The sequence below is a fragment of the Pseudomonas sp. Irchel 3H7 genome (assembly GCF_900187605.1).
GTDB lineage: Bacteria > Pseudomonadota > Gammaproteobacteria > Pseudomonadales > Pseudomonadaceae > Aquipseudomonas.
On record NZ_FYEA01000017.1, the window covers coordinates 1 to 57,671 of the forward strand.

The 57,671-nt window shown below is 58.9% G+C and carries 45 protein-coding genes; 25 read left to right on the forward strand and 20 right to left on the reverse strand.

Translation table 11 applies throughout. The annotated features are described in order from the left end of the window. The first annotated feature begins 303 nt into the window (after positions 1–303). Positions 304–2,196, forward strand: a complete 1,893-nt coding sequence (mrdA, locus tag CKW38_RS26540; RefSeq protein ID WP_095114290.1) for a penicillin-binding protein 2 — start codon at positions 304–306, stop codon at positions 2,194–2,196. Between the two features lie 65 nt (positions 2,197–2,261). On the opposite strand, the gene CKW38_RS26545 is transcribed toward mrdA, so the two are convergent. From CKW38_RS26545 to CKW38_RS26570, 5 genes are all read right to left on the reverse strand, one after another. Continuing rightward, complete coding sequence (locus CKW38_RS26545; RefSeq protein WP_095114291.1) at positions 2,262–2,933, reverse strand: hypothetical protein; 672 nt, start codon at positions 2,931–2,933, stop codon at positions 2,262–2,264. Positions 2,934–3,018: 85 nt separating this feature from the next. Further along, complete coding sequence (locus CKW38_RS26550; RefSeq protein ID WP_007910409.1) at positions 3,019–3,225, reverse strand: helix-turn-helix transcriptional regulator; 207 nt, start codon at positions 3,223–3,225, stop codon at positions 3,019–3,021. 9 nt (positions 3,226–3,234) lie between these two features. Then, positions 3,235–3,819, reverse strand: coding sequence for a hypothetical protein (locus CKW38_RS26555; RefSeq protein ID WP_256588454.1), 585 nt, complete (start codon positions 3,817–3,819; stop codon positions 3,235–3,237). 590 nt (positions 3,820–4,409) lie between these two features. Next, positions 4,410–4,814 (reverse strand): lysozyme inhibitor LprI family protein, encoded by a 405-nt coding sequence (locus CKW38_RS26565; protein ID WP_095114292.1) that lies wholly within the window; start codon positions 4,812–4,814, stop codon positions 4,410–4,412. A gap of 57 nt (positions 4,815–4,871) precedes the next feature. After that, positions 4,872–5,792, reverse strand: a complete 921-nt coding sequence (locus tag CKW38_RS26570) for an ADP-ribosylglycohydrolase family protein (protein WP_095114293.1) — start codon at positions 5,790–5,792, stop codon at positions 4,872–4,874. 196 nt (positions 5,793–5,988) lie between these two features. Between CKW38_RS26570 and CKW38_RS26575 the strand changes: the two genes are divergently transcribed. Both CKW38_RS26575 and CKW38_RS26580 read left to right on the forward strand, forming a co-directional pair. Further along, positions 5,989–6,477, forward strand: coding sequence for an SRPBCC family protein (locus CKW38_RS26575; protein WP_007910417.1), 489 nt, complete (start codon positions 5,989–5,991; stop codon positions 6,475–6,477). Further along, on the forward strand, positions 6,464–7,279 hold the full coding sequence (locus CKW38_RS26580; protein WP_095114294.1) for an aminoglycoside phosphotransferase family protein: 816 nt from the start codon (positions 6,464–6,466) through the stop codon (positions 7,277–7,279). Before CKW38_RS26575 ends, CKW38_RS26580 begins: the two co-directional genes overlap by 14 nt. A gap of 289 nt (positions 7,280–7,568) precedes the next feature. On the opposite strand, the gene acnA is transcribed toward CKW38_RS26580, so the two are convergent. Further along, positions 7,569–10,310: an aconitate hydratase AcnA gene (acnA, locus tag CKW38_RS26585; protein WP_095114295.1), complete on the reverse strand. Its 2,742-nt coding sequence runs from the start codon at positions 10,308–10,310 to the stop codon at positions 7,569–7,571. A 222-nt stretch (positions 10,311–10,532) separates the two neighbouring features. Here acnA and rlmM point away from each other — a divergent pair, with 222 nt between their 5' ends. Continuing rightward, positions 10,533–11,606 (forward strand): 23S rRNA (cytidine(2498)-2'-O)-methyltransferase RlmM, encoded by a 1,074-nt coding sequence (rlmM, locus tag CKW38_RS26590; RefSeq protein WP_095114296.1) that lies wholly within the window; start codon positions 10,533–10,535, stop codon positions 11,604–11,606. Between the two features lie 165 nt (positions 11,607–11,771). Then, positions 11,772–12,023, forward strand: coding sequence for a sulfurtransferase TusA (gene tusA, locus CKW38_RS26595; protein WP_095114297.1), 252 nt, complete (start codon positions 11,772–11,774; stop codon positions 12,021–12,023). Between the two features lie 136 nt (positions 12,024–12,159). Here the strand turns inward: tusA and CKW38_RS26600 are convergent, their stop codons facing one another. Then, entirely contained in the window at positions 12,160–13,569 is a 1,410-nt protein-coding gene (locus CKW38_RS26600; protein ID WP_007910428.1) for an MATE family efflux transporter, read from the reverse strand. A 159-nt stretch (positions 13,570–13,728) separates the two neighbouring features. Here CKW38_RS26600 and pdxB point away from each other — a divergent pair, with 159 nt between their 5' ends. Further along, the gene (pdxB, locus tag CKW38_RS26605) at positions 13,729–14,871 is read left to right on the forward strand and encodes a 4-phosphoerythronate dehydrogenase PdxB (protein ID WP_007910431.1); all 1,143 of its coding nucleotides are present in this window, start codon (positions 13,729–13,731) and stop codon (positions 14,869–14,871) included. A 113-nt stretch (positions 14,872–14,984) separates the two neighbouring features. Here pdxB and CKW38_RS26610 read toward each other — a convergent pair whose 3' ends face one another. After that, a complete protein-coding gene (locus tag CKW38_RS26610) occupies positions 14,985–15,164 on the reverse strand; it encodes a PA1571 family protein (RefSeq protein ID WP_095114298.1) in 180 nt (59 codons plus the stop codon). A 255-nt stretch (positions 15,165–15,419) separates the two neighbouring features. On the opposite strand from CKW38_RS26610, the gene CKW38_RS26615 reads away from it, so the two are divergent. Next, positions 15,420–17,204, forward strand: coding sequence for an ABC transporter transmembrane domain-containing protein (locus CKW38_RS26615; RefSeq protein WP_095114299.1), 1,785 nt, complete (start codon positions 15,420–15,422; stop codon positions 17,202–17,204). Positions 17,205–17,369: 165 nt separating this feature from the next. Here the strand turns inward: CKW38_RS26615 and CKW38_RS26620 are convergent, their stop codons facing one another. Further along, positions 17,370–19,298 (reverse strand): transglycosylase SLT domain-containing protein, encoded by a 1,929-nt coding sequence (locus tag CKW38_RS26620; RefSeq protein WP_095114300.1) that lies wholly within the window; start codon positions 19,296–19,298, stop codon positions 17,370–17,372. Between the two features lie 214 nt (positions 19,299–19,512). Here CKW38_RS26620 and CKW38_RS26625 point away from each other — a divergent pair, with 214 nt between their 5' ends. Then, the gene (locus CKW38_RS26625) at positions 19,513–21,435 is read left to right on the forward strand and encodes an ATP-binding cassette domain-containing protein (RefSeq protein WP_007910438.1); all 1,923 of its coding nucleotides are present in this window, start codon (positions 19,513–19,515) and stop codon (positions 21,433–21,435) included. 174 nt (positions 21,436–21,609) lie between these two features. Here CKW38_RS26625 and CKW38_RS26630 read toward each other — a convergent pair whose 3' ends face one another. Then, entirely contained in the window at positions 21,610–22,047 is a 438-nt protein-coding gene (locus CKW38_RS26630) for a universal stress protein (RefSeq protein WP_007910454.1), read from the reverse strand. 103 nt (positions 22,048–22,150) lie between these two features. Between CKW38_RS26630 and CKW38_RS26635 the strand changes: the two genes are divergently transcribed. The 7 genes from CKW38_RS26635 to CKW38_RS26670 all read left to right on the forward strand — a co-directional run bounded on the left by CKW38_RS26635 (position 22,151) and on the right by CKW38_RS26670 (position 30,558). Next, on the forward strand, positions 22,151–22,588 hold the full coding sequence (locus CKW38_RS26635) for a hypothetical protein (RefSeq protein ID WP_095114301.1): 438 nt from the start codon (positions 22,151–22,153) through the stop codon (positions 22,586–22,588). 528 nt (positions 22,589–23,116) lie between these two features. After that, the gene (fadB, locus tag CKW38_RS26645) at positions 23,117–25,264 is read left to right on the forward strand and encodes a fatty acid oxidation complex subunit alpha FadB (RefSeq protein ID WP_007910463.1); all 2,148 of its coding nucleotides are present in this window, start codon (positions 23,117–23,119) and stop codon (positions 25,262–25,264) included. Between the two features lie 29 nt (positions 25,265–25,293). Further along, the gene (fadA, locus tag CKW38_RS26650) at positions 25,294–26,469 is read left to right on the forward strand and encodes an acetyl-CoA C-acyltransferase FadA (protein ID WP_007910465.1); all 1,176 of its coding nucleotides are present in this window, start codon (positions 25,294–25,296) and stop codon (positions 26,467–26,469) included. A 99-nt stretch (positions 26,470–26,568) separates the two neighbouring features. Further along, on the forward strand, positions 26,569–26,805 hold the full coding sequence (locus CKW38_RS26655) for a DUF1653 domain-containing protein (RefSeq protein ID WP_007910467.1): 237 nt from the start codon (positions 26,569–26,571) through the stop codon (positions 26,803–26,805). A gap of 114 nt (positions 26,806–26,919) precedes the next feature. Then, the gene (gene topA / locus CKW38_RS26660; protein WP_007949671.1) at positions 26,920–29,550 is read left to right on the forward strand and encodes a type I DNA topoisomerase; all 2,631 of its coding nucleotides are present in this window, start codon (positions 26,920–26,922) and stop codon (positions 29,548–29,550) included. A gap of 143 nt (positions 29,551–29,693) precedes the next feature. After that, complete coding sequence (locus CKW38_RS26665; RefSeq protein WP_007910470.1) at positions 29,694–30,218, forward strand: DUF6586 family protein; 525 nt, start codon at positions 29,694–29,696, stop codon at positions 30,216–30,218. A gap of 106 nt (positions 30,219–30,324) precedes the next feature. Further along, positions 30,325–30,558, forward strand: coding sequence for a hypothetical protein (locus tag CKW38_RS26670; protein WP_007910471.1), 234 nt, complete (start codon positions 30,325–30,327; stop codon positions 30,556–30,558). 94 nt (positions 30,559–30,652) lie between these two features. Here the strand turns inward: CKW38_RS26670 and sulA are convergent, their stop codons facing one another. Together sulA and lexA are read right to left on the reverse strand one after the other, a co-directional pair. Then, entirely contained in the window at positions 30,653–31,126 is a 474-nt protein-coding gene (gene sulA, locus CKW38_RS26675) for an SOS-induced cell division inhibitor SulA (RefSeq protein ID WP_007910472.1), read from the reverse strand. 10 nt (positions 31,127–31,136) lie between these two features. Further along, positions 31,137–31,745, reverse strand: a complete 609-nt coding sequence (gene lexA / locus CKW38_RS26680; protein ID WP_003226590.1) for a transcriptional repressor LexA — start codon at positions 31,743–31,745, stop codon at positions 31,137–31,139. 229 nt (positions 31,746–31,974) lie between these two features. On the opposite strand from lexA, the gene CKW38_RS26685 reads away from it, so the two are divergent. From CKW38_RS26685 to CKW38_RS26700, 4 genes are all read left to right on the forward strand, one after another. Then, complete coding sequence (locus tag CKW38_RS26685) at positions 31,975–32,682, forward strand: TetR/AcrR family transcriptional regulator (RefSeq protein ID WP_007910473.1); 708 nt, start codon at positions 31,975–31,977, stop codon at positions 32,680–32,682. A 158-nt stretch (positions 32,683–32,840) separates the two neighbouring features. After that, complete coding sequence (nagZ, locus tag CKW38_RS26690) at positions 32,841–33,851, forward strand: beta-N-acetylhexosaminidase (protein WP_064117851.1); 1,011 nt, start codon at positions 32,841–32,843, stop codon at positions 33,849–33,851. 12 nt (positions 33,852–33,863) lie between these two features. Continuing rightward, on the forward strand, positions 33,864–34,601 hold the full coding sequence (locus CKW38_RS26695; protein WP_007910483.1) for an S-methyl-5'-thioinosine phosphorylase: 738 nt from the start codon (positions 33,864–33,866) through the stop codon (positions 34,599–34,601). Positions 34,602–34,610: 9 nt separating this feature from the next. Next, entirely contained in the window at positions 34,611–37,904 is a 3,294-nt protein-coding gene (locus CKW38_RS26700; RefSeq protein ID WP_095114302.1) for a DEAD/DEAH box helicase, read from the forward strand. Between the two features lie 148 nt (positions 37,905–38,052). Here CKW38_RS26700 and CKW38_RS26705 read toward each other — a convergent pair whose 3' ends face one another. From CKW38_RS26705 to mfd, 3 genes are read right to left on the reverse strand one after another with little or no spacing between them, the layout of a single operon-like run. Continuing rightward, positions 38,053–40,743: a DEAD/DEAH box helicase gene (locus CKW38_RS26705; protein ID WP_095114303.1), complete on the reverse strand. Its 2,691-nt coding sequence runs from the start codon at positions 40,741–40,743 to the stop codon at positions 38,053–38,055. A gap of 11 nt (positions 40,744–40,754) precedes the next feature. After that, positions 40,755–41,321: a CsiV family protein gene (locus CKW38_RS26710; protein WP_095114304.1), complete on the reverse strand. Its 567-nt coding sequence runs from the start codon at positions 41,319–41,321 to the stop codon at positions 40,755–40,757. Positions 41,322–41,331: 10 nt separating this feature from the next. After that, positions 41,332–44,781 (reverse strand): transcription-repair coupling factor, encoded by a 3,450-nt coding sequence (mfd, locus tag CKW38_RS26715; protein WP_095114305.1) that lies wholly within the window; start codon positions 44,779–44,781, stop codon positions 41,332–41,334. Positions 44,782–45,135: 354 nt separating this feature from the next. On the opposite strand from mfd, the gene CKW38_RS26720 reads away from it, so the two are divergent. Next, positions 45,136–46,599 carry a glyceraldehyde-3-phosphate dehydrogenase gene (locus tag CKW38_RS26720; RefSeq protein ID WP_007910488.1) on the forward strand — a complete coding sequence of 488 codons (1,464 nt, stop codon included), beginning with the start codon at positions 45,136–45,138 and terminating at the stop codon, positions 46,597–46,599. A 182-nt stretch (positions 46,600–46,781) separates the two neighbouring features. On the opposite strand, the gene CKW38_RS26725 is transcribed toward CKW38_RS26720, so the two are convergent. Then, the gene (locus tag CKW38_RS26725; protein ID WP_016986740.1) at positions 46,782–48,083 is read right to left on the reverse strand and encodes an MFS transporter; all 1,302 of its coding nucleotides are present in this window, start codon (positions 48,081–48,083) and stop codon (positions 46,782–46,784) included. Between the two features lie 120 nt (positions 48,084–48,203). On the opposite strand from CKW38_RS26725, the gene CKW38_RS26730 reads away from it, so the two are divergent. Beyond that, on the forward strand, positions 48,204–49,190 hold the full coding sequence (locus CKW38_RS26730) for an FAD:protein FMN transferase (protein ID WP_176472377.1): 987 nt from the start codon (positions 48,204–48,206) through the stop codon (positions 49,188–49,190). Between the two features lie 197 nt (positions 49,191–49,387). After that, on the forward strand, positions 49,388–50,782 hold the full coding sequence (sthA, locus tag CKW38_RS26735) for a Si-specific NAD(P)(+) transhydrogenase (protein WP_007910498.1): 1,395 nt from the start codon (positions 49,388–49,390) through the stop codon (positions 50,780–50,782). A gap of 42 nt (positions 50,783–50,824) precedes the next feature. Here the strand turns inward: sthA and CKW38_RS26740 are convergent, their stop codons facing one another. Together CKW38_RS26740 and CKW38_RS26745 are read right to left on the reverse strand one after the other, a co-directional pair. Beyond that, positions 50,825–51,547 carry a glycerophosphodiester phosphodiesterase gene (locus CKW38_RS26740; protein ID WP_016986737.1) on the reverse strand — a complete coding sequence of 241 codons (723 nt, stop codon included), beginning with the start codon at positions 51,545–51,547 and terminating at the stop codon, positions 50,825–50,827. 15 nt (positions 51,548–51,562) lie between these two features. After that, complete coding sequence (locus tag CKW38_RS26745) at positions 51,563–52,144, reverse strand: PilZ domain-containing protein (protein ID WP_034156427.1); 582 nt, start codon at positions 52,142–52,144, stop codon at positions 51,563–51,565. Between the two features lie 94 nt (positions 52,145–52,238). On the opposite strand from CKW38_RS26745, the gene CKW38_RS26750 reads away from it, so the two are divergent. The 3 genes from CKW38_RS26750 (at position 52,239) to CKW38_RS26760 (ending at position 55,488) form a co-directional block, all read left to right on the forward strand. Further along, positions 52,239–53,489, forward strand: coding sequence for a lipoprotein-releasing ABC transporter permease subunit (locus CKW38_RS26750; RefSeq protein ID WP_007910504.1), 1,251 nt, complete (start codon positions 52,239–52,241; stop codon positions 53,487–53,489). Continuing rightward, positions 53,482–54,180: a lipoprotein-releasing ABC transporter ATP-binding protein LolD gene (lolD, locus tag CKW38_RS26755; RefSeq protein WP_007910506.1), complete on the forward strand. Its 699-nt coding sequence runs from the start codon at positions 53,482–53,484 to the stop codon at positions 54,178–54,180. Before CKW38_RS26750 ends, lolD begins: the two co-directional genes overlap by 8 nt. Before the next feature lie 63 nt (positions 54,181–54,243). After that, on the forward strand, positions 54,244–55,488 hold the full coding sequence (locus CKW38_RS26760) for a lipoprotein-releasing ABC transporter permease subunit (RefSeq protein ID WP_095114306.1): 1,245 nt from the start codon (positions 54,244–54,246) through the stop codon (positions 55,486–55,488). Between the two features lie 119 nt (positions 55,489–55,607). Here CKW38_RS26760 and CKW38_RS26765 read toward each other — a convergent pair whose 3' ends face one another. Both CKW38_RS26765 and CKW38_RS26770 read right to left on the reverse strand, forming a co-directional pair. Next, on the reverse strand, positions 55,608–56,954 hold the full coding sequence (locus CKW38_RS26765) for a heavy metal sensor histidine kinase (RefSeq protein WP_095114307.1): 1,347 nt from the start codon (positions 56,952–56,954) through the stop codon (positions 55,608–55,610). Next, positions 56,954–57,634, reverse strand: coding sequence for a heavy metal response regulator transcription factor (locus CKW38_RS26770; protein WP_007910514.1), 681 nt, complete (start codon positions 57,632–57,634; stop codon positions 56,954–56,956). Before CKW38_RS26770 ends, CKW38_RS26765 begins: the two co-directional genes overlap by 1 nt. Positions 57,635–57,671: the final 37 nt, after the last annotated feature.

Consider the following 57,671-nt stretch of genomic DNA (forward strand, 5'->3'; position numbering starts at 1 on the left):
CATCCCGAACTCAGCAGTGAAACGATGCATCGCCGATGGTAGTGTGGGGTTTCCCCATGTGAGAGTAGGTCATCGTCAAGATTAAATTCCGAAACCCCAATTGCGAAAGCAGTTGGGGTTTTGTTTTGCCTGTAGAAAAGTTTTCGCGGGACAACGCTGTCCCAGCCGTCGCAAGAAACGGCCATTGGGGAAATTCCTTCTGAAATGACCGGGCAGTTTTTGGTATGGTGCAGCTCGTTTTTTAACGGACTGATGTCATGCCCACGGATCGGCACTCATTTATGTCAAAGAGTTGCTGTAGAAATGCCTGAACCCATCCCGATCAAGGACCACGAAAAAGAGACGCGCCTGGTCAACAAACGGCTGATCGCCTGCGCCTTGTTCGTCTTCGCCATCAGTTGCGCCCTTGTCGTGCGCCTGTACATCCTTCAGGTGGTGGAATTCGACTATCACTCGACCATCTCCGAAAACAACCGCGTCCACGTCTTGCCGATCCCGCCGACACGCGGTTTGATCTACGACCGCAATGGCGTGTTGCTCGCCGATAACCGCCCCAGTTTCAACCTGACCATCACCCGCGAACGCGCTAGCGACGTCAATCAAGAACTGGATGAGGTCATCAATCTCCTGCACCTGCCTGCAGAAGATCGCACAGTCTTCGATAAAGCCATGAAGCAGTCCCGCCACCCGTTTACGCCGGTGACGCTGTTCTATGAGCTGACGGAAGAGCAAATTGCCGTACTAGCCGTCAATGAGTTCCGCCTCCCCGGTCTGGATGTCGAGCCACAGTTCGTCCGCCATTACCCACTTGGCGCGCACTTTGCCCACTCGATCGGTTACGTCGGCCGGATCAACGAAAAAGAATCCAAGACCCTCGACTCGGTCGAATATCGCGGTACCCAATCCATTGGCAAAACCGGCATTGAGCGTTTCTACGAAGCGCAGTTACACGGCCACGTCGGTTACGAGGAAGTCGAAACCAACGCCCAGGGTCGCGTACTCCGCGTGCTCAAACACACCGATCCGGTGCCTGGTCAGAACATCGTCCTGAGCCTCGACATCAAGCTGCAGGAAGCTGCCGAAGCCGCGCTTGGCGATCGTCGTGGTTCGGTGGTAGCGCTCGATCCGTCGACCGGCGAAGTGTTGGCCATGGTCAGCAATCCCAGCTTCGATCCGAATCTGTTCGTCACCGGTATCAGCTCCAAGGAATATTCGGCACTGCGAGATTCGATCGACCGGCCTTTGTTCAACCGCGTACTGCGCGGTCTCTATGCACCGGGCTCGACGATCAAGCCAGAGGTGGCCATCGCCGGTCTAGACGCTGGTGTTGTGACGCCGCAAACCCGCGTCTTCGACCCCGGTTATTACCAGCTCCCGGACTTCGATCACAAGTATCGCAACTGGAATCACAGCGGCGACGGTTGGGTAGACATGGACGCGGCAATCATGCGTTCCAATGACACCTATTTCTATGATCTGGCCCACAAGCTCGGTATCGATCGACTGCACGATTACATGGCGATGTTCGGCCTCGGCGAGAAAGTCTCGCTGGACATGTTCGAAGAGTCGCCCGGCCTGATGCCATCGCAAGCATGGAAACGTGCGACCCGCCGGCAAGCCTGGTTCCCTGGCGAAACGGTCATCCTTGGCATCGGCCAGGGCTACATGCAGGTCACGCCGCTGCAACTGGCTCAAGCCACGGCATTGATCGCTAACAAAGGTGTATGGAACCGGCCGCACCTGGCTAAAACCGTCGATGGCGTCGCCCCGGTCGATGAGCATCCGATGCCGAACATCCTGCTCAAGGATCCGCGAGACTGGGAGCAGGTCAATCACGGCATGCAGATGGTGATGCACGATGCCCGGGGTATCGCGCGTGCGGCCGCCGCCGGTGCGCAATATCGCATCGCCGGCAAGAGTGGTACCGCGCAAGTGGTGGCGATCAAGCAGGGCGAGCGATACAACCGCGAGAAAACCCTGGAACGCCATCGCGACAACGCCTTGTTCGTTGGCTTCGCCCCGGCGGAGCATCCGAAGATCGCGATTTCGGTGATGATCGAAAACGGCGAGGCCGGTGGTCGTGTCGCAGGCCCTGTGGTGCGGCAGATCATGGACGCCTGGCTGCTTGATCAGGACGGCCATCTCAAGCCGCAGTACGCCGCGCCGACCAAAGCGCCGGGTGATCCGCACGTTTAACCTTCAACAGTTCACAGTACCGGCTCATGCAAGCTGAGCCGGTACTGTGAACTGTCCTGCAAAGCCTATTTGCAGCGGTAACCCTCGGGCATCGTGACGGTGTAATTGCGCTGCAGACGGTCCTCGAAGTTCAGGTTCTGCAAGCCTTGTTCCACTAGAAAGTCTTCAACCTTGGAGGATTGGCAGTCCTCGTTATAGGACGAAGCGCGGAGCAGGTAGACCGGGCGCTTACTGACTTCATCGCGGGCAGTGGCAACAAAGGTGCTGAGCGTGGTGTAACCGGTGCGCTCCGAGGTCCCTACCGGTCCATAGGTCGTGTTCGGTTTACTCGTGCAGGTCAGTCGATCGTTTTTTTTCTTGCTGGTCTTGCACACGGTAGAGGTGCTGGTCGGCACTTGCCCATAGTCGGTGGCGGTATAGCGGTAGGTCACCTGTCGGCTGCCGACATCGAGGCTGACGGTCATTTTTATCGGCGCATGGTTCTTCGGCAGACTGGCGTCGGTATAGACCTCCTGGAAACCTCTGTCTTTCAGCGCGTTAACCATGTCGCGAAGATAGTAGCGGGCATTAAGAGCGTTTTCGTCGCTGCCACTCGCAGACGTCACCAGCACAATCGCCTTTCGGTCAAAATGATAGTCCGGATCGGGTGTCGCATTTAGCGCTACGCCCATTTGCGTGGCGCAGCCGCTGATCAACGCGGTCAGTAAAAACAGCGCGCAGAGTAAAAACCGGGTCATGACAAAGCCGCCTTATAAACTAAGGATTGAATAAGAGTTAAACGGTGTGGACTGGCGACAATTAACTTGCGCGCCTGCGCAAGGCTCAGTCTTTCTGGTATTCCAGCAAATCGCCTGGCTGGCAATCGAGTGCTGCGCAGAGCTTGTCCAGGGTGGCCATCTTCACGCCCTTGACCTTGCCATTCTTCAGTAATGACAGATTGGCCTCGGTGATGCCCAGCAGGCTGGCCAACTCTTTCGAGCGAATTTTTTGCGTGGCCATGACAACGTCAAGGCGGACGATAATGGTCATTGTATTGTTCTATATGTATTGGCTTTGCTCATCGCTGAGTACTTTTGCATCGCGCATGATAATTGAAAACAAACAGAGCAATACGCCTTTGACAATCTCGTAGGCAGAAGTGGAAGACAGGCCGATCGAGAACTGAAAAATGCGATCTCCAGGCGGCAGATCAATCGACAGTGTCAAGCCTTGCAAGGTCTCTACCAGCGGGTAGGCGGCCGGAGAAATGATGCACAGAATCCCCACTCGCCACAGCAGCTTGATGTTGCGCTCGGTCCAGGTTTCGCCGCGGGATAAGCGCAGGAAAAACAACCCTGTCAGCCAGAGTACGTAGGTCGAAAGCAGAACGGGCAGGAAATCCAGAACGACGAGCAGCGCAGTGACCAGTGGCGAGAGCCATGTGTCAGGGGCAAGCAGCGCACCTTCGACAAACGGATCAAGCAATTGCGGCGAGTTTTCGGCGAAGGCGTAGAGCAGAGCCGCGAGCATTTCATCCGTTTTGAAGAACCAGATCGAAGCGTTGCCACCAACCTCGGTCACCCCCAAAACCCAGACAAGAATCGCTGCCAGTAGTCCGACCCAATGCATGCGTTGCAGTGCCAATCCGTTGTTACGAGTACTCATGAAAAATCCTTGCGGTGTCATTGGGAATGACTAATTCTCGATGTTAAATTATCGAATCGCAATAATAAATTGTTCCTATTTTGTGAAGATCGCTCTTGGTGTCGAGGTGCCGGGGCTACAGCAGCATCTTCAGTGCATTCGCTTTGGGGGATTTCAATGTCGATAGGCTGTCGAATTCGAAGCAAGTCGAGAGCAGAGGAGGGGCGCGATCCACTCGGTGAGCGCTGGTATCGATGACGGGGCAGGGATTGATTAGAGCGGGGACACACGCCACAGGCATGCTTCAGTCGCCCGCTCGTATAGGGCTTACTTGATTTCGGTAATGAAGTTTTCCCGCGAGCGGCGAACCTTTTTCAAGTTGACCGACCAGTCCCCCTCAGTTGCTTGAGGAAAGTTTGCGCAGTGGTGCACCTGTCGTGTGCGCGAGTGTGCACAGGGCCGAGTCGTAACGGCCTGAGCAGAACATGATCACGCGCAACGCATTGCACGGGCGTTAACCCACATTTGAAATGCATTCCGATGTGGGATAGAGCCTGCTCGCGAAAGATCCCTCAACACCGCCGCAAAAATCAGGCCCCCGGCACCGGGCAGCTCATGTCACCTTCTTCACACTTCAAATACTGTTTCAGCGCCTCAACCCGCACCTTGGTCACGCTCGTCAGGCAGTTGCTGTAGATCAACGGATAAACGCTCCCGCCAGTAACTCCGGACGATGAAAACTTGCACTCTGCATCGCGAAACCCGATCCACGCCCGTTGTGCACTGACCAACAGCTTCTTGCCATCCGGGTTGTCCTTCAAACGCCCGGTGATTTGCTGATACACCGCGTTCAACGCCTTGTCCGCCGCTTTGAATTCCTCCCCGGCGCATTGATTCATCGTCGCCTGATCGCTGGCATTCGCGCAGTCGACGGCGGCTTGGGCGAGGGGAGTCAACAGAAAGGGTGTCAGGGCCAGAAGCAGGCGTGGGGACATGGTCAAATCTCGCTGTATCGAAGGTAAGTGCCGAGCAGTGTAGCGGCTGTGTCGCGTCTATTCTTGCGGGCGCATTCGGGAAGCCGCGAGCAAACGGTCGGCGGTCGCCGCAATCTCTTCACCGTCGTGCAGCTTTTCCAGCCAGTGTTCAGGAATCCCCCGCACGCCGTAATAGGCGCCGGCCAACTGACCGGTAATCGCGGCGGTGGTGTCGGCGTCATCGCCCAGGTTGGCGGCTTGCAAAATGGCGGCTTCGAAGCTGTTCGTGTGATGAAAGCACCACAACGCCGCTTCCAGCGACTGTACGCTGTAGCCGCTGCCCTTGATGTCCGTCTCGGACAGGCTGAGATAATCGCCACGCGCGATGGAAGCGACCTTGGGCTGCGAGAAACTGGCGAGTGGCAGTTGACGCCGTTCTGCTTTGCTCGCGCCTTCAAGCGCACTGGCGATCACCGCGGCCAACAATTGGCAGCATTCGATGGCTTCAGGTGCTGCGTGGGTGGTTCGCGAGCTGTCGGCGGCAAAGCTCTGGATTTGCCGGGCGTCGGGAAAGTAGAACAGCACCACCGGTACCAGGCGCATCAGCGAACCGTTGCCGGCGCTGTACGGGTCGGGCGAACCGGCGAAGGGATCAGCGGTTTGTTGATATTGCGCCAGCGCCTGACTGACGGTCATGCCGATATCGAAACACTCACCGGTCGAACTCAGATAACCCCATTGCCACCAGTTGAGGTAGCGGCCCATTTGATCAGCAGCATTGAAACCATTTTTGTTCAACAGGCTTTCCGCCAGACACAGCGCCATCGAGGTGTCATCGGTCCATTGCCCGGGCTTGAGGTGGAATGGGCCACCACCGATCATATCGGTCAACGGTTGGAATGATCCCCGTGGTTTGAACTCAACCGTAGTACCGACAGCGTCGCCGCACGCAAGACCGAGCAGAGCACCGCGGTAACGTTCAGCGAGGGATGGCGGCATGATTCGTCCTTGTAGATTCAAATTCGCTGGAAAAGGTAACAGTTTCGTTGGGCGCAGGGTGTCTGGAACCATCACGGCACCGGTAAAAAAGTGCAGCTTGATGTGTCCTTGCTGGTGAACGACTGCACCGCCCTGATACAACTTCACATTGGACATGTGGTCATACAGGCCTAGTGTTCAGAACAGGAGGTGACGTATGAAACCAGTACCCAATAGTTTCGAACGCAAAATCACGCTCAAGGCGCCGCGTTCGCATGTCTGGCGTGCATTGGTCGATGCCGAAGCGTTTGGCCAGTGGTTTGGGGTGGCGCTTGAGGGCAGACGGTTTATTGCCGGTGAATGGACGCAAGGGCAGGTCACGTATCCAGGTTATGAACATGTGTTGTGGAATGTGCTGATCGAGCGGGTCGAGCCGCAGCAGTTGTTTTCGTTTCGCTGGCATCCGTATGCAGTCAATCCGAAGATCGACTATTCCCAGGAGCCGACCACGCTGGTCAGGTTCGAGCTGGCAGACTTCGAGGGCGGAACGCTGCTGAAGGTCTCTGAATCGGGCTTCGCGCACATTCCCGACATTCGCCAGAAAGAGGCGTATTACATGGATAGCCGTGGCTGGGAAGAACAGTTGAGCCGACTCGAACAGTTTCTTGTCGAGAGCGCCAAGGCCCGCGAGCGTGACGGTGGCTGATATTTTCGAACCTTGGCTCGAGCGCTGGGCACTGGTGCCGGACGGTGCGCCGATCATCACATCCGGCAGCCGTTTGTTGCCGGTACGCCTGAACGACACGCCGGCGATGCTCAAGATTGCGCTGGATGTCGACGAGAAGTACGGCAATCGGTTGATGACCTGGTGGGGCGGTGATGGTGCTGCGCAAGTGTTGGCGCATCACGAAGATGGCTTGCTGATGGAGCGCGCCATGGGCAGCCGCTCGCTGATGCACATGGCGATGAACGGCGAAGACGCCGAGGCGAGCCGGATTCTGTGTTCGGCGCTGGCGCGATTGCATGCACCGCGCGAAACGCCGCCTCCGCCGTTAGTGGAGTTGCGGCCATGGTTTGCTTCGCTGCGCGTTGCTGCTGACCAACATGACGGTCTCTACAGCCTGAGCCTGCAAACCGCCGAAACCCTGCTCGCCGATCCACAGGATGTGGTGGTGCTGCACGGCGATATGCACCACGACAATGTGCTGGATTTCCAATCGCGTGGCTGGCTGGCCATCGATCCGAAACGGGTCAGGGGCGAGCGCGGTTTTGATTACGCCAACCTCATTTGCAACCCGGACTTGCCGACAGCCACCGATCCCCAGCGCTTTCGCCCGCAGTTGGATGTGATTGTCGAGGCTGCCGGGCTTGATCGACGCAGGCTGCTGCAATGGGTGCTGGCGTTCGCCGGTTTGTCCGCAGCCTGGTTTTTGGAGGATGACGCGCTGGAACAGGCCTCGGGGCAGCTGAAAGTCGCGCAGATCGCGGCTTCCATGCTTGATGCCTGACACGGCTAGGGGTTTTCGGAAGGGTTGCTATGGCGAATGTCTTACACGCACTGGTAGCTTTTACGACTATTGCCGATTGGATCCAGTGGGTAATCTACACACATCAACTGAGACACAGGGAGTGTTTCAGGATCACGGATGATCGACCATTTGCAAGGATCGCTGCCGACAGGGAGTCGATAATGGTCTTGGGAAAAACCCGCTTCGGCGGGTTTTTTTTCGTCCACAGAAAAGTGCATTGCTCTAACAGAAACACCGCCGAATGGCGGTGTTTCTGCATCCGCAGATCTTACGATGCGATCAGTTGGCGCAGGACGTAATGCAGAATCCCGCCCGACTTGAAGTACTCCACCTCATTCAACGTATCGATCCGGCACAGCACCTCGATCTTTTCCTGACGCCCATCCTCACGGGTGATCACCAGCGGCAAATTCATCCGCGGTGTCAGCTCGACGCCGGTCAGCCCTTGGATCTCAAAGGTTTCCTTGCCGGTGAGGTTGAGGCTCTTGCGATTCTGATCGAGCTTGAACTGCAGCGGCAATACGCCCATGCCCACCAGATTGGAACGGTGAATCCGCTCGAAGCTTTCGGCGATCACCGCTTTCACCCCCAACAGATTGGTGCCCTTGGCCGCCCAGTCGCGGCTGGAACCGGTGCCGTATTCTTGCCCGGCAATCACCACCAGCGGCGTGCCCGAAGCCTGATACTTCATCGCCGCGTCGTAGATCGCCAGTTTCTCGCCGGTCGGAATGTAGATCGTGTTGCCACCTTCTTCACCACCGAGCATTTCATTGCGGATACGGATATTGGCGAAGGTACCGCGCATCATCACTTCATGATTGCCGCGACGTGAGCCGTAAGAGTTGAAGTCCCGAGGCTCGACACCCTTTTCGCGCAGATAACGTCCGGCCGGGCTGTCAGCCTTGATGTTGCCGGCAGGGGAGATGTGGTCGGTGGTTACCGAATCGCCGAGCAGGGCCAACACCCGCGCACCTTTGACATCCTTGATTTCCGGCAGCGGACCGGAAATATCGTCGAAGAACGGCGGATGCTGGATGTAGGTCGAATCGTCCTGCCACACGTAAGTCGCCGCTTGCGGCACCTCGATGGCCTGCCACTGTTCATCACCGGCGAACACCTCGGCGTATTCCTTGTGGAACATTGCCGTGCTGACCTGATTCACCGCATCGGCGATCTCTTTGCTGCTTGGCCAGATATCCCGCAGATACACCGGATTGCCTTGCTGATCTTCGCCCAGCGGTTCGCTGCTGATGTCGCTGCGCACGCTGCCGGCCAAAGCGTAGGCGACCACCAAGGGCGGCGAGGCCAGCCAGTTGGTTTTCACCAACGGATGCACGCGGCCTTCGAAGTTGCGGTTGCCGGAGAGCACTGATGCCACGGTCAGGTCGGCTTTCTGGATGGCTTTCTCGATCGGTTCCGGCAGCGGCCCGGAGTTGCCGATGCAGGTGGTGCAGCCGTAGCCGACCAGTGAAAACCCGAGCTGATCGAGGTATTGCGTCAACCCCGCAGCCTTGTAGTAGTCGGTGACCACTTTCGAGCCCGGCGCCAGCGAACTCTTCACCCACGGTTTGCGGGTCAGACCTTTCTCCACGGCTTTTTTCGCCAGCAGCCCGGCGGCCATCATCACGCTCGGGTTGGAGGTGTTGGTGCAGGAGGTGATCGCGGCAATGACCACGGCGCCGTTTTTCAGGCGATAGGTGTGGCCTTCGTACTCGTATTCGGTTTCGCCGACCAGATCGGCATTCCCTACCGCGACACCGCCACCGCCCTCACTTTCCAGGCGTCCTTCTTCTTTGCTGGTGGGTTTGAATTGCAGATCGATGAAGTCGCTGAAGGCTTGCGGCACATTCGGCAGTGAGACACGATCCTGCGGTCGTTTCGGCCCGGCCAGACTGGCTTCGACGCTGCCCATGTCCAGCGCCAGACTGTCGGTGAACACCGGTTCCTGACCGGGTAAGCGCCACAGGCCCTGAGCCTTGGTGTAGGCCTCCACCAGCTTCACCACCTCAGGCGGCCGACCGGACAGGCGCAAGTATTCCAGCGTCACGTCATCAACCGGGAAGAAGCCGCACGTCGCGCCATATTCCGGGGCCATGTTGGCGATGGTCGCACGGTCGGCCAGGGGCAGATCAGCGAGGCCGTCACCGTAGAATTCGACGAATTTGCCCACTACGCCTTTCTTGCGCAGCATCTGTGTGACGGTCAGCACCAGGTCAGTTGCAGTGATGCCTTCCTTGAGTTTGCCGGTCAGTTTGAAACCGATCACCTCCGGAATCAGCATCGACACCGGTTGCCCGAGCATCGCCGCTTCGGCTTCGATCCCGCCGACGCCCCAGCCGAGTACGCCGAGACCGTTGATCATGGTGGTGTGCGAGTCGGTGCCGACCAGCGTGTCGGGGAAGGCGTAGGTGCGGCCGTCCTCATCCTTGGTCCACACGGTGCGGCCGAGGTATTCAAGGTTGACCTGGTGACAGATGCCGGTGCCCGGCGGCACCACGCTGAAGTTGTCGAAGGCGCTTTGGCCCCAACGCAGGAAGGCATAACGTTCGCCGTTACGTTGCATCTCGATGTCGACGTTCTGCTCGAACGCGCTGGCGGTGGCGAACTTGTCGACCATTACCGAGTGGTCGATCACCAGATCCACTGGCGACAACGGATTGATTCGCTGCGGATCGCCGCCGGCCTTGGCCATCGCTGCGCGCATGGCGGCGAGGTCGACCACGGCGGGTACGCCGGTAAAGTCTTGCATCAAGACGCGGGCAGGGCGGTACTGGATCTCCCGGTCGGAGCGACGCTCCTTGAGCCACGCGGCAATGGCCTTGAGGTCGGCACCGGTGACGGTTTTTTCATCTTCCCAGCGCAGCAGGTTTTCCAGCAGGACTTTCAGCGACATCGGCAGCTTGTCGAGGTCGCCCAGGCTTTTGGCGGCATCCGGCAAACTGAAATAGTGGTAGGTCTTGTCGTCGATTTGCAGGGTTTTGAGCGTTTTCAGGCTATCGAGGGACGGCATTACAATCACTCCTTTGAATCCGCACGGCTACGGATTGAGGGGACGGGCAGAGCTATCAACGTAGCCCTGTTTTCATTAGCTGGCTAATAACTGGACTCTATGGGCAAGTCCAAGGTTCCGACATCGGCTATCATGCGCCGGTTTTCGTGACAGGCTTTGCTGCAACGCAAGGTCTGGACATCGCGCAGTGGCCGAATGATCGCCCTCTGCCCAGGAGTAAGAATGAACACCCTATTCATGCATTGCCGGCCAGGCTTCGAAGGCGAAGTCTGTTCGGAGATTTCCGACCTCGCCGCCCAACTCAATGTGGCCGGCTACGCCAAGGCCAAAGCGGCCACCGCGTGCGCCGAGTTTGTCTGCACCGAAGAAGACGGCGCCGAGCGCCTGATGCGCGGCCAGCGTTTTGCCGAGTTGATCTTCCCGCGCCAATGGGCGCGCGGCGTCTTCATCGATCTGCCGGAAAACGATCGCATCAGTGTGATCCTTGCGCACATGGCGGATTTTCCGGTGTGCGGCAGCCTGTGGCTGGAGGTCGTCGACACCAATGACGGCAAAGAGCTGTCGAACTTTTGCAAGAAATTCGAAGGTCCGCTGCGCAAGGCTCTGATCGGTGCCGGCAAACTGGTGGAAGACGCGAATAAACCGCGTCTGCTGCTGACCTTCAAGAGCGGTCGTGAAGTGTTTCTCGGCATGGCCGATGCCGGTAATTCGGCGATGTGGCCGATGGGTATTCCGCGCTTGAAGTTCCCGCGTGAGGCGCCCAGCCGTTCGACGTTGAAGCTGGAAGAGGCGTGGCACCATTTCATCCCGCGTGATCAGTGGGAAGATCGCCTGCACAGCGACATGACTGGTGTTGATCTCGGCGCTGCGCCGGGTGGCTGGACCTGGCAACTGGTCAATCGCGGCATGCTGGTGACCGCCATCGACAACGGCCCTATGGCGGAAAGCCTGATGGACACTGGTCTGGTGCAGCACCTGATGGCCGACGGTTTTACCTTCAAGCCCAAGCAACCGGTGGACTGGATGGTCTGCGACATCGTCGAGAAACCGGCGCGTAATGCCGCGATGCTTGAAGAGTGGATCGGCGAGGGGCATTGCCGCGAGGCGGTGGTTAATCTGAAGTTGCCGATGAAGCAGCGTTACGCCGAAGTGAAGCGCTTGCTCGAACGGATTGCCGATGGTTTCAAGGCGCGCGGGATCAAGGTCGATATCGGCTGCAAGCAGCTGTATCACGACCGCGAAGAAGTGACCTGCCACTTGCGTCGTCACGATACCAAGAAAGCCAAATCCCGCTGATACACCGCAAAGCCCCTGTAGGAGCTGCCGCAGGCTGCGATCTTTTGATCTTAAAAAGCAAAGATCGCAGCCTTCGGCAGCTCCTACACAGGGTGTGGCGTAACGCCACAGATGACCGAATACCTGGCAATGCGCGACAATGCCGGCCAGTTTCAGGAGTGAATCATGAGTGAAATGATCGATACCCCGGTCGACGGCACCCTTGACGCCACCGGCCTCAATTGCCCGGAGCCAGTGATGATGCTGCACCAGTACATCCGTGACCTGGTACCTGGCGGCCTGCTCAAGGTGATCGCCACCGACCCGTCGACCAAACGCGATATCCCCAAGTTCTGCGTGTTTCTCGACCATGAGTTGGTGAGCCAGCACGAAGAGGCCGGTACTTATCTGTACTGGATTCGCAAGAAACACGCCTGAATCCCAGGCGAACGCAAAACCAAATGTGGGAGCGAGCCTGCTCGCGAAGCGGTATCTCAGTCACTATTGATGGCGACTGATTCACCGCATTCGCCAGCAGGCTGGCTCCCACATTTTTTGTCCCGGTTTTAAGGGTTTAGCCCGCCGAGCGACTGATCCGAATACGCTTGCGTGCACTGCGTGTCAGGCGGATCGACAGCATCAACGCCGCGCAGCTCAGGCCAACGATCAGACCCTGCCACAAGCCGCTCGGGCCGCGTGGCTCACCGAGCCAGTCGGTCAGGCCGAGGGCGTAACCCACCGGCAAACCAATCCCCCAATAGGCGAACAGGGTCAGGATCATCGTCACCCGCGTGTCCTGATAACCGCGCAGTGCGCCGGCAGCGGTCACCTGGATGGCGTCGGAAAACTGGAACAGCGCCGAGTACACAATCAGCATCGCCGCAATGTGAATCACGGTCGGGTCAGCGGTGTAGATCGCCGCAATCGGCTCGCGCAACAACAGCATCATGCTCGCCGACAGACAGGCGTAGGCCAGCGCGGTGCCCATACCGACGCCAGCGGCAAAGCGCGCCTCACGCGGTTCTTCGCGACCCAATGCCTGACCGACGCGCACGGTCACCGCCATGCCCAACGAGTAGGGAATCATGAACACCAGCGAACTGACGTTCAGCGCAATCTGGTGCCCGGCCACTACCGTGGCGCCGAGGCTGCCGATCAACAACGCGATCACGGCAAAGATACTCGACTCGGCAAACACGGCGATGCCGATCGGCAGACCAATTGCCAGCAGACGCTTGATCACTGCCCATTGCGGCCAGTCGAAACGGCTGAAGATTTCGCTCGAACGATAGGCCGGTGCCCAGCGCTCATAACCGGCCAGCCCCAGCGCCATCACCCACATCACAATCGCCGTGGCCCATCCGCAACCAACGCCGCCCATCGCCGGCACGCCGAAGTGGCCATAGATGAAGATGTAGTTCAGCGGAATGTTCAGCGCCAGACCGCACAGGCCCAGTACCATCGCCGGACGCGTACGGCCAATGCCGTCACTGGTGCAGCGCAACACGTGATAGAACGCCACTGCTGGCAGACCGCTGGCGATGCCGTGCAGGTATTGCATGCACGGGCCGATCAGTTCGGGATCGACCTTCATCAGGTGCAGCACCGGTTCGGCGGCCACCAGCATCGCCGTCGCAATCAGTCCGACCACCAGTGCCAGCCACAACGCCTGACGTACAAGCGGGCCGATTTCGCTGTGGGTACCGGCACCGAAGCGCTGGGCAACTTTCGGCGTGGTTGCCAGCAGGGTGCCGGTCATCAGCAGAAACACCGGCACCCAGATCGAGTTGCCCAGCGCAACGGCCGCCAGATCCTTTGGCCCGACGCGGCCAGCCATCACCGCATCGACGAAGCCCATGGCCGTGGTCGCCAGTTGCGCGATGATGATCGGCAACGCGAGGGCGAGCAGGTTCTTGAACTCCAGGCGAATCCGCGCCGGGCGGGTCAGGGAAACAGCGACAGGTTGATCAGTTACAGAATTCACGGGCAAAACGTCCACAGGTGTTGATGCGCAAGGCGCCGCATTCTACGCCGCTGACGCCTTGGTCAGGAAAAATCCTCTGTTGCGGATTTGTAAGCGCAAAGCTCGCTGGCTCAGCGACCGATCTGCACCTAAACTGCCGATCCGCCAAAGGAGCCCGCCATGCTGATTGTTGCCGACGAAAATATCCCGCTGCTCGATGCCTTTTTTGCCGGTTTCGGCGAGATCCGCCGGGTGCCGGGCCGTTCCATCGACCGAGCGACGGTCGAGCAGGCTGACGTATTGCTTGTGCGCTCGGTGACCAACGTCAACCGTGCTTTGCTTGAGGGTAGCAAGGTGCGCTTTGTCGGCACCTGCACCATCGGCACTGATCATCTGGATCTCGACTACTTCAATGAGGCCGGCATCACATGGTCGAGTGCGCCTGGCTGCAATGCCCGCGGCGTGGTTGATTACGTGCTGGGCAGTCTGATGACACTCGCCGAAATCGAAGGCGTCGATCTGACTCAGCGCACCTACGGGGTCGTCGGCGCGGGTGAGGTCGGTGGACGGCTGATCAAGGTTCTGAAGGGCCTGGGCTGGAACGTCAAAGTCTGCGACCCGCCACGGCAGGCTGCCGAAGGCGGCGATTACGTCAACCTTGAGCAGATCATCGAGCAGTGCGATGTGATCAGTTTGCACACGCCGCTGACGCGCAGCGGCGACGGCGCGACCTGGCATCTGTTTGATCAGCAACGTTTGCAGCAACTCAAGCCCGGCGCATGGCTGATCAACGCGGCCCGTGGTCCTGTGGTGGATAACCTTGCTCTGCGCGAAGTGTTGCTGGAGCGTGAAGACCTGCAAGCCGTTCTCGATGTCTGGGAAGCAGAACCTGAAGTGGATGTTGCGCTGGCCGAACTCTGCGTCTTGGCCACCCCGCACATTGCCGGTTATAGCCTTGATGGCAAACAGCGCGGAACGGCGCAGATCTATCAGGCTTACTGCACATTCCTCGGTCAAGCGGCGAGCATTCAACTCAGTGATCTGTTGCCGGCACCGTGGTTGTCGGAAGTTTCCCTGCACGGTGACAGCGATCCGGCCTGGGCGCTGGCGATGTTGTGCCGTGGGGTGTACGACCCGCGCCGCGATGACGCGGATTTTCGCCGCAGCCTCGTAGGCAATGTCGGCGAGCAGCGTGCGGCGTTCGACGTGTTGCGCAAGCAATATCCGGTGCGGCGCGAGATTGAAGGACTGAAGGTGCGCATTGAAGGGGATTCACCGGCGTTGGCGAAGATCGTGTCGGCGCTGGGTGCGGTACCTGTCTAGAAAGCGAGATGGGCGATTCGCGAGCTTGCTCGCGAATGCCGCGCCACAAATACCTGATCTGCAGACAGAAAAAACCCGGCCAAAGGGGCCGGGTCAGGAAGACGGTGGCTATATCACTCTTGTTCGGCAGGCTTGACCAATCGCTTCTCCAGCTCGCTGCAGGCTTGCTGGATCATCTCTTCAGTGATCGGTACTTCACGCCCATCCTTATCCAGTATCGAGCAACCCAGAGATTGGCCGGGCTTGGTGCGGATCACTTGAATCTTGTCATCGCTGCTGTGTTGCAAGGACATGGCCTGTCTCCTCATCAGGTTGTGTACCCAGATTAAAACCGCCACGTGACCAGGCTGTGACAGCGCCTTCGATCCGTCATGAGCGGCCATTCCAGTCCAACAGAAATGACCGTTCGTCTCAACCGCGACGTTAGACCGATAGCAACTATGGCCTAGTCTTTGGGGGCATATTTAACCTGACTCATTGTGATTTACAGAGTTCCACCCCAAAGAAGGTTTACGCTAGCCCTTTCATCAACACGGATGCGTACCTGAATGACCCCGAAGCTTTCTTCAAGGCACCGGCGCGCCCTGCGTCTGACCACTCGATTTCTGGCACCTTACCGCTGGCAAGTCATCGGCGCGCTGCTGGCGTTGATCGTCACCGCCGCCGTTACGTTATCGATGGGGCAGGGGATCAAACTGTTGGTCGACCGCGGCTTCATGACTCAGTCGCCGCATCAGCTCAATCAGAGCATCGGCATCTTCATGTTAATGGTGCTGGGCCTGGCGGTCGGCACGTTCGCACGGTTTTACTGGGTATCGTGGATCGGCGAGCGCTGCGTCGCCGACATTCGCCGTGAGGTGTTCAACCATCTGGTCTATCTGCATCCGGGCTTCTATGAGAACAATCGCAGTTCGGAGATACAGTCGCGACTGACTGCCGACACGACACTCCTGCAATCGGTGATCGGCTCGTCGCTGTCGATGTTCCTGCGCAACCTGCTGATGGTCATTGGTGGTGTCATCCTGCTGTTCGTGACCAATGCGAAACTCACCAGCATTGTGGTGATTGCGCTGCCGTTCGTGGTCGCGCCGATCCTGATTTTCGGCCGACGCGTACGCAATCTGTCGCGATTGAGCCAGGACCGCGTCGCGGATATCGGCAGCTATGTGTCGGAAACCCTCGGCCAGATCAAAACCGTGCAGGCCTACAACCATCAGGTGCAGGATGAGCGTCGTTTTGCGACAACGGTCGAGGACGCCTTCGACACGGCACGCAAACGTATCTTCCAGCGCTCATGGATGATCACCATGGTGATCGTGCTGGTTTTGGGCGCGGTGGCGGTGATGTTATGGGTTGGCGGCATGGACGTGATCGCAGGACGTATCACTGGAGGCGAACTGGCGGCGTTTGTTTTCTACAGCCTGATCGTCGGCAGTGCGATCGGCACCTTGAGTGAGGTGATCGGCGAGCTGCAACGTGCGGCAGGTGCCGCCGAGCGGATCGCTGAATTGCTGGGTTCGGAAAATATCATCCAGCCGCCAACCGCCGGGCTTGTGACCCTGCCGGAGCGCGTGCGGGGTGAACTGCAATTACAGGAAGTACGTTTTTCCTATCCGTCGCGTCCTGAAAGCTATGCCGTCAACGGCTTGAACCTGACCATTCGGGCCGGCGAGACGCTGGCGCTGGTGGGGCCATCGGGCGCCGGCAAGTCCACGGTGTACGATTTGCTATTGCGCTTTTATGACCCCGTGGAAGGGCGGATTCTTATCGATGGTGTGCCGCTGACCAGCCTCGACCCGCTGGACCTGCGCCGTCACTTCGCTTTGGTATCACAATCGCCGGCGCTGTTTTTCGGCAGCGTTGAAGAAAATATTCGTTACGGCAATCCGCGGGCGACGCTGGAGCAAGTCAAGGAAGCGGCAAAAATTGCCCACGCTCATGACTTCATCGAAAAAATGCCCAACGGTTATCAGACCCATCTCGGCGATGGCGGTCTCGGTCTTTCCGGTGGGCAGCGTCAGCGTCTGGCGATCGCCCGGGCGTTGCTGGTCGACGCACCGATCCTGCTGCTGGACGAAGCCACCAGCGCCCTCGACGCGCAGAGTGAGCATCTGATTCAGGAAGCTTTGCCGAGCCTGATGCAGAACCGCACCACGCTGGTGATCGCGCATCGACTGGCCACGGTGAAAAACGCTGACCGGATTGCGGTGATGGATCAGGGCAAGCTGGTGGCCATTGGTACTCATCAGGAGCTGATTGCCAGCAATCCGCTGTATGCACGGTTGGCGGCGTTGCAGTTCAATGATGGAAAAGTCACGGCTGATCAACTCTGATGGGTATTGCTTGCATCGGGGGATGATCGGTCTATAGGCACCTGTAGGAGCTGCCGCAGGCTGCGATCTTTTGATCTAAAAATGCCCGCATGAAAATGCGGGCATTTTTTTGCAAAATCAAAAGATCGCAGCCTTCGGCAGCTCCTACGTAACCGGCATTACCGGTTACTGATCATCAAAATACCGCTCATGCCAATCCACCAGCGGCTGTGGCGAGTTGAGCTTCTGGCCGTAGATCACCGAATAAGACAGCACGTTCTGCACGTACTGACGGGTTTCATCGAACGGGATGCTTTCTACCCACACGTCAAAGCTCAGGTGATCGGCGCCGCGCAGCCATTGGCGTACGCGACCCGGTCCGGCGTTGTAGGCGGCGGAGGCGAGGACGCGGTTGCCGTTGAACTGGCTGTGCACCTGGCTCAGGTAAGCGGCGCCGAGCTGGATGTTTTTGTCCGGATCGAGCACTTGCTGCGGCGAGGCCAGCGGAATGCTGAATTTGCGTGCGGTTTCCTTGGCGGTGCCGGGCATCAGTTGCATCAGGCCACTGGCGCCGACGCCGGAGCGGGCGTCGTCCATGAAGGCGCTTTCCTGACGGGTGATGGCAAACACCCAACTTGAATGCAGGCCACGCACCTTGGCTTCCCGCACGAGTGTTTCGCGGTGGGCCATCGGGAAACGAATATCCAGATCGTCCCAGTATTGCGCCTGACTGATGGTGCGGATCGCCGGGAAGTACCATTTCAGGTCGTAAGCCAGTTTCGCCTGGGCAACCATTTCATCGCGATTGAAATGACGGCTGACGTGGTACCACTCGCGGCGCCCATCGACGATCTGTCCGCGAGCATGGAATTCCAGCGCGCGACGCACGCCCGGCGTGTTACGCACCTTGTTGATCAGCGCCTGACTGAGGACCAATGGCTTGTTGTTCAGCGAGTAGGGCGATTGCGAACGGTCGGCGGCGAGGAAACCGTAGAAATCCCGTTCGCGCGCAAGGTTTTTGTACAGGGTCTGCGCTTCCGGGTTCTGCGGCTGGGCCAGTTCCAGGCTGCGCGCCTGCCAGTAGCGCCAGCGGTTGGTGGTGGCCAGGTCCTGCGGCAGACGGCGAGTCAACTGATACGCATCGTCCCAGCGCGCCAAACGCAACAGCAAGCGCAGGCGCCATTCTGAAACGGTGTTGTCGCGCAGCTCCGGGTCGTACTTGGTCATCACATCCAGCGCGCGGCTGTCGAAACGACGGGCGAGGGTCAGGCCGATTTCCCGGGCGATCGCGACTTTTTCATCGCGGGAGAAATGCATGCTGCTGGCGTAGCCGTCGAGCAGCGCCATGGCCTTGTCCGGATCCTGACGCGCGAGGCGGCGCAGGCCGAGGCTGACCACATCGGACATCGGCTCGTCGGCCGGGGTGAAGCGTGAAGGCTGATTGAGCAGTTCCGGCTTTTGCGCCACATCCACCAGTAAACGGCCGCGCGGGGCGAGGGTGGTCAGGCCGTTGACCAGGCTGTTGGCCAGGGGATAGTTACGCGTCTGAGCGGCGAGTTTGGTGCGCTCCCAGCGCTTCTGTTCGGTGAGCTGGCCGTCGGCAGCCCAGATGCCGAACAGTCCGTCACAGGCAGCAGGCTGCGATTTGCCGGTCAGCCACAGCTTGTCGGCGTTGGCGTAACCCTCGGCTTTCTTGTCGTGGGTGATCTGGTACTGCGCGTTGAGGCAGTCCAGTTCAGTGAAGTTGAGTTTCGGGTCGTAGTATTTGACGAAGGTTGCCCAGTCGCCACGGTCGGCGAGCCAGCGCAACCAGCGCAGTTTCATCCAGTTGGCCTGGGGCAGGTCACCGTGTTCGGCGAGGAATTTCTCGATTTCCGCATTGCTCGCGGACTTCAGACGCGCGGTCAGTTCGTCGTAGGCCAGGTACGGTTCCAGCGGGTAATCGGCCAGCGCCTGGCTGTAGCGGAAATACGGGCCGGTATCACCCTTGGCCAAGGCGCGCTTGGCTTCATCGTAATACTGGCGTTGGGTGGACAGGTCCACCGCCTGGGCGGATTGAGCGGCAGCGGCGGTAAGTAGCAAACAGGAGAAAACACTGAAAAGGCGACTGCGCATGAGACATCCGGGCAGAGAAATCATGACAAGTGCCGACACGAATCAGCACTGAATTGTCTGTAGCTTAGCCTTTTGCCAGCAAGCGGCGAAAGCTTTGCGGGCCTCGCAGCACAAGTTCGCAACAAATGTTGTGCAGAGTGCTTCGACAGACAAATTGCCGGCCTGTTGAAGCCCTAACTCAGGTAGAATGCGCGCCCGGTTTTTGGAGAAGCTCATGACCCTGCTCAAATTCAGCGATGTGTCCCTTGCGTTCGGCGCTATGCCGTTGTTGGACAAGGTGTCCTGGCAGATCGCCCGTGGTGAGCGGGTGTGCATCATCGGCCGCAACGGCACTGGCAAGTCCAGCATGATGAAACTGGTCAAGGGCGACCAGAAGCCCGATGAAGGCTCAGTGTGGCGTGCCCCCGGTCTGAAAATCGGCGAATTGCCGCAAGAATTGCCGGTGGCCGACGATCGGACGGTGTTCGACGTGGTCGCTGAAGGCCTTGATGGCGTGGGCGCGTTGCTCGCCGAATACCATCACCTCGCGCAGAACTGCGTTACTGAAGATGACCTGAACAAGCTGATGCACGTTCAGCAAGACCTCGAAGCCCGTGATGGTTGGCGCTTGCAGACTCTGGTCGAGAGTACTTTGAGCCGCCTGCAACTGCCGGCGGACAAGACCCTCGCCCAGTTGTCCGGCGGCTGGCGTCGTCGCGTGCTGCTGGCACAGGCGCTGGTGTCCGAGCCGGATCTGCTGCTGCTCGACGAACCGACCAACCACCTGGACATCGGTGCGATTGCCTGGCTCGAAGAAGCGCTGAAAGATTTCCAGGGCGCCGTGCTGTTCATCACGCACGACCGTTCCTTCCTGCAAAACCTTGCTACACGCATCCTCGAACTGGATCGCGGTGGCCTGATCGACTGGAACGGCGACTACGCCAGCTTCCTCGTGCACAAAGAAGCTGCGCTGGCCGCTGAAGAAACCGCCAACGCACTGTTCGACAAGAAACTGGCCCAGGAAGAAGTCTGGATCCGCCAAGGCATCAAGGCCCGCCGCACCCGCAACGAAGGCCGCGTCCGCGCCCTGAAAGCGTTGCGCGTCGAGCGTAGCGAACGTCGTGAGCGCACTGGCAAGGCCAACATTCAGTTGGACACGGCCGACAAGTCCGGCAAGCAGGTGATGGTTCTCGAGAACGTGAGTTTCGCTCACCCGGGCGGCCCGTTCCTGATCAAGGATTTCTCGATGGTGCTGACGCGCGGCGACCGTATCGGTCTGCTCGGCGCCAACGGTACCGGCAAGACCACCCTGCTGAAACTGATGCTCAGCGGTCTGCAACCGACCAGTGGCAAAGTGGAAGAGGGCACGCGCATCGACGTGGCGTACTTCGACCAATTGCGTCATCAACTGGATCTGGAAAAGACCGTAATCGACAACGTCGCTGAAGGTCGCGACTTCATCGATATCGATGGCCAGAGCCGTCATGTGCTGAGCTACCTCGGCGACTTCCTGTTCAGCCCGCAGCGTGCCCGCACGCCGGTCAAGGCGCTGTCAGGTGGTGAGCGTGCGCGTCTGTTGCTGGCCAAACTGTTCAGCAAGCCGGCGAACCTGCTGGTCCTCGACGAACCGACCAACGACCTCGACGTGGAAACCCTCGAGCTGCTCGAAGAAGTGCTGCTGACTTTCAACGGCACCGTGCTGATGGTCAGCCACGACCGGGCATTCCTCGACAACGTGGTCACCAGCACGCTGGTCTTCGAAGGTGAAGGCAAGGTGCGTGAGTACGTCGGCGGCTATCAGGACTGGATCCGTCAGGGTGGTTCGCCGCGCCTGTTGGGCGTGACTGAAAGCAAGTCGGGCAAGGCTGACTTGAATTCGGCGGTGGTCACTGCCGAGCCTGCTGTAGTTGCAGCACCTGTCGCTGCTGCCCCGGCTGCCAAGAAAAAGCTGAGCTACAAGCTGCAACGCGAGCTGGAAGCGTTGCCCGCTGATATCGACGCCAAGGAACAGCAGATTGCTGCCGTGGAAGCCGAAATGGCTGAAGCTGGCTTCTATCAGCGCCCTGCGGCTGAAACGGCCAAGGTGATTGCTTCGCTGGAGCAGTTGCAGGCTGAGCTGGATGCGTTGATGGAACGTTGGGCCGAGCTGGATGCCTGATTGGCCCTGATGTGAAAAAGCCCGGCGCTCAGTAATGAGCGCCGGGCTTTTCATATGTAAACGCAGTTCCCTTGTAGGAGTGAGCCTGCTCGCGATAGAGGTTTAGCATTCAACGAACTCGTCGAGTGTCAGAACGTTATCGCGAGCAGGCTCACTCCTACATGGAATGGTATTTCAGCGTTTGACCAAGTGTACCGCCAATACATCGCATGGCGCGCCGTGCAGCACGTCATTCGCGGTCGAGCCGAGCAACAGCGCCAGACCGTGACGGCCATGACTGCCGACCACGATCAGATCGCATGCTTGTTCCTTGGCGAAATGATGGATTTCCTGGCGTGGCTGGCCATAAGTCAGGTGACAATTGGCGCCTTCGAGCTCGGAGTACTTGAGTTTCAGGCGCTCGAGGCGTTCCTTGGCCTGATCGAACTGCTGTTGTTGCAGTTGTGACAGATCCATCGGCACGTCGCCGCCGAACGCCATGGCCATCGGCTCGACAATATGCACCAGCGACAGCTTGGCGCCATTGCTCACCGATAGCTCTCGGGCGCGGTGAATCACAGGGTCGCACTCTTCGGTCAGATCTACGGCGACCAGGATGTGGTGGTAGGGCATGAGGTGCTCCTCGTGAGATTTCAATATTGTTAAGTATGGCTGGTTTCAAGCGCATTGGTTCCAAAGTGACACAATGCGCTCACCAAGAATTGGGAATAGAGATATGACGGTCTGGTTGGTGGTGTCAATCCTGCTGGTGGTTTTAAGTCCGCTGGCGTGGCTGCGCCCATCGCGCGCGCAAAGCGGTCGCATCGCTCTGCGCATGGAGGCGCGACGCATCGGTCTGGCCATGCAGCTGGCCCCTCAGGAATGGCCGCACTGGCTGGCGCAAGAGCCGCCGAACCCGTGTGCGCAATATCATCGACCGCGCCGTAGCAAGCAGCCCGTCTGCTGGACTTACTGGCAGAAATCGCCGGGTGTATGGGTCAATCAATGGCAGGAAGTCTGCGAGGATCGTGCGCTGCTCAATCATTTCGAAAAGTTGCCGGGCAACATTTTCAAAGTCGAGGCAGACAAGCAGATGATCGCTCTGTATTGGGGCGAGAAGGGTGAAGCGACGGTTTTGCAGGATATCGACGCCACTCTGAAAGCACTGGCGTGACGCGCGGACTTTTCGCACTGCAATGGTGTGAAACGTCCGGCAGACGCGCAATAAAAAGCCCGACATGATTCATCGGGCGGGGTTGGCCAGGCAGGCCGGAAACGTTTTTTGATGCTGATGGGGCCTGGAGCGCTCAGCGCATTTCTCTGTAGTCCTCCCAGCGTAGCCCTTTAAACAAGGGCCGCCGCGAATTAGGGCGACTTTTCTAACTATTGATTCTATGAATGGCTTCACATGCAGACGCGTGTTGCGGGTCTTCGTCTGACGGAAATGACCGCAAAGTCGCATTTCAACCCGTATTTTGGGCGATTGACAATTGTTGGAAATTCCGTGAAGGTGACGTACCCAAATCAAACGGGCGTATGAATTGAGCGTTTGTCTTACAGACTGCTCCTACAGAATCCCGACTATCGCGTTGGCGGGTGTGCCGGGTGGATTGGCGTTAGCATCGACGAAAAAGCGTCCTGCCGAGCCATTCGCCTGCGTCCGACGTGTACTGTTCAGCTTCCATATCGTGGAGATCAGTTGATGATTTACGAAGGTAAAGCCATCACGGTTAAAGCTCTTGAAAGTGGCATCGTCGAATTGAAATTCGACCTCAAGGGTGAGTCCGTCAACAAGTTCAACCGTCTAACCCTGAACGAACTGCGTCAGGCCGTAGACACCATCAAGGCAGATGCTTCGATCAAGGGCGTGATCGTCAGCAGTGGCAAGGACGTGTTCATCGTCGGCGCCGACATCACCGAATTTGTCGACAACTTCAAGCTGCCGGATGCCGAGCTGGTTGCTGGCAATCTCGAAGCCAACAAGATCTTCAGCGATTTCGAAGACCTCAATGTCCCAACCGTAGTGGCCATTAATGGCATCGCACTGGGCGGCGGTCTGGAAATGTGCCTGGCGGCTGACTATCGCGTCATGTCGACCAAGGCCAAGATCGGTCTGCCGGAAGTCAAACTGGGCATCTACCCAGGCTTCGGCGGCACCGTGCGTCTGCCGCGCCTGATCGGTGTCGACAACGCCATCGAATGGATTGCCTCCGGTAAGGAAAACCGCCCTGAAGACGCCCTGAAAGTCAGCGCCGTCGACGCCGTGGTTGCTCCGGAGAAGCTGCAGGAAGCCGCTCTTGAACTGATCAAACGCGCCATCTCCGGCGAGTTCGACTTCAAGGCCAAGCGTCAGCCGAAACTTGAAAAACTCAAGCTGAACGCCATTGAACAAATGATGGCTTTCGAAACCGCCAAAGGTTTCGTTGCCGGTCAAGCTGGTCCGAACTACCCGGCACCGGTTGAAGCGATCAAGACCATCCAGAAAGCCGCGAACTTCGGTCGTGACAAGGCGCTGGAAGTCGAAGCCGCCGGTTTCGTCAAACTGGCCAAGACCTCTGCCGCGCAGAGCTTGATCGGTCTGTTCCTGAACGATCAGGAGCTGAAGAAAAAGGCCAAGGCCTATGACGAAATCGCCAAAGACGTGAAGCAGGCCGCTGTACTCGGCGCCGGCATCATGGGTGGCGGTATCGCCTATCAGTCGGCTTCCAAAGGGACGCCGATCCTGATGAAGGACATCAACGAGCACGGTATCGAGCAGGGGCTGGCCGAAGCCGCCAAACTGCTGGTTGGCCGCGTTGATAAAGGTCGCATGACCGCTGCGAAAATGGCTGAAGTGCTCAACGCCATTCGTCCGACCCTGTCCTACGGCGACTTCGGTCACGTCGATCTGGTTGTCGAAGCTGTGGTCGAGAACCCGAAGGTCAAGCAAGCCGTGTTGGCTGAAGTGGAAGGTCAGGTCAAAGAGGACACCATCCTCGCGTCCAACACCTCGACAATTTCTATCAGTTTGCTGGCCAAGGCCCTCAAGCGTCCGGAAAACTTCGTCGGCATGCACTTCTTCAACCCGGTGCACATGATGCCGCTGGTGGAAGTGATCCGTGGCGAGAAGTCCAGCGAGCTGGCTGTTGCCACTACCGTTGCCTACGCCAAGAAAATGGGCAAGAACCCGATCGTCGTCAACGACTGCCCGGGCTTCCTGGTCAACCGCGTACTGTTTCCGTACTTCGGCGGCTTCGCCAAGCTGGTCAGCGCCGGTGTGGACTTCGTCCGTATCGACAAGGTCATGGAAAAGTTCGGCTGGCCGATGGGCCCGGCGTACCTGATGGACGTGGTCGGCATCGACACCGGTCACCACGGTCGTGACGTGATGGCTGAAGGCTTCCCGGATCGCATGAAGGATGACCGTCGTTCGGCCATCGACGTGCTGTACGAAGCCAAGCGCCTGGGCCAGAAGAACGGCAAGGGCTTCTACGCCTACGAGGCCGACAAGAAAGGCAAGCAGAAGAAAGTCGCCGATCCGTCGGTGCTGGAAGTGCTCAAGCCGATCGTTTACGAGCAGCGCGAAGTCACTGACGAAGACATCATCAACTGGATGATGATCCCGCTGTGTCTGGAAACCGTGCGTTGCCTGGAAGACGGCATCGTTGAAACCGCCGCCGAAGCCGACATGGGTCTGGTTTACGGTATCGGTTTCCCTCCATTCCGTGGCGGTGCGCTGCGCTACATCGATTCGATCGGTGTTGCCGAGTTCGTTGCCCTGGCTGACCAGTACGCTGATTTGGGCGCGCTGTACCACCCGACCGCGAAGCTGCGTGAAATGGCCAAAACCGGCCAGAGCTTCTTCGGTTAAGCGCCCCCAACTAGAGTGAGAGTGAACTTATGAGCTTGAATCCTAGAGACGTCGTGATTGTCGACTTCGGTCGTACTCCGATGGGCCGCTCCAAGGGCGGCATGCACCGCAACACCCGTGCTGAAGACATGTCGGCGCACCTGATCAGCAAACTGCTGGAACGCAACGCCAAGGTTGATCCTGCTGAAGTCGAGGACGTGATCTGGGGCTGCGTCAACCAGACCCTGGAGCAGGGCTGGAACATCGCGCGCATGGCGTCGCTGATGACCCAGATCCCGCACACCTCGGCCGGCCAGACCGTCAGCCGTCTGTGTGGCTCGTCGATGAGCGCATTGCACACCGCTGCGCAAGCGATCATGACCGGTAACGGTGACGTGTTCGTGGTTGGCGGCGTCGAGCATATGGGCCACGTGAGCATGATGCACGGTGTCGATCCGAACCCGCACATGTCGCTGTACGCGGCGAAAGCCTCGGGCATGATGGGCCTGACCGCGGAAATGCTGGGCAAAATGCACGGCATCACTCGCGAACAGCAAGACGCTTTCGGCGTGCGTTCCCACCAGTTGGCCCACAAGGCCACCGTGGAAGGCAAGTTCAAAGACGAAATCATTCCGATGCAAGGCTACGACGAGAACGGTTTCCTGAAACTGTTCGACTATGACGAAACCATTCGTCCGGAAACCACCCTGGAAAGTCTGGCGGCTCTCAAGCCAGCCTTCAATCCAAAGGGCGGCACCGTGACTGCCGGTACTTCGTCGCAGATCACTGATGGTGCTTCGTGCATGATCGTGATGTCGGCGCAGCGTGCACAGGACCTGGGTATCCAGCCAATGGCGGTTATCCGTTCGATGGCAGTGGCGGGTGTGGATCCGGCGATCATGGGCTATGGTCCAGTTCCGGCGACACAAAAAGCCCTGAAGCGTGCGGGCCTTGGGATCAACGATATCGACTTCTTCGAGCTCAACGAAGCGTTCGCCGCACAGGCCCTGCCAGTGCTGAAAGATCTGAAAGTGCTCGACAAGATGAACGAGAAGGTTAACCTGCACGGCGGCGCGATCGCCCTGGGTCACCCGTTCGGTTGCTCCGGTGCCCGTATTTCCGGCACCTTGCTGAACGTGATGAAGCAGAATAGCGGCACCTTCGGGGTGGCCACTATGTGCATTGGTCTCGGCCAAGGCATCTCCACCGTCTTCGAACGCGTTTAAGCGTCTCGTCGATGGAAGCCGGGGCCAAGTGCCCCGGTTTTTGTTTTTGTGGATTTATTTTGTTTTTATTTTTGAAAAAATTTGAGTGAGGGCCAAACCATGCCGATACAACCTGGGCTCTACCAACATTACAAAGGTCCGCAGTACCGCGTATTCAGTGTTGCGCGGCACTCCGAGACCGAAGAAGAAGTGGTCTTTTACCAAGCCCTGTATGGCGATTACGGCTTTTGGGTGCGCCCTCTGAGCATGTTTCTCGAGTCGGTCGAGGTTGACGGCGAGCAGGTGCCACGCTTTGCTTTGGTGCAAGCCGAACCGAGCCTTTTTTCCAAGGCATGAGGCGAGTGTGCACAGAACCCTGTGCTTGACCTCACCTTGTATCAACTATATATAGCGGTGCCGCGTCAGGCGCCAACCGCCTTTCACTTCTAGAATTCAGGAATTTTCTGATCCATGGGCAAATCGCTGGTCATTGTGGAATCCCCGGCTAAGGCCAAGACCATCAACAAGTATCTGGGTAACCAATACGTGGTGAAGTCGAGTATCGGCCATATCCGAGACCTGCCCACCAGCGGTTCGGCTAGCGCCAGCAAAGAGCCAGCCGCCAAGCGCGGCAAGGCTGCTGCGGGCGAAGGTCCGGTGCTCTCGCCGAAAGAGAAAGCGCGCAAGCAGCTGGTCTCGCGTATGGGTGTCGATCCCGATCATGGCTGGAAAGCCAAGTACGAGATCCTCCCGGGTAAAGAGAAGGTCATCGAAGAGCTGCGCCGGCTCGCCAAAGATGCTGACACCATCTATCTCGCAACCGACTTGGATCGCGAGGGGGAAGCCATTGCCTGGCACCTGCGCGAAGCCATCGGTGGTGACGACAGCCGCTACAAGCGTGTGGTGTTCAACGAAATCACCAAGAAGGCGATTCAGGAAGCCTTCTCGGAACCGGGCGAGCTGGACATCGATCGTGTCAACGCTCAGCAGGCCCGTCGTTTCCTCGACCGCGTTGTGGGTTACATGGTCTCGCCGCTGCTGTGGGCGAAGATCGCCCGTGGCCTGTCTGCCGGTCGCGTGCAATCGGTTGCCGTGAAGCTGGTGGTCGAGCGTGAGCGTGAAATCCGTGCATTCAACCCGGAAGAGTACTGGGAAGTGCATGCCGATCTCGGCACCACCAAAGGCTCGACCGTGCGTTTCGAAGTGGCTCGCGAGAAAGGCGAGGCCTTCAAGCCGCTCAACGAAGCCCAGGCCATGGCCGCGCTGGAGAAGCTCAAGTCTTCCAGCTACAGCATCGTCAAGCGCGAAGACAAACCGACCAGCAGCAAGCCTTCGGCGCCATTCATCACCTCGACACTGCAACAGGCTGCGAGTAACCGCCTGGGCTTCGGCGTGAAGAAAACCATGATGATGGCCCAACGTCTCTACGAAGCCGGCTACATCACTTACATGCGTACCGACTCGACCAACCTCTCGGCTGATGCCGTGACGATGGCGCGTACTTACATCGAAGACGAGTTCGGCAAGAAGTACCTGCCGGAAACGCCAAACGTCTACAGCAGCAAGGAAGGCGCACAAGAGGCTCACGAAGCGATTCGTCCGTCCGACGCCAACACCATTCCGAGCAAGCTTGCAGGCATGGAGCGTGACGCTGAGCGTCTCTACGAGTTGATCTGGCGCCAGTTCCTCGCTTGCCAGATGCTGCCGGCGCAATATCTGTCGACCACCGTCAGCGTGGGTGCTGGCGATTTCGAGCTGCGTGCCAAGGGTCGTATCCTCAAGTTCGACGGTTACACCCGCGTTATGCCGCAAATTGCCAAGCCGGGTGATGACGACGTTCTGCCCGATATGGCGCAGGGCGACGTGATGAAGCTGATCAAGCTCGATCCGTCCCAGCACTTCACCAAGCCGCCGGCGCGTTACTCGGAAGCGAGCCTGGTTAAAGAAATGGAAAAACGTGGCATCGGTCGTCCTTCGACTTACGCTGCGATCATCTCGACCATTCAGGATCGCGGCTACGTGACCCTGCACAACCGTCGTTTCTATTCGGAAAAGATGGGTGACATCGTCACCGAGCGTCTGTCGGAAAGCTTCTCCAACCTCATGGACTACGGCTTCACTGCCGGCATGGAAGAGAACCTCGATGACGTGGCACAGGGTGAGCGCGACTGGAAAAGTGTGCTGGACGAGTTCTACGGCGACTTCAAAAAGAAGCTCGAAGTAGCCGAAAACCCGGACAGCGGCATGCGTGCCAACCAGCCGGTCATGACCGACATTCCGTGCACCACTTGCGGCCGTCCGATGCAGATTCGTACTGCGTCGACCGGCGTGTTCCTTGGTTGCTCAGGCTACAGCCTGCCGCCGAAAGAACGCTGCAAGGCCACCGTCAACCTGGTGCCGGGCGACGAAATCGCTGCGGACGACGAAGGTGAGTCGGAATCGCTGGTGCTGCGTGGCAAGCATCGTTGCCCGATCTGCAGCACGGCGATGGACGCTTACCTGCTGGACGAGAAGCGCAAGCTGCACATCTGCGGTAACAACCCGGATTGTGCTGGCTACGAAATCGAAGAGGGCAGCTATCGCATCAAGGGCTACGAAGGTCCGAGCCTGGAATGCGACAAGTGTGGCAGCGAGATGCAGCTCAAGACTGGCCGTTTCGGCAAGTTCTTCGGTTGCACCAACCCTGAGTGCAAGAACACCCGCAAACTGCTGAAAAGCGGTGATGCAGCGCCGCCGAAGATGGATCCGGTGAAGATGCCTGAGCTGAAATGCGAAAAGGTCAACGACACCTACATCCTCCGTGACGGTGCCTCTGGTCTGTTCCTGGCCGCCAGCCAGTTCCCGAAAAACCGTGAAACCCGCGCTCCGCTGGTGATCGAGATTGTGCCGCACAAGGACGAAATCGATCCGAAGTACCACTTCCTCTGCGACGCGCCGAAGAAGGATCCTGATGGTCTGCCTGCGGTCATCCGCTACAGCCGCAAGACCAAGGAGCAATACGTGCAGACTGAAGTCGACGGCAAGCCTACTGGTTGGAAAGCTTACTACGACGGTGGCAAGTGGACGGTTGAAGACAAGCGTACGAAGGCCAAAGCTGAATAAGCATTAGCCTGATACTGAAAGGCCGCATGAGAACCCTTGGTTTTTCATGCGGCCTTTTTGTTTTGTGCTTGCGGTGGGATCAACTGATCCATGACACTGTCCGGCCTGTGTGAAGCAATTATTTCGTTGTGGGGAGCGCCGTCATGGCTCACGAACTCTATACCCGTACCAATCAGAAGATCTATTTCGCTGGCCTGTCGCTCGAAGCCTTGGCTCGCGCTGAGGAGGGGCGGGCGATGAATTCACTGGCGTTGATTCAGGCCGGACGTGAATCGGCGCTGTTTCACCTGTACGGCGCCTTGCTGGGTCTTTGCCACGAGATCGCGGGTTTCTATCGTCTGCCGCAGGCTAATGCGCCACGGGCTGAGATGCTGCTGACGCGTGAAGTGCTGGAGTCGATTGCGATTCCTGAACTCGCCGAAATGGTTGAGTTGGCGGGCAACTCTGAAACCTGGCTGGCAAAACTGCTGGCTGCGCATTCGGCGCTGTTCCAGCCGCCACGGGTGCCACACAAACCGAAAGGGGATGTGACTCAACCGTTGATTCAGGCGATTAATCTGGATGAAGAGGAAGCGCCGGAAGAGTTGAGTCGAGAGGAGCTGGAGAGCTGGCGGCAGAACTTGAAAGGTCTGGCGATACGTTTTCGCGAAGGCTTGAACGAGTGCTGAGGGCGATTGACACGGTGGCAATCTGAAACATGCTGCTGGTCAAGATCCCGAGCGAAGCCTGAATGATGTCTATATAATGCCTGCCTTTCGTGGAGAACAGACCTTTATGCCAACGTCCTTTCTAGAAATTGTCGAGTTACCAGACGGCCGAATCGAACTGCGCAGGGCTGAGGACGAGGGTTCTTTGGTGACGCTGGATTTCTCCGACGATGCCAAGGCGTTCCTGCAAGGTCAGCATGTGGAAATCGCTAAAGCGATGTTGAGCGTCGGCGTGCAAATGGCCGGTCGTATGGTCGAAGGCGAGTTTGATAAGGAAGAGGGGCCGCGGGTTCTTCATTGATCCCCGCCTTTCTACTGTTTGACGTTACCGCTTCAGATCGGCTTCTCTGTCCCTGGAGAAGCCCTGCGCTTCACACAGCGCGTGCTGCCAGCAATCAACCCAAGCGGATGTTTAGACTCTGAGCGTCGCCCGTGCGTGCAGCGCTGATCAGTTGTTGCCGCGAGTGGGTGTTTAGCGGGTTGAGCCAAGTGACCACGGTATGACTGCGACCCAGCTTCAGAGCTTCGCACGCCAGTTGTTGAGCGCTCTGAGCGCCCCTTGGTTGCAGTAGCAGAATGCGTTCGCGATTCAGCCCGGCATCTCGCAGCCATGTCTGGGTCAGGCTGGCAGGTGGTGCGATCAGCGTCAGCCAGCGCGCGTCCTGATCTTCACTGAGTTCGCGCAGGATCGGGGCGAGCAGGTTCAGGCAGTTCCCGGCAGCACCGCGCAGTGACAGCTCACTGAATACTTCGGGTTCGGCATTCCAAGGGCGTTCGACCACGTCTTTCAGGATCGGCGCCATCGGTTGCGCCAGAAACGCTTCGAATAAAGGCAGTTGTGTTTGCTGAGGGGTGTGTGGGAACTGCATAAAGCCTCCTTTAGCGGCGAATGACGCCGACACTCAAGCCTTCGATCACCAGTTCCTGATCTTTCAGGTCGACTTCGATCGGGGCGAACTCAGGGTTTTCGGCAATCAGCCAGACCTTGCTGCCTTCACGCTTGAAGCGTTTGACCGTCACTTCATCGCCGATGCGGGCGACGACGACCTGGCCATTGCGCGCTTCGCGGGTGGTGTGCACGGCGAGCAGGTCACCGTCGAAAATGCCGATGTCCTTCATGCTCATGCCGTGTACACGCAACAGATAATCAGCGCGTGGATGAAAGAAGGCCGGATTGATGTTGCAGGATTCTTCGATGTGCTGCTGGGCGAGGATTGGCGCGCCGGCAGCGACCCGGCCAATGATCGGCAGAGTGGAGTCGTCGGCCTTGGCTTCGAAGCCGGGAATGCGAATACCGCGAGAAGCGCCAGGGGTCATCTCGATGGCACCTTTGCGGGCCAGTGCCTTGAGATGTTCTTCAGCCGCGTTCGGCGATTTGAAACCCAGTTCCTGAGCGATTTCCGCGCGGGTTGGCGGGTAGCCGTTGTCTTCGAGGCAGCGTTTGATAAAGGCCAGAATCTCGGCTTGGCGTGGCGTCAGCTTTAGCATATTGATCGCTCTGTCTTTTTATACAGTGACTGGGATTATATACAGTGAATCGCCCTTGGCAATGCCCGTTTTTTCCTGCGCCGCCGGACGGTCGGCTTTCGTGCTTATTAATGCACTGGGCTTGTGTGGTTAAATAGCTGACCGACCATTCCCAAAACGAACAGGCGGGCTTGACAAGGCACAGGCTGAAACGTATGTTTCAAACAAGTGTTTGTCAGGCGGAGTAGCCATGGCCCAGTCGGAAACCGTTGAACGCATTCTTGATGCTGCCGAGCAGTTGTTCGCGGAGAAAGGTTTCGCTGAAACCTCATTGCGTTTAATCACCAGCAAGGCTGGCGTCAACCTGGCAGCAGTGAACTATCACTTCGGCTCGAAAAAAGCGCTGATTCAGGCGGTTTTCTCGCGCTTCCTCGGTCCGTTCTGCATCAGCCTGGACAAGGAGCTGGAGCGCCGTCAGGCCAAGCCTGAAAACAAACCGACGCTCGAAGAACTGCTGGAAATCCTCGTCGAGCAGGCGCTCGTGGTTCAACCACGCAGCGGCAACGATCTGTCGATCTTCATGCGCCTGCTCGGTCTCGCGTTCAGCCAGAGTCAGGGCCACTTGCGCCGTTACCTGGAAGACATGTATGGCAAGGTGTTCCGTCGCTACATGCTGCTGGTCAACGAAGCCGCGCCACGCATTCCGCCGATCGAACTGTTCTGGCGCGTGCATTTCATGCTCGGCGCCGCCGCGTTCAGCATGTCCGGCATCAAGGCCTTGCGCGCGATCGCCGAGACCGATTTCGGCGTCAACACCTCCATCGAGCAAGTGATGCGCCTGATGGTGCCGTTCCTCGCTGCGGGCATGCGCGCCGAAACCGGTGTCACTGACGCCGCGATGGCCACCGCGCAACTGCGTCCGCGCAGCAAATCTACGCCGGTCGCCGCCAAGGTTTAACCGCGCACGGGTGGGCGCGGCAGCTTGTATCCGCTAAGCTAGCCGCCCATGCCGACTCTCGTTCTGAACCCGAAATCCATAGAAATTGCCGACCTGCCGAGCATGGCTCACGGTAGCGATTTGTTGCGGATCGGGTTTTTCGTTTTCAAGGAATCTCTATGACTGCTGGCCTGCAAGGCTCGTTGATGGTGGACGTCGCCGGTACCTGGCTGACGGCCGAAGATCGCCAATTGTTGCGTCAGCCCGAAGTGGGCGGCCTGATCATTTTCGCGCGCAACATCGAGCATCCGCGCCAAGTGCGTGAGCTCAGCGCCGCGATTCGCGCAATTCGCCCGGATCTGCTGCTGGCGGTGGATCAAGAGGGGGGTCGCGTGCAGCGTCTGCGTCAGGGCTTCGTGCGGCTGCCGGCCATGCGCGCGATCGCCGACAACCCGAATGCTGAATACCTCGCCGAGCAATGTGGCTGGATCATGGCTACCGAAGTGCTGGCGGTCGGTCTCGACCTGAGTTTCGCCCCGGTGCTCGATCTGGATTACCAGCGCAGCGCCGTGGTCGGCACCCGTTCGTTCGAAGGCGATCCTGAGCGCGCCGCGTTACTCGCCGGCGCATTCATTCGCGGCATGAACAGCGCTGGCATGGCCGCTACTGGCAAGCACTTCCCCGGTCATGGCTGGGCTGAAGCCGATTCCCACGTGGCGATTCCGAATGACGAGCGCAGCCTCGACGAAATCCGCGCCAACGACCTCGTGCCGTTCGCCAAGCTGAGCAAACAACTGGCCGCGATCATGCCGGCGCACGTCATCTATCCGCAGGTGGATTCGCAGCCAGCCGGTTTCTCCCGGCGCTGGTTGCAGGACATTCTGCGCGGCGAATTGCAGTTCGACGGCGTGATCTTCAGCGATGACCTGTCGATGGCCGGTGCCCACGTGGTCGGCGACGCCGCCAGTCGCATCGAGGCTGCGCTGACTGCCGGCTGCGACATGGGCCTGGTGTGCAACGACCGCGCCGCTGCCGAACTGGCCCTGAGCGCCGCACAACGTATGAAGGTCAAGCCATCGGCCCGAATCGCGCGCATGCGCGGTCAGGCCTTCGCCAGCACCGACTACCGTCAGGATCCGCGCTGGCTCACCGCCATTGGCGCGCTCAAAGACGCTCAACTGATCGATTAAGGATTTTTCGCTATGACGGTTTACGCAATCATCGGTGGCACCGGCCTGACCCAACTCGAAGGCCTGACCATTCGCCAATCGCTGGCAGTGGACACGCCCTACGGCGCGCCGTCGGCCGACGTGCAGATTGGCGAATACGCCGGCAAGGAAGTGCTGTTTCTCGCCCGTCACGGTCACCCGCATCGCTTCCCGCCGCATAAGGTCAACTACCGCGCCAACCTGTGGGCGCTGAAGCAGGCCGGGGCCGAAGCGATCATCGCGGTGAACGCCGTGGGCGGGATTCATTCGGCCATGGGCACAGGACATTTCTGCGTGCCACACCAGATCGTCGACTACACCAGCGGGCGCGAGCACACCTTTTTCGCCGATGATCTGGAGCATGTCACCCACATCGACTTCAGCTTTCCTTACAGCGAGCCGCTGCGTCAGCAATTGATTGCCGCGGTAGCTGCCGAGGGCTGCGAGTACAGCGATCAAGGCGTATACGCCTGCACCCAAGGCCCGCGTCTGGAAACGGTCGCCGAGATCGTGCGTCTGGAACGTGATGGCTGCGACATCGTCGGCATGACCGGCATGCCGGAAGCCGCACTGGCCCGCGAGCTGGATCTGGATTACGCCTGTCTGGCGCTGGTGGTGAATCCGGCGGCGGGCAAGACCACGGAAGTGATCACCATGGCCGAGATCGAGCAGGCGTTGCATGACGGCATGGGTAAGGTGAAATCGGCGTTGGCGCGGGTGCTGGCCGGCTAAGGACTGCCCATGAGCATTCTCATCGAACGGCTTAAGTCGTTGGCCTGGCCCCGGGCATTCACTAGCGGCGCGCTGGCCAAGGCCCGGGCTTATGCCGCTGATGATCGGGTAGAGATCATCGAGATCGATGACAGAAAGATTGAGGCGTTCTGCGTCGGTTCGGAAAATCAGGCGTATGAACAAACCATTTACCTGTCCGAAGATCGGCTGGGTTCTGTCAACTTGCGTTGCCTGTGCACCTGTCCTGTCTCAATCGACTGCAAACACTGCGCTGCGGTGCTCTATCACCTGCAGGGCAGTGATCATGAAGCGTCTGAAAGTGACGCACAGATCCCGTTGGGGCGGGCGCTGGAACATTGGCTTTCGACCATCCCCGTTCCGGCCAAGCCTGCCGAAGAAGGCGCGCAAACCGCAGGCACGCGCCTGTTTTACAAACTCAAGCCAACGCCTGTGAGCGGCAAGTGGCTGCTCGATATTTTCAAGGTTTCCCAGCTCAAGAGCGGCGAGTTACGCGAAGTCAAACCGATGTATTCGCTGGCGGAAATGCTTATGCGTCAGCCCGGCTACCTGTCCGAGATGGATCTGCGTGTCGCCAGGCTGCTGGTTGCCATGCACTCTCACCACGCCTATTACAGCGGCTATCCGCTGGAAGGCAGCAGCGGCGCCGAACTGCTGGAAATGCTCCTGCGTACCTCGCGGCTGTTCCTCGATTTCGAGGATCTGCGACCGTTGGTGCCGGGCGCGAAGCGCATCGGCCAGTTCGCCTGGGCCGAGCAGGCCGACGGCGGTTTCCGCGCGCAGTGGAGCAGTGCCGAGGCTGCGCAGGAAACTGTGCTGGCGCTGGAGCCGCTTTATTACCTGGATCGTGAACAGCGGCAGATTGGCCCTCTGTTCAATGAACTGGAAGAAAAACTGGCCAGCCATTTGACTCTGGCGCCGGACATTCCGGCGCGTCAGGCCATGCAGTTCAGCCATCGCATGAGCGCCGCGACGAGAATCCCGCCGCCACACCAACTGACCGAACGAATCATCGACGATGTATTACCGCAGCCACAACTGACTCTCGTCAGCGGTCGGGAGCGCTCGCGCTGGGAATACGTTCTGGAGCACCGCGCTGCCCTGGTGTTTACCTACAACGGCCAGCCGACGGTGGATCGCAACCCGGAAGTGATGATCCTCAACGGTACCGAAACCCAGGGCATTCAACGCCAGCCGGCGGTGGAAAAGAAACTGCGCCAGATCCTGCAAAAGCTCGGCTTCAAGAAAGCCACGCGCAAGAGCTCGCTGGATCGTCCTGGTGAGATGTTCACGTTGCCGGATGATTCCGCCTGGCTCGGGTTTATGCACGAAGGGCTTGCCACGTTGCGCGCCTCGAACTGGGAAGTGGAGATGAGTCCCGGCTTTCATTTCAATGTGCAACCGGTTGAGCATTGGTACGCTGAGGTCGAAGAAGAGGCCGGGCATCAGTGGTTTGATTTGCAGTTGGGTATCGTCGTCAATGGCCAGCGCTATAGTTTGCTACCAATCCTTCTGCACTTGTTGCGCACCCAGCCGCGCTTGCTTGACCCGGTCAATCTGGCACAGCGCAGCGATGACGAAAAGCTCTTGATCGAACTGAAGCCCAGCGGCTTTGGTGACTCTTCGGGCGCCAAGGTCGCGCTGCCGCTGAGTCGGGTCAAGCCGCTGATGGCCACGCTGGGCGAGTTGTACCTGGGCGGCCATCAGGGCGATGCACTGCGTTTGAGTGTCCCGGATGCCGCGCGCTTGAGTATGCTCGATGGCGTGCCGCTGGATTGGCAGGGGGGCGAGCGGCTGCGCACCTTCGCCAAGCGCTTGCAGAATTCCAGTCACACCCAGGTCGCTGCGCCGGCCGGCCTTAACGCGCAACTGCGACCGTATCAGCTCGAAGGCCTGAACTGGATGCAGACCCTGCGCGAGCTTGAGGTCGGCGGCATTCTGGGCGATGACATGGGGCTGGGCAAAACGCTGCAAACCCTGGCGCATCTGCTCACGGAAAAACACGCCGGTCGCCTTGATTGTCCGGCTCTGGCGGTGATGCCGACCAGCCTGATTCCCAACTGGCTCGACGAGGCCGAGCGTTTCACCCCCCAGTTGAAAGTATTGGCGCTGCACGGCTCGGGGCGGCAAAAGGATTTCGCTGATCTGGCTGAGTACGATCTGATACTGACCACTTACGCGTTGCTGCCAAGGGATTTGGAGACATTGCAGCCGCAGCTGTGGAGCGTATTGATTCTCGACGAAGCGCAGAACATCAAAAACCCGATCAGCAAAGCCGCGCAGGCCGCACGCGACTTGCAGGCCCGCCAGCGCTTGTGTCTGAGCGGCACGCCATTGGAAAACCATTTGGGCGAGCTTTGGTCGCAGTTTCATTTCCTCATGCCCGGTTGGCTTGGCGACAGCAAGTCCTTCAATCGCGATTACCGCACGCCAATCGAGAAGCACGGCAATGTTCAGCGCATGCAGCACCTGACAGCGCGCATCAAGCCGTTTTTGCTGCGCCGCAAAAAGGATCAGGTGGCCACCGAGTTGCCGCCGAAAACCGAGATTGTCCATTGGGTTGATCTCAGCGACGGCCAACGCGACGTCTATGAAACGGTGCGCGTGGCGATGGACAAAAAAGTCCGCGACGAAATTGCCCGCAGTGGCGTGGCGCGCAGTCAGATCATCATTCTTGATGCCTTGCTCAAGCTGCGGCAGGTCTGTTGCGACTTGCGCCTGATCAAGATGCCGCTGACGGCGAAGGCACTGCGCTCCGGCAGTGGCAAGCTGGTCAGCTTGATGGAGATGCTCGAAGAACTGCTCGGCGAAGGTCGCAGGATCCTGCTGTTCTCGCAGTTCACCTCAATGCTTGCCTTGATCGAGGAAGAATTGCAGCAACGTGACATTGCCTATTCGTTGTTGACCGGCGACACCACGGATCGGCGCACGCCAGTGAAGGACTTTCAGGGCGGCAAGGTGCCGCTGTTTCTGATCAGTCTGAAGGCCGGGGGTACCGGTTTGAACCTGACCGCTGCGGACACGGTGATCCATTTCGACCCTTGGTGGAATCCGGCAGTGGAGAATCAGGCCACCGATCGTGCCTATCGAATCGGGCAAAACAATCCGGTATTCGTTTACAAGCTGATCGCTCGCGGCACAGTAGAGGAAAAAATACAGGCGCTGCAGCAGGAGAAAGCAGCGTTGGCCGGGGCGGTGCTTGAAGGCGGGACGACGGGTGGCTGGAAGCTGGAGCAGAGTGACATTGAGGCGCTGTTTGCGCCGTTGCCTGTTGCCAAGGGCTGAGCCCTAAGTAATAGAGCAATATCTGATGGCCCCATCGCTGGCAAGCCAGCTCCCACAGGGTTTTGAGCCGTACACAAAACTGTGTTCCAACTCGATACCTGTGAGAGCTGGCTTGCCAGCGATAGCTATCTAACCGGCTACGCAAATCTCAACGCTTGTCGAGCTTGTCCGGCAGCGGCGCAAACAACGCTTCGATATCATCACTCTGCAACTTCCAGTCCCCGGCCTTGCGCCCATCCAGCACGCCCGCCGCCAAGTCGGACTTTTCCTTCTGCAGGTGCTGAATCTTCTCCTCCACCGTACCCCGGGCAATCATCTTGTAAACGAACACCGGCTTTTCCTGACCAATCCGGTACGCACGATCCGTCGCCTGATTTTCGGTCGCCGGGTTCCACCACGGGTCGTAGTGAATCACCGTGTCCGCTTCCGTCAGGTTCAAGCCGACACCGCCAGCCTTCAGGCTGATCAGAAAGATCTGACGCTTGCCACTCTGGAATTCCTTCACCGGCGTCCGTCGATCGCGGGTCTGGCCGGTCAACAGCGCGTAGGAAACGTTACGTTTTTTCAGCTCGTCTTCGATCAATGACAGCATCGAGGTGAATTGCGAAAACAGCAGGATCCGCCGGCCTTCCTCGAACAGTTCTTCGAGCATTTCCATCAAGCTGTCGAGCTTGCCGGAGGTGCTGCCGCGAGCGGGCAGGGTGGCGTCGTTGACCAGGCGCAGATCGCAGCAAACCTGACGCAGCTTGAGCAGCGCCTCCAGAATGATGATCTGGCTGCGTGCCACGCCTTTGCGGGTGATCTCGTCGCGGACTTTCTTGTCCATTGCCAGGCGCATGGTTTCATACACATCGCGCTGCGCTTCGTTGAGATCGACCCAGTGGATGATCTCGGTTTTCGGCGGCAACTCGGTGGCCACTTGTTCCTTGGTGCGGCGCAGCAGAAACGGTTTTATCCGACCGTTGAGGTGCTGAAGTCTGACTTCACTGCCGCGCTTTTCAATCGGCACGCGGTAATCGGCGTTGAAGCTTTTCACGTCGCCAAGCCAGCCCGGCAACAGGAAGTGAAACAGTGACCACAACTCGCCCAGGTGGTTTTCCAGCGGCGTACCACTCAAGCACAAGCGCTGACGTGCATTAAGCTCGCGCGCGGCTTGAGCGGCTTTGCTGTTCGGATTTTTGATGTACTGCGCTTCATCCAGCACCAATACGTGCAGCGGCTGCTTGGCCAGCCGTTCGACGTCCTTGGGCAGCAGCGCGTAGGTGGTGAGGATCAGGTCGAAGTCACCCAGGTTGTCAAAATGCTTCTTGCGAGTGGCGCCGTACAGCGCGACTACTTTCAGTTGCGGGGTGAAGTGCGCCGCCTCATCCAGCCAGTTTGGAATCAGGCTGGTCGGCATCACCACCATGCACGGTCGATCGAGACGCCCGGCGTTTTTCTCGCTGAGAATATGCGCCAGGGTCTGTAGGGTTTTACCCAAACCCATGTCGTCCGCGAGAATCCCGCCGACTTCCAGTTGTCGCAGCGATTGCATCCAGCTCAAGCCTTCAAGCTGATACGGGCGCAGCGTCGCATTCAAGCCTTTCGGCGCTTCAACGCTGAAATCACGAATGTCGCGCAGACGTTGAGCGAACGTGCGGATCTGCTCGCCACCTTCCCACAGTAGCGGAATACCTTCCAGCGAGTTGAGTCGCGTAGCGTCCGCCTTGCTCAGGCGCAGGGTGGTTTCGCCCGGCTCCTGCAAATAGAACTCGCCGAGCGTCATCAGCACAGGTTTCAGCCGGCCTAGCGGCAACGCCACCTGCAGTGGCCCGTGCTCAATGTTGCGTTGTGGGACGTTGACCAGAATCAGCTCGTCATCGCGGCGGCGCGCAAGGCGTTCGGGATTGAGAATCTCCGCATGCGAGCGCATCAGATTGAGCAGGATCGGCAGCAGGCTCAGGCGCTCACCGTTAACGATGATCCCCAACTCCAGATCAAACCAGTCACGCTCCGGCGCCTGCTCGACTGTGGCGTACCAGTCATCCACAGCGGTCAGGTCAAAGCCGAACTCTTCATCGATCTGCAATTCCCAGCCCTGCGTTCGCAGTTTCGGCAGATCGTTAAGGGTGAACGTCAGCCAGGCGCTGTCGTTGACCATTTCGTACAGCTCGCCCGCGCTCTCCGGTAGCGCTTTGCTCTGGCGAGTGGCGATACGAAAGCCGAGGATTCTTAACTGTTCGCGGTAGGACTGTTCGACTTCCGGGTGACGTTTTATCCGCAGCGTCTGGGTTTCCTGACGGATCAGAATGTCGCTGTTCTTCTGCCCGCTGACGTATTCGTCGAGATAGCTGAACGACAGCGCCGCGCGATGCTGAATATAACGCTGCATCTTGCCGTTGCGTGGTTCGAAAGCGCTGAATTCGACGCTGGCCAGCCACAGGCGCGGCATCGGCTGCACATTATTGACCAGCACTTGCGGCGGTGCTTTCGGGCCACGATTCTCCAGCACGGCTTGAAGTTTCTCCAACAGCTCGGCGTCTTTCGCAGCGGCGGGGTAATCAAGGGTTTCCTGCACTTTCAGCAGTACCGCTGCGCAGTGTTTGCAGTTGCTGCGAACGGGGCAGGTGCAGCCGGCATCGACCAGCAGCAAGGTGCCTTTGGCTGACTCGCGCAGGTGAATGGTCTGACGGTAAACGTTACCGCCAGAGCCTTCGCAACTGGCGGTGATCGTTGCATCGCCGACCTGGGCGATGCGTACTCGATTTTCCAGGGCGTAGCGTCGGCCACGTTCCAGGCTCTGTTCCTTGAATCGGCTGACCCAGGAGGGCGCCAACGGTTTACTCAGCGGCGGGTTCATAAGGACTTCGATCAGTCCGGAATCGCTTCAGGCGCTTCCCGTGGCGCAGGTGCGGTCAGGGAAGTGATCTTGATCAGCAGGGCCAGATGGCCGTTGTCGAGATAGTTGAGTTGGCCGTTCTTGGTGTGGCTGTCCTGTTTCAGGCGTTCGCTGGCAGTGACCATGCCGTTGCTGTCGATCTGGTTGACCCAGAAATCGGCGCTCACGTCGGTGAAACGCCCCAGTTTCATTTCCAGCGTGCCCTCGATCGGGAACTGACCGAACTGTTCCTGACCATCGCTGACCGCAACTTTTGCCGGTGCTTCGCCAAGGGTTTGCTGCCAGGCCTTGTGCATCAACACGCTGTAGTCGCCGCTGGCGGTAAGCTTGCTGACAACGTCATTCAGCGCAGGCGTGCGCTTGCTGTCGTCGCCCAAGCGCTGGGCGCCAGCGGCCCAGTCTTCCGGCGCGGCGCGGCTGACGATGGCCGGTACGGCGTTCTGGCGCACCAGAATCATTTCGACCTGATACAGGTCATCGGCGAAAACCGAGGGTGCTACCAAGGTGAGCAGCAAAGTCAGCGAACGAAACAGGCGCATTGGGCGTCCTTCAAACAGATTTCGGGAGGAGGCGCTCAAACAGCGCCTCTACAGTATTAAAGCGCTCTTCCGGGCGTTCCATCGGCACCTGGAACTTGAACATCGTGGCGCCTTCGAATTTGTAGCGTTTTGGCTGGCTCTGGATCAGCTTGATCAGCGTCATCGGATCGACCGGCGTCTGCGCTTCGAACTCGATACGTCCACCTTGCGGACCGCCATCGACTTTTTTGATGCCCAATTGCTCGGCCTGCAACTTCAGTGCTGTGATGCGCACCAGATTCTTGGTCGGTTCCGGCAGCAGGCCGAAACGGTCGATCATCTCGACTTGCAGATCCTTCAAGCCTTCCTCGTCGGTCGCCGAAGCAATGCGCTTGTACAGAATCAGGCGAGCGTGAACGTCCGGTAGATAGTCTTCCGGAATCAGCGCCGGCACCCGCAGATTGACTTCCGGGCCACCGCCGAGGGGTTGATCGAGGTTCGGTTGTTCGCCCTTGCGGATCGATTTCACCGCACGTTCAAGCATCTCCATATACAGCGTGAAGCCCACGGCCTGAATCTGCCCGCTCTGGCCATCGCCGAGCAGTTCGCCGGCGCCACGGATTTCCAGGTCGTTGGTGGCCAGGACGAAACCGGCGCCGAGATCCTGAGTATTGGCAATCGCTTCCAGACGCTTTTCCGCGTCCGAAGTGATTTGCTGGCGCGGCGGCGTCAGCAGGTACGCGTAAGCCTGGTGGTGACTACGGCCAACGCGACCGCGTAACTGGTGCAGTTGCGCCAGACCGAACTTGTCGGCGCGCTCGATGATGATGGTGTTGGCGCTCGGCACGTCGATACCGGTTTCGATGATGGTCGAGGCGATCAGCACATTGAAACGCTTGTGATAAAAGTCGCTCATCACCTGTTCGAGTTCGCGCTCGCGCATCTGTCCGTGACCGATGCCGATGCGTGCTTCCGGCACCAGTTCGGCGAGGTCGGCGGCGCACTTCTCGATGGTTTTCACATCGTTGTGCAAGTAGTAAACCTGGCCGCCACGCAACAGTTCGCGGAGCAGGGCTTCTTTGACCGTACTCTTGTTCTGCTCCATGACGAAGGTGCGCACGGACAAGCGACGTGCTGGCGGTGTGGCGATGATCGACAGGTCGCGCATGCCCGACACCGCCATGTTCAGCGTGCGCGGAATCGGTGTGGCGGTCAGCGTAAGAATGTCGACTTCGCTGCGCAGGGCCTTGAGCTGTTCTTTCTGACGCACACCGAAGCGGTGCTCTTCGTCGATGATCACCAGCCCGAGGTTTTTGATCTTGACGTCGTCGGACAGCAGTTTGTGCGTGCCGATGACGATGTCGATCTTGCCTTCGGCCAGATCGGCGATCGCCGCGTTGACTTCCTTGGCCGATTTGAAGCGACTCATCACTTCCACGGTCACCGGCCAGTCGGCGAAGCGGTCGCGGAAGCTGTTGTAGTGCTGCTGGGCGAGCAGGGTGGTCGGTACTAGAATCGCCACTTGGCGGCCACCGTGTACGGCGATGAACGCCGCACGCATGGCCACTTCGGTCTTGCCGAAACCGACGTCACCGCAGACCAGTCGATCCATCGGTTTCGGCGCGAGCATGTCTTCGCGCACGGCTTCGATGGTCGATTGTTGATCCGGGGTTTCTTCGAACGGGAAACCGGCGCTGAACGTCGCGTAATCGGCTTTCGGGTCGGCGAACGCGTAGCCTTCGCGAGCGGCGCGACGGGCATAGATGTCGAGCAGTTCGGCGGCGACGTCACGCACCTGTTCGGCAGCTTTGCGTTTGGCCTTCTGCCAGGTCTCGGAGCCGAGGCGGTGCAGCGGGGCCAGCGCATCGTCGCTGCCGGTGTAGCGTGCAATCAAATGCAGGTTGGCTACCGGCACGTAAAGCTTGGCGTTCTCGGCATATTCGAGGGTAAGGAATTCGGCAGCCTGATTGTCGATTTCCAGAATCGTCAGGCCCAGATAACGGCCGACACCGTGATCGATGTGCACCACCGGCGCGCCTTCGCGCAGCTCGGTGAGGTTTTTGATCACCGCATCGTTATTGCCGTCGGCACGCTTCTCGCGGCGGCGACGCTGCATCACGCGTTGGCCGAACAGCGGACTTTCCGCGACCAATGCCAGCGCCGGATCGTCGAGCATCAGGCCTTCGTCTAGCGGGGCAATGGTGATCGCCAGACGATCCTCGCTCGCGACGAAGTCTGGCCAGCTGTCGACGGTTTTCGGTCGCAGCTTCAGGCGCTCAAGCAACTCCAGCAGCACTTCGCGACGGCCGGCGGACTCGGCGGTGAACAGCACGCGACCGGGGAATTCATCGAGAAATGCCGACAGCGCCGCCAGCGGTTGTGTGGCTTTGGCTTCGATCGCCAGATTCGGCAGTGCTTGTGCCGGGAAGCGCTCGCGACCTGCACCGCCTTCTACATCCTGTTGGCTGGCGACCACACGCGGCCAACTCTTCAGGCGGGCGAAACAATCTTCCACCGGCAGGAACAATTCCGCCGGTGGCAATAAAGGACGCGATGGATCGACGCGGCGCTCTTCATAACGATTGCGCACGTCGTTCCAGAAGTTTTCCGCCGCTTGCTCGATGCCCGGCAGGGAGAACACTTGCGTGTCCTGCGGCAGGTAGTCGAACAGCGTCGAGGTTTCGTCGAAGAACAGCGGCAGGTAATACTCGATACCGGCCGGGGTAATCCCGCTGCTCAGATCCTGAAAGATCGGGCAGCGCCGGAAGTCGACGTCGAAGCGCTCGCGAAAGCGCGCCTTGAAACGGGTGACCGCGTCTTTTTGCAGCGGAAACTCACGGGCCGGCAGCAGCTTGACCGACTCGACCTTGTCGATGGAGCGCTGGTTTTCCGGATCGAAGGTGCGCAGGGTTTCGATTTCATCGTCGAACAAGTCGATGCGATACGGCAGTTTGCTGCCCATCGGGAACAGGTCGATCAACGCACCGCGCACGGTGAACTCGCCGTGCTCATACACCGTGTCGACGTAACGATAGCCGCTGGCTTCGAGCCGCGAACGCATTTGTTCGACATCGAGTTTCTGCCCGACATCCAGCACCAGGCTGCTGCCAAGCAGGAATTTGGTCGGCGCCAAGCGGTGCAACGCTGTGGTGATCGGCACCACCAGCACGCCATGCGCCAGTTCCGGCAGCCTATAGAGGCTGGCGATGCGCTGGGAAATGATGTCCTGGTGCGGCGAGAACAGGTCGTAGGGCAGGGTTTCCCAGTCGGGGAAATGCAGCACGGGCAAATCCGGGGCGAAGAAACTCAGCTCCTGTTCCAGTCGTTCAGCACTTTGGCTGTCGGCGGTCAGTAGCAGGGTGAAGCGCTTGGCAGCGCTGGCAGCCTCGGCAATCGCCAGGCTGAGGGCAGCGCCGGGCAAATTGCCCCAATGCTGTTTACCTGCCTCGGCAGGGAGTTGCGGTAGACGCAGAACGGGCACGGAAGGTTGAGCTCCAGGCTTTGCGACAAAGTCGGTAATTGTAGCGGCGTCCGGTGTCGCCTGTCAGTTGCAGACTACGTCTATCTTCGATGTTTGCGAGAAATGTAGTGGTAACCATAAAAACCAGCGCTTTTTTAGCGATTATGTAGTGCCAAAAGTGGTTGGTGTTACGGAGGGTTACAGACATCGTCTAACAGTCGTCGAAAAATTGACAGCGCTGGAAGCCGCGTATTTACTGGGCTGGCGCGAGGTGTGATTTTTTTGAAAGGAATTTTGTTACCGATTTCGCGACAAGCGCGCATTGCTGAATGAGGTTGTGGGCGGCATAATGTAGCCCCTTTTTTCTGCCCCTACATGTGGAAGGTTACCGTGACTCAGAAGCCCGACCAGTGTCTTGGTGAATGGATCGACCGTGAAGCACTCGCAGAAGCGATGATTCCGCTAATCGGTCAGCTCTACCGCAATAACAACGTGGTGAGCTCGATCTATGGCCGCAGCCTGATCAACCAGTCTGTCATCGCGATTCTCAAAGCTCACCGCTTTGCGCGCCACCGTTCTTCCGACGACAGCGAACTCTCCGTCCACGAAACATTCCCACTGCTCAAAGCCATGAGCGAGCTCAAGCTCGGCGCGGCTTCGGTAGATCTGGGCAAGTTGGCGTTCAAATTCCGCAACGAAGGCAACGGCCGCAGCGCCGAGCAATTCGTTCGTGAAGAAATGGCTGACGTGGTTGGCCAGCAAAACGCTTCCGCACGTAAAGGCACTGACGTTGTGCTGTACGGCTTCGGTCGTATCGGCCGTCTGCTGGCGCGCATCCTGATCGAGAAAACCGGTGGTGGCGACGGTCTGCGTCTGCGTGCCATCGTCGTGCGCAAAGGCGCCGACAACGACCTGACCAAGCGCGCCAGCCTGCTGCGTCGCGATTCGGTACACGGTTCGTTCAACGGCACCATTACCATCGACGAAGAAAACAACACCATCACCGCCAACGGTAACCTGATCCAGGTGATCTACGCGAAGAACCCGACCGAGGTGGATTACACCCAGTACGGCATCAAAGACGCGCTGCTGGTGGACAACACCGGTGTATGGCGTGACGCTGATGGCCTGGGCCAGCACTTGCAGTGCCCGGGTATCGATCGCGTGGTTCTGACCGCGCCTGGCAAAGGCAAGCTGAAGAACATCGTTCACGGTATCAACCACGGTGAAATCACCGCTGATGACAAGATCGTCTCCGCCGCTTCCTGCACCACCAACGCCATCGTGCCGGTGCTGAAAGCGGTGAATGACAAGTTCGGCATCATCAATGGTCACGTCGAAACCGTTCACTCGTACACCAACGACCAGAACCTGATCGACAACTTCCACAAGGGCGATCGCCGTGGTCGTAGCGCCGCGCTGAACATGGTCATCACCGAGACCGGTGCTGCCACCGCTGCTGCCAAGGCCCTGCCTGAGCTGGCCGGCAAGCTGACCGGTAACGCGATCCGTGTTCCGACGCCGAACGTATCGATGGCCATTCTCAACCTCAACCTTGAGAAAGCCGCCACCCGTGAAGAAATGAACGAGTACCTGCGCTACATGGCGCTGCACTCCGATCTGCACAAGCAAATCGACTTCGTTAACTCGCAGGAAGTGGTTTCGACCGACTTCGTGGGCTCGCGCCACGCCGGTGTGGTCGACGCTGAAGCGACCATCGTTCAGGACAACCGTGTTGTTCTGTACGTCTGGTACGACAACGAGTTCGGTTACAGCTGCCAGGTTATCCGCGTGATGGAAGACATGGCTGGTGTAAACCCGCCAGCGTTCCCGCGCTAAGCGATAGCTGCACATGAAAACGCCCCGACCTAGGTCGGGGCGTTTTTTTATGCCTGCTAAATCTCGATTGACTGTTGCGGCCTCATCGCTGGCAAGCCAGCTCCCACAGGGTCTTGGGGTGTGAATGCAATCGTGTAACCGCCAAATAAACTTGTGGGAGCTGGCTTGCCAGCGATGGCGTCCTATCGGGCGCCGCCGGGTATGGCTGCCTGCGCCGTGCGCAGTTCATGCTTATTGCCCCGGAACAACACCAGCGTCGCAATCAACCCCAGCACCGCCGCACCACTGAGCCAGATCCCCGGCGCAGCCTTGTTATCCAGCACATGAATCAGATACGTACACGCCGCCGGGGTAAACCCGCCGAACGTCGCTGTCGCCAGGCTGTAGGCCAGCGAGAAGCCGGTCGTACGTACTTCCACCGGCATGATCTCGGTCAGCGCCACCACCATCGCGCCGTTGTACGAGCCATACAGGAACGACAGCCACAACTCGACGATCAGCAAATGGCTGAAACTCGGGTTCGCCACCAGCCACGACAGGGCAGGGTAGGCCGTCAGAATCGCCAGAATCGTCGCCGCGAGCAGTAGGGGTTTACGCCCGATCTTGTCGGACACTGAACCCATCACCGGCAACCAGAAAAAATTAGACAGGCCAATGCACACGGTAACCAGCAACGCGTCGAAGTCCGACAGGTGCAGTTCAGCCTTGCCGAATGTCGGGGTGTACGCGGTGATCAGGTAGAAAGAAACAGTGGTCATCACCACCAGTGCCATGCCTGCGATGACGATGCCAAAGTTCTGACCGATCGAGCGGACGATTTCCCGCAGGGTAGGGCGATGTTTTCTGGCCTGGAACTCTGGGGTTTCCTCCAGTGAGCGACGGATCACGAAAATGACCGGCACAATCATGCAGCCGATCAGGAATGGCACGCGCCAGCCCCAGTCACCCATCTGTTCCGGGCTCAGCCAATGGTTGAGACCCACACCGAGCAATCCGGCGAAGACCACTGCCGCTTGCTGACTCGCCGACTGCCAACTGACGAAGAAGCCCTTGCGGCCCGGTGTGGCGATCTCTGCCAGATACACCGACACACCACCCAGCTCCACGCCGGCCGAGAAGCCTTGCAACAAGCGACCGAACAGTACGATTAATGGCGCAGCGACGCCAAGGGTCGCATAGCCCGGAACGCAGGCAATCAGCACCGTGCCGGCAGCCATCAACGCCAACGTGATGATCAAGCCTTGGCGACGGCCATGACGGTCGATGTAAGCGCCGAGGAAAATCGCCCCCAATGGACGCATCAGAAAACCGGCACCAAACGTGGCCAGTGAAAGCATCAGCGAAGCGAAGGCGCTGTCGGTGGGGAAGAAGGTTTTGGCGATGGCCGTGGCGTAAAAGCCGTAGACCATGAAGTCGAACATTTCGAGAAAGTTGCCGCTGACAACGCGAAAGATCGCTTTGCCTTTGCCCGTGGTGGAGGACATGTTCAGGTACTCGCTATTGGATTTTGTATAAAGATGTTGCAGATCCTTTAATTCATAATGGCCGCCGCGGTTTTACGGAGAGATGAATAATTGTTCACTGGACGCTTGTTTTGGCTTGTGATGCTGGCTGGCGTATTGGCTGGCTGCGGTAATGGCGAGTCCATGGAAAGCTTCGGCGGGCCTACCATGGGCAGTACGTATTCAATCAAGTACGTACGCCACGCCGGCATGCCTGAATCAACTCAGGTTCGCAGTGAAGTGGAGGGCATCCTCGGCGAAGTCGATCGACAGTTGTCCACCTATCGCAATGATTCGGATATCGAGCGCTTCAACGCTTTGCCCGCCAACAGCTGTCAGAAAATGCCTGGGTCGGTACTCGAATTGGTCCGAACTGGCGAACAACTGTCAGCGCAAAGCGAGGGCTCCTACGACCTGACCGTCGAACCGCTGATGAACCTCTGGGGGTTCGGCCCACAAGGCCGCGAGGAGAAAGTCCCTGACGCCGCTGCGCTGGCCGAAGTGATGCAGCGGGTCGGCCATCAGCACCTGCACGTCAATGGCGATCAATTGTGCAAAGACGCCGCCGTCGAGGTCGACTTCAATAGCATCGCCGCCGGTTATGCCGTCGACACCATCGCGGCCAGACTCGACGCCCTGGGTATCCACGATTACCTCGCTGAAGCCACGGGTGAGTTGAAAGCCAAAGGCAGAAAGCTTGATGGCTCACCGTGGCGCATTGCTCTCGAAGAGCCCCGTGACGATCAACAGGTCGCCGAGCGCATCATCAATGTCGACGGCTACAGCGTTTCCACCTCCGGCGACTACCGCAACTATTTCCTGCAGGACGGTCGGCGCTATTCCCACACTTTCGATGCGCACACCGGTGCACCTGTCCTACACGATCTGGCGTCAGTCACGGTGATTCATCCTTCAGCGTTGATGGCCGATGGACTATCGACGCTGTTGTTGATTCTCGGCCCTGAAAGGGCCTGGGACTATGCCGAAAAGCATGACATTGGTGCATTCTTTGTGATTCGTGCCGATACAGGTTTTGTCGTCCGCACCAACAAGGCTTTCGAACGCCTCAGTGGCGAAAAAACTGACTGAGAACAATACGAAAGCTGGCGTTGTAGTGCAGGCAAAAGTAGCCTACGACGCGACCAAGGGTTAATGTGCGCGGCGTTGACGCTTCTATAGACTGTGTCCGGGTTCTTGATTGACCCCCAATTGTTCCTTCGCGCCGCCGTTCGGCGTGATTTAGCCGCCGGTGCTGCTGGCACCGCGGCCTGTTCTGAGGAGTACGCATGGCTGTCTACAACTACGACGTGGTGGTGCTGGGTTCCGGCCCGGCGGGAGAAGGCGCGGCAATGAACGCCGCCAAAGCAGGGCGCAAGGTCGCGATGGTCGACAGCCGTCGCCAGGTCGGCGGCAACTGCACCCACCTCGGCACCATCCCGTCCAAGGCACTGCGTCACTCGGTGCGGCAGATCATGCAGTTCAACACTAATCCTATGTTCCGGGCGATCGGCGAGCCACGCTGGTTCTCCTTCCCGGACGTGTTGAAAAGCGCCGAAAAGGTTATTTCCAAACAAGTCGCTTCGCGTACCGGCTACTACGCCCGTAACCGCGTCGACGTGTTCTTCGGCACCGGCAGTTTCGCCGACGAGCAAACCATCGAAGTGGTCTGCGCCAACGGCGTGGTCGAGAAACTGGTGGCCAAGCACATCATCATCGCCACCGGTTCGCGTCCTTATCGCCCGGCGGACATCGATTTCCACCATCCGCGTATCTACGATAGCGACACCATCCTCAGCCTCAATCACACCCCGCGCAAACTGATCGTTTACGGCGCCGGCGTGATCGGTTGCGAATACGCATCGATCTTCAGCGGTCTGGGTGTACTGGTCGAGCTGGTCGACAACCGTGGTCAGTTGCTGAGTTTCCTCGACTCGGAAATCTCCCAGGCGTTGAGCTACCACTTCAGCAACAACAACATCACCGTGCGCCACAACGAAGATTACGATCGCGTTGAAGGCGTCGACAACGGGGTGATCCTGCACCTGAAGTCCGGCAAGAAGATCAAGGCCGACGCCTTGCTCTGGTGCAACGGCCGTACCGGCAACACCGACACGCTGGGTCTGGAAAACATCGGCGTCAAGGTCAACAGCCGTGGCCAGATCGAAGTCGACGAGGCATACCGCACCTGCGTGCCGAACATCTACGGTGCCGGTGACGTGATCGGCTGGCCGAGCCTGGCCAGTGCCGCCCACGACCAGGGTCGTTCGGCTGCTGGCAGCATTGTTGATAACGGTAGCTGGCGCTTTGTGAATGACGTGCCGACCGGCATCTATACCATTCCGGAGATCAGCTCGATCGGCAAGAACGAGCAGGAACTGACCCAGGCCAAAGTGCCGTACGAAGTCGGCAAGGCGTTCTTCAAGAGCATGGCGCGTGCACAGATCGCCGGCGAGCCGCAAGGCATGCTGAAAATCCTGTTCCACCGTGAAACCCTGGAAGTGCTGGGCGTTCACTGCTTCGGTTATCAGGCGTCGGAGATCGTCCACATCGGTCAGGCGATCATGAACCAGCCGGGCGAACTGAACACCCTGAAGTACTTCGTCAACACGACGTTCAACTACCCGACCATGGCTGAAGCCTATCGGGTAGCAGCGTACGACGGCCTCAACCGGCTTTTTTGACGGGCTCCGGCCGGTGGCCTGAGCCGGCCGGGGAGACCGATTTCAGCAATTCTCGAGGGTGGCAGTGGCCAAACCGGGAAAGTCTGTAATCAGGCTGTCAACGCCGAAGTCGGCGAGTCTGCGCATCAGCGCAGGCTCGTTGACGGTCCACACCGACACATGCAGCCCCTGACGCTGCGCCTTCTGCAGGCGTTCCGGCGTACACAGCGTCCAGTTCAGTGCAAGAATCTCACAGCCATAGCTGGCCGCGACCTTCAGCGGGTCGAGCCAGGCGTATTCGGCCACCAGTCCGCGCGACACGTCCGGCACCAGATCCAGCGCCGCTTTCAGCACTTCCCGCGAACTCGAGGTGATCGTCACCTTGTCGAGCAGGCCATGCCGTTGGGCCATTTCACGAATCGCCAGCACGGTGGTTGCTGCGCGAGTACGCGAAGCGCTTTTGACTTCCAGTTGCCAGTGCTCGAAATCGCATTTTTCGAACAGCTCTTCCAATGTCGGAATCGGGCAGGGTTTGATCCAGCCCGGGCCGCCCTTGCGCGCGTCGTAAGTGACCAGTTCGGCGGCGCTGTGTTCGACGACTTTGCCGCGCCTTTCCGTGGTGCGTTTGAGGGTCGGGTCGTGGATGACCATCAACTCGCCGTCCTTGGACAGGTGCAGATCCAGTTCGCAGCGGCGCACGCCGTGCTTGAGACATTCCTGGAAACTGCTCAGGGTGTTTTCCGGTGCTTCGCCCTTGGCGCCGCGGTGGCCGTAGATGAGGGTCACGGTTCTTCCTTAAATTTAAATGCCTGATTCGTTCTGTTCGCGGGCCAGACGTCGTTCCTGGGCCTGCTTCTGCAAGATGTAGCGGGCGAGCAACTGGCGTTGGGCGTCGGTCAAGTGTTCGAACTCGGTGCCTACGTCATAACCTTCGCCCTTGCGATCGCAATGGGTGACGCGGGCGCGCAGCAGCAGGCCCAGCGCTTGCGGCATCAGCACCAGTTTCACCGACAGGTGTGCGCCGGTGGCAATTGGCGTCGGGTGCTGGAAGTCGATCCCGCCCTCGGAAATGATCACCGGTTGCGGCTCGCCGATATGGCCGAGCACGGTCAGGGCGACCACCTGGCTGAGCAGGTCTATGCGTTTGTTCTGCGATTTCAGGAACGCGGCGATGGCCCGGTCGCGCTCGCTGATCTGGCGCAACAGGTGCTGCGACTCGAATTCGCTCAGGTGCAGTTCACTGAGCAGGTTGAACAGCGGGGAAGCATCCTGCAACACTTCCTGGCCTGCGGCTTCGGGAGCGGACAGGGGCCGAATTTCCAGTGCGATCGTGTCCTCGATACGGTAGTATTCGCGGCGATCTTCTTCATCTAATGTCGACATGGCGAACCCATGGTAGCGGCGGTGGTCTGAGTGTAAAGCTGGTTATCGACCCCCGCCACAAGGACGTTCCTTTTCCCTCCGAACAAGCCCCGACATGTTCAGACCTCTCTTCGTATTTATCGGCACGCGTTATACCCGTGCAAAGCGTCGCAATCATTTTGTGTCATTCATTTCCCTGACTTCGATGATCGGGCTCGCCCTTGGCGTGGTCGTGATGATCGTCGTGCTCTCGGTGATGAACGGCTTCGATCATGAGATGCGCACCCGCGTGCTGGGCATGGTGCCCCACGCGACCATTGAATCCACTGAGCCGATCAACGATTGGCAAAGTCTGGCCAACAAGGTCAAGCAGAACCCGCAGGTGACGGCGGTTGCGCCGTTCACCCAGATGCAGGGCCTGCTGACCAATAACGGTCAGGTGTCCAAGGTGTTGCTCAACGCCATCGACCCTGCGCTCGAGCGCAACGTGTCGATCATCGACAACTTCATGAAGCAGGGCAAACTCGACGATTTGACGCCGGGCAGCTTCGGCATCGTCATCGGCGACAAGGCCGCGACCAAGCTCGGCGTGGGCATCGGTGACAAGGTCACCTTCGTCGCGCCGGAGGTCAGCGTGACCCCGGCCGGGATGTTCCCGCGCATGAAGCGCTTCACCGTGGTCGGCATTTTTCATGTCGGCGCCGGCGAACTCGATGGCTATCTGGGCGTCACCAACCTGCAGGATCTGGCGAAGATGCACCGCTGGAAGCCTGATCAGGTGCAGGGCATCCGCCTGAAGTTCGACGACCTGTTCCAGGCACCGCGCGTAGCATGGAACATCGCCCAGCAACTCGGCGAAGATCATTACTACGCCCGCGACTGGACGCGCACCCACGGCAATCTGTATCAGGCGATCCGCATGGAAAAAGCCATGATCGGTCTGCTGTTGTTGCTGATTGTCGCCGTAGCGGCGTTCAACATCATTTCCACGCTGGTGATGGTGGTCAACGACAAGAAGGGCGACATCGCCATTCTGCGCACCTTGGGCGCGACGCCGGGCACGATCATGCGCACGTTCATGGTGCAAGGCACGGTGATCGGTGTGGTCGGCACGGCGATTGGTGCGGTGGTCGGGATTTTCGCGGCGCTTAATGTCAGCGCCGCGATCTCGGCACTGGAAGGCCTGATCGGCCACAAATTCCTTAATGCTGACGTGTATTTCATTGATTATCTTCCGTCGCAGGTGCAGAGCCAAGATGTGGTCATGGTCTGCGCGGCGGCGTTGGTTCTGAGTTTCCTCGCCACCCTGTATCCCGCCTGGCGTGCCGCGCGCACCCAGCCGGCGGAGGCGCTACGTTATGAGTGAGTCGGGCATGAGTGAACAAGCAATCTTGAGCTGCCGTAATCTGGGCAAATCCTACGAGGAAGGCCCGGAATCGGTAGAGGTATTGGCCGGCCTGCAACTGGAGTTGCACCCGGGCGAGCGTGTGGCGATCGTCGGCACCTCGGGTTCGGGCAAAAGTACCTTGCTCAACCTGCTTGGTGGTCTGGACACGCCGACCAAGGGCAGCGTCTGGCTCGACGGCGAAGAGTTGTCGGCACTGAGCGAGAAGAAGCGTGGCCTGTTGCGTAACCGTGCGCTCGGTTTCGTTTACCAGTTCCACCACTTGCTGCCGGAATTCACCGCACTGGAAAACGTCTGCATGCCGCTGCTGATCGGCAAGACGCCGATCCCGGAAGCCCGTCAGCGTGCCACGGCACTGCTGGAGCGCGTTGGCCTCGGTCATCGTCTGGAGCACAAGCCGGCGGAACTGTCCGGTGGCGAGCGTCAACGTGTGGCCATCGCTCGCGCCCTGGTGAACAAGCCAGGCCTGGTGATGCTCGATGAGCCAACCGGCAACCTCGATTCCCACACCGCCCAGGGCATTCAGGATTTGATGCTGGAACTCAGCACCTCGATGCGCACGGCGTTCCTGGTGGTGACACACGACATGAACCTGGCTCGCCAGATGGACCGCGTCTTACACCTGCAAGAAGGCTGCCTCACGCCTATCTGATTGGCTGAAACCCGACGTCTGTAAAGGCGTCGGGTCTTTTATTTTTATACGGTGCCCCAGCGAATGTTCAGACCGTTATCGATCTTTATCGGCACGCGCTATACCCGCGCCAAGCGCCGCAATCGCTTTGTTTCGTTCATTTCGATGACTTCGATGATCGGCCTCGCCCTCGGCGTGCTGGCGATGATCGTGGTGTTGTCGGTGATGAACGGCTTCCAGCGCGAAATGAGCTCGCGCATCCTCGGCATGGTGCCGCACGCGACCATCGTTGGCGTCAAGCCGATAGATGATTGGCAGCCGGTCGCCGCCGCCGCGATGAAGAATCCTGAGGTGACTGCCGCCGTGCCGTTCACTGAGATGGAAGGCATGCTGTCTTACAAGGGGTTGATGCAGCCGATCCAGATCAGCGGCGTTGATCCGGCGCAGGAAGGCAAGGTCTCGATCGTTGCCCAGCACATCGTGCAGGGCCGTCTCGACGCGTTGAAACCGGGAGAGTTCGGCGTGGTGATTGGCGAAATCACTGCGCGGCGTTTCCGCCTCAATGTCGGCGACAAGATCACCCTGATCGTCCCGGAAGTCAGTACTGCGCCGGGCGGCATCACCCCGCGCATGCAGCGTCTGAACGTGGTCGGTGTGTTCAAGGTCGGCGCTGAGCTGGACGGCTCCATGGGCCTGATCCACGTCGCCGATGCCGCGACCATGCAGCATTGGGAGCCGAATCAGGTTCAGAGTGTGCGTCTGGCGGTCAAAGACCTGTACGCCGCACCGAAAGTCTCCTCGGATATCGCTGCCGGGTTGGGCGCGGACTTCAAGGCTGACGACTGGACCCACACCCAGGGCAGCCTGTTCAGCGCGATGAAAATGGAAAAAACCATGATCGGCCTGCTGTTGCTGATGATCGTCGCGGTGGCGGCGTTCAACATCATCGCGACCCTGATCATGGTGGTGAACGACAAGGGCGCGGACATCGCGATTTTGCGCACCATCGGCGCCACGCCACGGCAGATCATGGCGATTTTCATGGTGCAGGGCACGGTGATCGGGATTGTCGGTACGATCATTGGCGGCGTGTTGGGCGTGATTGCGGCGTTGAATGTCAGTGAGTTGGTCGGCTGGATCGAGCGAGTCAGCGGGCAGCACATCTTCAGTTCGGATGTGTATTTCGTCAGCAATTTGCCGTCGGAATTGCAGGGTGGGGATGTGCTGTTGATTTGCTCGGCGGGCTTTATTCTGAGCTTCCTGGCGACGGTGTATCCGGCGTGGCGGGCGGCGAAGATCGAGCCGGCTCACGCCCTGAGGTATTCGTAAGCGACTCCATGCTCGTTCCCACGCTCTGCGTGGGAACGCCTCAACGGACGCTCCGCGTTCGGCTCTGGAAGGGACGCGGAGCGTCCCGGGCTGCATTCCCACGCAGAGCGTGGGAACGATCAGGTTCGAGGCAGCTCGATTACAAACCGCGTCCATCCCGCCTCTGATTCGCAATGAATCTGCCCACCATGGGCGCGGATGATCGACTGAGTAATCGCCAATCCCAACCCCGCATGCTCACTGCTGCCTTCCTGCCGCGCCGGATCGGCCCGATAAAATCGATCAAACAGGCGTGGCAACAACTCCGCAGAAATCCCCTCGCCACTGTTCTCGACTGAAATGCGTACCGCGTTCGGTTGATCAACGATCCGCAAGCTCACATCGCCCTCAGCCGGGGTAAACCGCAGCGCGTTATCCAGCAGATTCGACAAGGCCCGGCGCAACATACTGCGATCACCCTTGATCCGCGCATTGCCCTCACGCGTCAGTTTGACCCCGGCGTCCTCCGCCAGCGGCGCAAAAAATTCCAAAAGCACATCTGTTTCATCCGCCAGTTCCAGCGGTTCCCGCTTGGGCATCAGCAAGCCATGATCGGCCTTGGCCAGATACAACATGTCGTTGACCAGTTGTGCCATCCATTGCAGTTCTTCGAGGTTGCTGTGCAGCGCTTCGCGGTAGTCCTCGATCGGCCGGGGGCGGGTGAGGGTGACCTGAGTGTGGGTCAGCAGGTTCGACAGTGGTGTACGCAACTCATGGGCAATGTCGGCGGAAAACGCCGAGAGCCGCTGAAACGAGTCGTCGAGGCGTGCGAGCATGGCGTTGAAACTGTGGGCCATTTCCGCAAGTTCTGGCGGCATTTGCGCTTCGGGCAGTCGGGCATTCAGCGATTGTGCGGAAATCCCACGGGCGACTGCACTCATGCGTCGCAATGGCCGTAAGCCGCTGCGTGCTGCCCAGGCACCGAGCAACGCCGTCGCCAGCGCTGACAACCCGACGGTCAGCCAGATCAGGTGCTGCATGCGTTGCAGGAAGTGTTGGTGATGGGTGATGTCCAGCAACAAGGACAGTTGCGGTGAATCGGCTTTGTCCGGGTAGAGCGGGGCGTTAAGCACGCGGTAATCGGTGCCGTCATGGCTGATGGTCGACAGGCCGGATTGTTGCGGCAAATCCTTGGGGATTTGCGTCGAACTGTCATACCAGCGCTGGCCGTCAGTGCCGGTAATGCGCAACGACAGATCGGCCTGACGGCTCAGCTCATCCGCCAGCCGTGCTTCACGTTGACCGGGCTGAAGATCCTGCAAGGCGCGGCGCAGGCCGATCAGTTTGCCGTCCAGTTGTTGCTGGTCGAGTTCGATAAAGTGCGCTTCGCTGGCGCGGTTGAACAACACCCCGGCGAACAGCGAAACCACAGCGGTGCAAGCGGCAAACAACAAGGCCAGGCGCGAACTCAGGGACAATCGGCGCATCAGGCGCCACGCTCTTCGAGCACGTAACCCATGCCGCGCACGGTGTGGATCAGTTTGTTGGGGAATTCGTCGTCGATCTTCAGGCGCAAACGGCGGATCGCCACTTCGATGACATTGGTATCGCTGTCGAAATTCATGTCCCAGACCTGTGAAGCGATCAGCGACTTTGGCAGCACTTCGCCTTGGCGACGCAGGAGCATTTCCAATAGTGCGAATTCCTTTGCCGTCAGGTCGATGCGCTGGCCGCTGCGTTCGACGCGGCGACGGATCAGATCCAGGCGCAAATCGGCCAGTTGCAGGCTGGTTTCCTGGGTTGTAGCACTGCCGCGACGCAACAGGCTACGTACCCGCGCCAGCAGTTCGGAGAAGGCGAACGGTTTGACCAGGTAATCGTCGGCGCCCAGTTCGAGGCCGTGAACCCTGTCCTCTACGGCGTCTTTGGCTGTCAGAAAAAGTACCGGCGTATCCAGCCCGGCGCTGCGCACCGCTTGCAGGATCTGCCAGCCACTGCGCCCTGGCAGCATCACGTCGAGGATCAGCAGCGCGTAATCACCACTCAGCGCCAGATGCTGACCACTGTTGCCGTCGGCCACCAGTTCCGTATTGAACCCGGCCTCGGTCAGGCCCTGACGCAGGTATTGGCCGGTTTTCGCTTGGTCTTCGACGATCAACAGTTTCATGGGCGACTCGGGTGGGTTCGGGGGTGTTGTAGTCACG

Bases quoted from the DNA above. Each gene is read 5' to 3' on its own strand.
- mrdA (WP_095114290.1), top strand. From the start codon at position 304: ATGCCTGAACCCATCCCGATCAAGGACCACGAAAAAGAGACGCGCCTG.
- CKW38_RS26545 (WP_095114291.1), bottom strand. From the start codon at position 2,933: ATGACCCGGTTTTTACTCTGCGCGCTGTTTTTACTGACCGCGTTGATC.
- CKW38_RS26550 (WP_007910409.1), bottom strand. From the start codon at position 3,225: ATGACCATTATCGTCCGCCTTGACGTTGTCATGGCCACGCAAAAAATT.
- CKW38_RS26565 (WP_095114292.1), bottom strand. From the start codon at position 4,814: ATGTCCCCACGCCTGCTTCTGGCCCTGACACCCTTTCTGTTGACTCCC.
- CKW38_RS26570 (WP_095114293.1), bottom strand. From the start codon at position 5,792: ATGCCGCCATCCCTCGCTGAACGTTACCGCGGTGCTCTGCTCGGTCTT.
- CKW38_RS26575 (WP_007910417.1), top strand. From the start codon at position 5,989: ATGAAACCAGTACCCAATAGTTTCGAACGCAAAATCACGCTCAAGGCG.
- acnA (WP_095114295.1), bottom strand. From the start codon at position 10,310: ATGCCGTCCCTCGATAGCCTGAAAACGCTCAAAACCCTGCAAATCGAC.
- rlmM (WP_095114296.1), top strand. From the start codon at position 10,533: ATGAACACCCTATTCATGCATTGCCGGCCAGGCTTCGAAGGCGAAGTC.
- tusA (WP_095114297.1), top strand. From the start codon at position 11,772: ATGAGTGAAATGATCGATACCCCGGTCGACGGCACCCTTGACGCCACC.
- pdxB (WP_007910431.1), top strand. From the start codon at position 13,729: ATGCTGATTGTTGCCGACGAAAATATCCCGCTGCTCGATGCCTTTTTT.
- CKW38_RS26610 (WP_095114298.1), bottom strand. From the start codon at position 15,164: ATGTCCTTGCAACACAGCAGCGATGACAAGATTCAAGTGATCCGCACC.
- CKW38_RS26615 (WP_095114299.1), top strand. From the start codon at position 15,420: ATGACCCCGAAGCTTTCTTCAAGGCACCGGCGCGCCCTGCGTCTGACC.
- CKW38_RS26620 (WP_095114300.1), bottom strand. From the start codon at position 19,298: ATGCGCAGTCGCCTTTTCAGTGTTTTCTCCTGTTTGCTACTTACCGCC.
- CKW38_RS26625 (WP_007910438.1), top strand. From the start codon at position 19,513: ATGACCCTGCTCAAATTCAGCGATGTGTCCCTTGCGTTCGGCGCTATG.
- CKW38_RS26630 (WP_007910454.1), bottom strand. From the start codon at position 22,047: ATGCCCTACCACCACATCCTGGTCGCCGTAGATCTGACCGAAGAGTGC.
- CKW38_RS26635 (WP_095114301.1), top strand. From the start codon at position 22,151: ATGACGGTCTGGTTGGTGGTGTCAATCCTGCTGGTGGTTTTAAGTCCG.
- fadB (WP_007910463.1), top strand. From the start codon at position 23,117: ATGATTTACGAAGGTAAAGCCATCACGGTTAAAGCTCTTGAAAGTGGC.
- fadA (WP_007910465.1), top strand. From the start codon at position 25,294: ATGAGCTTGAATCCTAGAGACGTCGTGATTGTCGACTTCGGTCGTACT.
- CKW38_RS26655 (WP_007910467.1), top strand. From the start codon at position 26,569: ATGCCGATACAACCTGGGCTCTACCAACATTACAAAGGTCCGCAGTAC.
- topA (WP_007949671.1), top strand. From the start codon at position 26,920: ATGGGCAAATCGCTGGTCATTGTGGAATCCCCGGCTAAGGCCAAGACC.
- CKW38_RS26665 (WP_007910470.1), top strand. From the start codon at position 29,694: ATGGCTCACGAACTCTATACCCGTACCAATCAGAAGATCTATTTCGCT.
- CKW38_RS26670 (WP_007910471.1), top strand. From the start codon at position 30,325: ATGCCAACGTCCTTTCTAGAAATTGTCGAGTTACCAGACGGCCGAATC.
- sulA (WP_007910472.1), bottom strand. From the start codon at position 31,126: ATGCAGTTCCCACACACCCCTCAGCAAACACAACTGCCTTTATTCGAA.
- lexA (WP_003226590.1), bottom strand. From the start codon at position 31,745: ATGCTAAAGCTGACGCCACGCCAAGCCGAGATTCTGGCCTTTATCAAA.
- CKW38_RS26685 (WP_007910473.1), top strand. From the start codon at position 31,975: ATGGCCCAGTCGGAAACCGTTGAACGCATTCTTGATGCTGCCGAGCAG.
- nagZ (WP_064117851.1), top strand. From the start codon at position 32,841: ATGACTGCTGGCCTGCAAGGCTCGTTGATGGTGGACGTCGCCGGTACC.
- CKW38_RS26695 (WP_007910483.1), top strand. From the start codon at position 33,864: ATGACGGTTTACGCAATCATCGGTGGCACCGGCCTGACCCAACTCGAA.
- CKW38_RS26700 (WP_095114302.1), top strand. From the start codon at position 34,611: ATGAGCATTCTCATCGAACGGCTTAAGTCGTTGGCCTGGCCCCGGGCA.
- CKW38_RS26705 (WP_095114303.1), bottom strand. From the start codon at position 40,743: ATGAACCCGCCGCTGAGTAAACCGTTGGCGCCCTCCTGGGTCAGCCGA.
- CKW38_RS26710 (WP_095114304.1), bottom strand. From the start codon at position 41,321: ATGCGCCTGTTTCGTTCGCTGACTTTGCTGCTCACCTTGGTAGCACCC.
- CKW38_RS26720 (WP_007910488.1), top strand. From the start codon at position 45,136: ATGTGGAAGGTTACCGTGACTCAGAAGCCCGACCAGTGTCTTGGTGAA.
- CKW38_RS26725 (WP_016986740.1), bottom strand. From the start codon at position 48,083: ATGTCCTCCACCACGGGCAAAGGCAAAGCGATCTTTCGCGTTGTCAGC.
- CKW38_RS26730 (WP_176472377.1), top strand. From the start codon at position 48,204: ATGCTGGCTGGCGTATTGGCTGGCTGCGGTAATGGCGAGTCCATGGAA.
- sthA (WP_007910498.1), top strand. From the start codon at position 49,388: ATGGCTGTCTACAACTACGACGTGGTGGTGCTGGGTTCCGGCCCGGCG.
- CKW38_RS26745 (WP_034156427.1), bottom strand. From the start codon at position 52,144: ATGTCGACATTAGATGAAGAAGATCGCCGCGAATACTACCGTATCGAG.
- CKW38_RS26750 (WP_007910504.1), top strand. From the start codon at position 52,239: ATGTTCAGACCTCTCTTCGTATTTATCGGCACGCGTTATACCCGTGCA.
- lolD (WP_007910506.1), top strand. From the start codon at position 53,482: ATGAGTGAGTCGGGCATGAGTGAACAAGCAATCTTGAGCTGCCGTAAT.
- CKW38_RS26760 (WP_095114306.1), top strand. From the start codon at position 54,244: ATGTTCAGACCGTTATCGATCTTTATCGGCACGCGCTATACCCGCGCC.
- CKW38_RS26765 (WP_095114307.1), bottom strand. From the start codon at position 56,954: ATGCGCCGATTGTCCCTGAGTTCGCGCCTGGCCTTGTTGTTTGCCGCT.
- CKW38_RS26770 (WP_007910514.1), bottom strand. From the start codon at position 57,634: ATGAAACTGTTGATCGTCGAAGACCAAGCGAAAACCGGCCAATACCTG.